This is a genomic window from Geobacter sp. FeAm09 (assembly GCF_008330225.1).
In the GTDB taxonomy this organism is placed as follows: domain Bacteria; phylum Desulfobacterota; class Desulfuromonadia; order Geobacterales; family Pseudopelobacteraceae; genus Oryzomonas.
Map to the genome: position 1 here is coordinate 2,691,771 of NZ_CP042466.1, position 56,898 is coordinate 2,748,668.

60 protein-coding genes and 4 pseudogenes (2 of these 64 running past the window's edge) are annotated in these 56,898 nt (G+C 55.2%); 53 read left to right on the forward strand and 11 right to left on the reverse strand.

What is annotated here, in order from left to right:
* From FO488_RS12600 to FO488_RS12615, 4 genes are all read right to left on the reverse strand, one after another.
* Window positions 1-553, reverse strand: the beginning of a protein-coding gene (locus tag FO488_RS12600; RefSeq protein WP_149210878.1) for a tyrosine-type recombinase/integrase. 761 nt of this gene lie to the left of the window's left edge; only the first 553 of its 1,314 coding nucleotides appear in the window; its start codon is at window positions 551-553; the stop codon falls past the left edge of the window.
* A 75-nt stretch (window positions 554-628) separates the two neighbouring features.
* A complete protein-coding gene (locus tag FO488_RS12605) occupies window positions 629-880 on the reverse strand; it encodes a helix-turn-helix domain-containing protein (protein ID WP_149210879.1) in 252 nt (83 codons plus the stop codon).
* 462 nt (window positions 881-1,342) lie between these two features.
* A complete protein-coding gene (locus FO488_RS12610; RefSeq protein ID WP_168206022.1) occupies window positions 1,343-2,185 on the reverse strand; it encodes a phage integrase N-terminal domain-containing protein in 843 nt (280 codons plus the stop codon).
* A gap of 1,376 nt (window positions 2,186-3,561) precedes the next feature.
* The gene (locus FO488_RS12615; RefSeq protein WP_168206023.1) at window positions 3,562-3,885 is read right to left on the reverse strand and encodes a helix-turn-helix domain-containing protein; all 324 of its coding nucleotides are present in this window, start codon (window positions 3,883-3,885) and stop codon (window positions 3,562-3,564) included.
* A 230-nt stretch (window positions 3,886-4,115) separates the two neighbouring features.
* Between FO488_RS12615 and FO488_RS12620 the strand changes: the two genes are divergently transcribed.
* From FO488_RS12620 to FO488_RS12645, 6 genes are all read left to right on the forward strand, one after another.
* Window positions 4,116-4,358 (forward strand): hypothetical protein, encoded by a 243-nt coding sequence (locus tag FO488_RS12620; RefSeq protein ID WP_205743270.1) that lies wholly within the window; start codon window positions 4,116-4,118, stop codon window positions 4,356-4,358.
* Window positions 4,359-4,522: 164 nt separating this feature from the next.
* Window positions 4,523-4,825, forward strand: coding sequence for a hypothetical protein (locus FO488_RS12625; RefSeq protein WP_149210883.1), 303 nt, complete (start codon window positions 4,523-4,525; stop codon window positions 4,823-4,825).
* Between the two features lie 39 nt (window positions 4,826-4,864).
* Window positions 4,865-5,506, forward strand: a complete 642-nt coding sequence (locus FO488_RS12630) for a hypothetical protein (protein ID WP_149210884.1) — start codon at window positions 4,865-4,867, stop codon at window positions 5,504-5,506.
* Window positions 5,507-6,011: 505 nt separating this feature from the next.
* Entirely contained in the window at window positions 6,012-6,875 is an 864-nt protein-coding gene (locus FO488_RS12635) for a glycosyltransferase family 32 protein (RefSeq protein ID WP_255516521.1), read from the forward strand.
* Window positions 6,875-9,073, forward strand: coding sequence for a family 16 glycosylhydrolase (locus tag FO488_RS12640; RefSeq protein WP_149210885.1), 2,199 nt, complete (start codon window positions 6,875-6,877; stop codon window positions 9,071-9,073). The genes FO488_RS12635 and FO488_RS12640 overlap by 1 nt, the downstream gene beginning before the upstream one ends.
* Window positions 9,074-9,106: 33 nt before the next feature.
* Window positions 9,107-10,738, forward strand: a complete 1,632-nt coding sequence (locus tag FO488_RS12645; RefSeq protein ID WP_149210886.1) for a carbamoyltransferase C-terminal domain-containing protein — start codon at window positions 9,107-9,109, stop codon at window positions 10,736-10,738.
* Between the two features lie 336 nt (window positions 10,739-11,074).
* Here FO488_RS12645 and FO488_RS12650 read toward each other — a convergent pair whose 3' ends face one another.
* Both FO488_RS12650 and FO488_RS12655 read right to left on the reverse strand, forming a co-directional pair.
* A complete protein-coding gene (locus FO488_RS12650) occupies window positions 11,075-12,382 on the reverse strand; it encodes a tyrosine-type recombinase/integrase (RefSeq protein WP_149210887.1) in 1,308 nt (435 codons plus the stop codon).
* 177 nt (window positions 12,383-12,559) lie between these two features.
* Window positions 12,560-12,793: an AlpA family transcriptional regulator gene (locus tag FO488_RS12655; RefSeq protein ID WP_149210888.1), complete on the reverse strand. Its 234-nt coding sequence runs from the start codon at window positions 12,791-12,793 to the stop codon at window positions 12,560-12,562.
* 646 nt (window positions 12,794-13,439) lie between these two features.
* Here FO488_RS12655 and FO488_RS12660 point away from each other — a divergent pair.
* Window positions 13,440-13,637 carry a TetR family transcriptional regulator gene (locus FO488_RS12660; RefSeq protein WP_168206025.1) on the forward strand — a complete coding sequence of 66 codons (198 nt, stop codon included), beginning with the start codon at window positions 13,440-13,442 and terminating at the stop codon, window positions 13,635-13,637.
* On the opposite strand, the pseudogene FO488_RS20045 reads toward FO488_RS12660, so the two are convergent.
* Window positions 13,622-13,830 (reverse strand): annotated as a pseudogene (locus tag FO488_RS20045) (transposase); the annotation flags it as partial. The gene FO488_RS12660 and the pseudogene FO488_RS20045 sit on opposite strands and share 16 nt — an antisense overlap.
* A gap of 235 nt (window positions 13,831-14,065) precedes the next feature.
* Between FO488_RS20045 and FO488_RS20365 the strand changes: the two are divergent.
* The 5 genes and pseudogenes from FO488_RS20365 to FO488_RS12690 all read left to right on the forward strand — a co-directional run.
* Window positions 14,066-14,158, forward strand: a pseudogene (locus tag FO488_RS20365) (phospholipase A); the annotation flags it as partial.
* 3 nt (window positions 14,159-14,161) lie between these two features.
* Complete coding sequence (locus tag FO488_RS12670) at window positions 14,162-15,037, forward strand: phospholipase A (protein ID WP_149212182.1); 876 nt, start codon at window positions 14,162-14,164, stop codon at window positions 15,035-15,037.
* 322 nt (window positions 15,038-15,359) lie between these two features.
* Complete coding sequence (locus tag FO488_RS12675; protein WP_149210889.1) at window positions 15,360-15,779, forward strand: response regulator; 420 nt, start codon at window positions 15,360-15,362, stop codon at window positions 15,777-15,779.
* A gap of 262 nt (window positions 15,780-16,041) precedes the next feature.
* Window positions 16,042-16,734 (forward strand): TetR/AcrR family transcriptional regulator, encoded by a 693-nt coding sequence (locus FO488_RS12685; RefSeq protein ID WP_149210890.1) that lies wholly within the window; start codon window positions 16,042-16,044, stop codon window positions 16,732-16,734.
* A 304-nt stretch (window positions 16,735-17,038) separates the two neighbouring features.
* Window positions 17,039-17,983, forward strand: coding sequence for a DUF6268 family outer membrane beta-barrel protein (locus FO488_RS12690; protein WP_149210891.1), 945 nt, complete (start codon window positions 17,039-17,041; stop codon window positions 17,981-17,983).
* Between the two features lie 375 nt (window positions 17,984-18,358).
* Here FO488_RS12690 and FO488_RS20055 read toward each other — a convergent pair whose 3' ends face one another.
* Entirely contained in the window at window positions 18,359-18,994 is a 636-nt protein-coding gene (locus FO488_RS20055) for a sigma 54-interacting transcriptional regulator (RefSeq protein WP_240731907.1), read from the reverse strand.
* Between the two features lie 27 nt (window positions 18,995-19,021).
* On the opposite strand from FO488_RS20055, the gene FO488_RS20060 reads away from it, so the two are divergent.
* The 27 genes from FO488_RS20060 to FO488_RS12825 all read left to right on the forward strand — a co-directional run bounded on the left by FO488_RS20060 (window position 19,022) and on the right by FO488_RS12825 (window position 39,724).
* On the forward strand, window positions 19,022-19,693 hold the full coding sequence (locus tag FO488_RS20060) for a hypothetical protein (RefSeq protein ID WP_240731909.1): 672 nt from the start codon (window positions 19,022-19,024) through the stop codon (window positions 19,691-19,693).
* 14 nt (window positions 19,694-19,707) lie between these two features.
* Window positions 19,708-20,148: a hypothetical protein gene (locus FO488_RS12700; RefSeq protein WP_149210892.1), complete on the forward strand. Its 441-nt coding sequence runs from the start codon at window positions 19,708-19,710 to the stop codon at window positions 20,146-20,148.
* A 468-nt stretch (window positions 20,149-20,616) separates the two neighbouring features.
* Complete coding sequence (locus tag FO488_RS12705; protein WP_149210893.1) at window positions 20,617-21,045, forward strand: hypothetical protein; 429 nt, start codon at window positions 20,617-20,619, stop codon at window positions 21,043-21,045.
* A gap of 234 nt (window positions 21,046-21,279) precedes the next feature.
* Complete coding sequence (locus FO488_RS12710; protein ID WP_149210894.1) at window positions 21,280-21,453, forward strand: twin-arginine translocase TatA/TatE family subunit; 174 nt, start codon at window positions 21,280-21,282, stop codon at window positions 21,451-21,453.
* Between the two features lie 39 nt (window positions 21,454-21,492).
* On the forward strand, window positions 21,493-22,437 hold the full coding sequence (locus FO488_RS12715; RefSeq protein ID WP_149210895.1) for a glycosyltransferase family 2 protein: 945 nt from the start codon (window positions 21,493-21,495) through the stop codon (window positions 22,435-22,437).
* Window positions 22,434-23,249, forward strand: a complete 816-nt coding sequence (locus FO488_RS12720; RefSeq protein ID WP_149210896.1) for a hypothetical protein — start codon at window positions 22,434-22,436, stop codon at window positions 23,247-23,249. Before FO488_RS12715 ends, FO488_RS12720 begins: the two co-directional genes overlap by 4 nt.
* A gap of 26 nt (window positions 23,250-23,275) precedes the next feature.
* Complete coding sequence (locus tag FO488_RS12725; RefSeq protein WP_205743273.1) at window positions 23,276-25,771, forward strand: 6-pyruvoyl-tetrahydropterin synthase-related protein; 2,496 nt, start codon at window positions 23,276-23,278, stop codon at window positions 25,769-25,771.
* Window positions 25,772-25,813: 42 nt separating this feature from the next.
* The gene (locus FO488_RS12730; protein WP_149210898.1) at window positions 25,814-25,987 is read left to right on the forward strand and encodes a twin-arginine translocase TatA/TatE family subunit; all 174 of its coding nucleotides are present in this window, start codon (window positions 25,814-25,816) and stop codon (window positions 25,985-25,987) included.
* Complete coding sequence (locus tag FO488_RS12735; protein ID WP_149210899.1) at window positions 25,980-26,516, forward strand: Tfp pilus assembly protein FimT/FimU; 537 nt, start codon at window positions 25,980-25,982, stop codon at window positions 26,514-26,516. The genes FO488_RS12730 and FO488_RS12735 overlap by 8 nt, the downstream gene beginning before the upstream one ends.
* Complete coding sequence (gene gspI / locus FO488_RS12740) at window positions 26,513-26,866, forward strand: type II secretion system minor pseudopilin GspI (protein ID WP_149210900.1); 354 nt, start codon at window positions 26,513-26,515, stop codon at window positions 26,864-26,866. Before FO488_RS12735 ends, gspI begins: the two co-directional genes overlap by 4 nt.
* The gene (locus FO488_RS12745) at window positions 26,844-27,479 is read left to right on the forward strand and encodes a type II secretion system protein GspJ (protein ID WP_149210901.1); all 636 of its coding nucleotides are present in this window, start codon (window positions 26,844-26,846) and stop codon (window positions 27,477-27,479) included. Before gspI ends, FO488_RS12745 begins: the two co-directional genes overlap by 23 nt.
* A complete protein-coding gene (gene gspK / locus FO488_RS12750) occupies window positions 27,476-28,387 on the forward strand; it encodes a type II secretion system minor pseudopilin GspK (RefSeq protein ID WP_168206028.1) in 912 nt (303 codons plus the stop codon). The genes FO488_RS12745 and gspK overlap by 4 nt, the downstream gene beginning before the upstream one ends.
* 33 nt (window positions 28,388-28,420) lie before the next feature.
* Window positions 28,421-29,314 carry a type II secretion system protein GspC gene (gspC, locus tag FO488_RS12755; RefSeq protein ID WP_149210903.1) on the forward strand — a complete coding sequence of 298 codons (894 nt, stop codon included), beginning with the start codon at window positions 28,421-28,423 and terminating at the stop codon, window positions 29,312-29,314.
* A gap of 60 nt (window positions 29,315-29,374) precedes the next feature.
* Entirely contained in the window at window positions 29,375-29,728 is a 354-nt protein-coding gene (locus tag FO488_RS12760; protein WP_149210904.1) for a hypothetical protein, read from the forward strand.
* 80 nt (window positions 29,729-29,808) lie between these two features.
* Complete coding sequence (gene gspD / locus FO488_RS12765; protein WP_240731911.1) at window positions 29,809-31,731, forward strand: type II secretion system secretin GspD; 1,923 nt, start codon at window positions 29,809-29,811, stop codon at window positions 31,729-31,731.
* A complete protein-coding gene (gene gspE / locus FO488_RS12770) occupies window positions 31,728-33,299 on the forward strand; it encodes a type II secretion system ATPase GspE (protein ID WP_149210905.1) in 1,572 nt (523 codons plus the stop codon). Before gspD ends, gspE begins: the two co-directional genes overlap by 4 nt.
* On the forward strand, window positions 33,280-34,491 hold the full coding sequence (gene gspF / locus FO488_RS12775; RefSeq protein WP_149210906.1) for a type II secretion system inner membrane protein GspF: 1,212 nt from the start codon (window positions 33,280-33,282) through the stop codon (window positions 34,489-34,491). The genes gspE and gspF overlap by 20 nt, the downstream gene beginning before the upstream one ends.
* 17 nt (window positions 34,492-34,508) lie before the next feature.
* Window positions 34,509-35,822, forward strand: coding sequence for a type II secretion system protein GspL (gene gspL, locus FO488_RS12780; RefSeq protein WP_149210907.1), 1,314 nt, complete (start codon window positions 34,509-34,511; stop codon window positions 35,820-35,822).
* Window positions 35,819-36,379: a general secretion pathway protein GspM gene (locus FO488_RS12785; protein ID WP_149210908.1), complete on the forward strand. Its 561-nt coding sequence runs from the start codon at window positions 35,819-35,821 to the stop codon at window positions 36,377-36,379. Before gspL ends, FO488_RS12785 begins: the two co-directional genes overlap by 4 nt.
* Window positions 36,376-37,218 (forward strand): type II secretion system protein GspN, encoded by an 843-nt coding sequence (gene gspN, locus FO488_RS12790; RefSeq protein ID WP_149210909.1) that lies wholly within the window; start codon window positions 36,376-36,378, stop codon window positions 37,216-37,218. Before FO488_RS12785 ends, gspN begins: the two co-directional genes overlap by 4 nt.
* A 69-nt stretch (window positions 37,219-37,287) precedes the next feature.
* Entirely contained in the window at window positions 37,288-37,665 is a 378-nt protein-coding gene (locus FO488_RS12795) for a sigma 54-interacting transcriptional regulator (protein WP_168206029.1), read from the forward strand.
* The gene (locus FO488_RS20670; RefSeq protein ID WP_205743274.1) at window positions 37,656-37,865 is read left to right on the forward strand and encodes a hypothetical protein; all 210 of its coding nucleotides are present in this window, start codon (window positions 37,656-37,658) and stop codon (window positions 37,863-37,865) included. The genes FO488_RS12795 and FO488_RS20670 overlap by 10 nt, the downstream gene beginning before the upstream one ends.
* Window positions 37,808-38,224 (forward strand): helix-turn-helix domain-containing protein, encoded by a 417-nt coding sequence (locus tag FO488_RS12805; protein ID WP_149210912.1) that lies wholly within the window; start codon window positions 37,808-37,810, stop codon window positions 38,222-38,224. Before FO488_RS20670 ends, FO488_RS12805 begins: the two co-directional genes overlap by 58 nt.
* Window position 38,225: 1 nt before the next feature.
* On the forward strand, window positions 38,226-38,585 hold the full coding sequence (locus tag FO488_RS12810; RefSeq protein ID WP_149210913.1) for a TatA/E family twin arginine-targeting protein translocase: 360 nt from the start codon (window positions 38,226-38,228) through the stop codon (window positions 38,583-38,585).
* Between the two features lie 22 nt (window positions 38,586-38,607).
* Complete coding sequence (locus tag FO488_RS12815) at window positions 38,608-38,928, forward strand: hypothetical protein (protein WP_149210914.1); 321 nt, start codon at window positions 38,608-38,610, stop codon at window positions 38,926-38,928.
* 34 nt (window positions 38,929-38,962) lie between these two features.
* Window positions 38,963-39,406 (forward strand): type II secretion system major pseudopilin GspG, encoded by a 444-nt coding sequence (gene gspG / locus FO488_RS12820; RefSeq protein WP_149210915.1) that lies wholly within the window; start codon window positions 38,963-38,965, stop codon window positions 39,404-39,406.
* A 27-nt stretch (window positions 39,407-39,433) separates the two neighbouring features.
* Complete coding sequence (locus FO488_RS12825) at window positions 39,434-39,724, forward strand: HU family DNA-binding protein (protein ID WP_149210916.1); 291 nt, start codon at window positions 39,434-39,436, stop codon at window positions 39,722-39,724.
* 94 nt (window positions 39,725-39,818) lie between these two features.
* Here the strand turns inward: FO488_RS12825 and FO488_RS12830 are convergent, their stop codons facing one another.
* The 3 genes and pseudogenes from FO488_RS12830 to FO488_RS20675 form a co-directional block, all read right to left on the reverse strand.
* A complete protein-coding gene (locus FO488_RS12830; RefSeq protein ID WP_149210917.1) occupies window positions 39,819-41,612 on the reverse strand; it encodes a sigma-54-dependent Fis family transcriptional regulator in 1,794 nt (597 codons plus the stop codon).
* A gap of 212 nt (window positions 41,613-41,824) precedes the next feature.
* Window positions 41,825-42,199: pseudogene (locus FO488_RS20065) on the reverse strand (DDE-type integrase/transposase/recombinase); the annotation flags it as partial.
* 432 nt (window positions 42,200-42,631) lie between these two features.
* Window positions 42,632-42,775 (reverse strand): annotated as a pseudogene (locus FO488_RS20675) (IS3 family transposase); the annotation flags it as partial.
* 181 nt (window positions 42,776-42,956) lie between these two features.
* Between FO488_RS20675 and FO488_RS12835 the strand changes: the two are divergent.
* The 14 genes from FO488_RS12835 to FO488_RS12900 all read left to right on the forward strand — a co-directional run.
* Window positions 42,957-43,286, forward strand: coding sequence for a cytochrome c (locus FO488_RS12835; RefSeq protein WP_149210918.1), 330 nt, complete (start codon window positions 42,957-42,959; stop codon window positions 43,284-43,286).
* Between the two features lie 58 nt (window positions 43,287-43,344).
* Window positions 43,345-45,060 carry an FAD-binding protein gene (locus tag FO488_RS12840; protein WP_149210919.1) on the forward strand — a complete coding sequence of 572 codons (1,716 nt, stop codon included), beginning with the start codon at window positions 43,345-43,347 and terminating at the stop codon, window positions 45,058-45,060.
* 225 nt (window positions 45,061-45,285) lie between these two features.
* Complete coding sequence (locus tag FO488_RS12845) at window positions 45,286-46,794, forward strand: hypothetical protein (protein WP_149210920.1); 1,509 nt, start codon at window positions 45,286-45,288, stop codon at window positions 46,792-46,794.
* Between the two features lie 14 nt (window positions 46,795-46,808).
* A complete protein-coding gene (locus FO488_RS12850; protein ID WP_149210921.1) occupies window positions 46,809-47,252 on the forward strand; it encodes a hypothetical protein in 444 nt (147 codons plus the stop codon).
* Between the two features lie 845 nt (window positions 47,253-48,097).
* Window positions 48,098-48,631 carry a PAS domain-containing protein gene (locus FO488_RS12855; RefSeq protein ID WP_205743275.1) on the forward strand — a complete coding sequence of 178 codons (534 nt, stop codon included), beginning with the start codon at window positions 48,098-48,100 and terminating at the stop codon, window positions 48,629-48,631.
* Window positions 48,628-48,876 (forward strand): hypothetical protein, encoded by a 249-nt coding sequence (locus FO488_RS12860; protein ID WP_149210923.1) that lies wholly within the window; start codon window positions 48,628-48,630, stop codon window positions 48,874-48,876. Before FO488_RS12855 ends, FO488_RS12860 begins: the two co-directional genes overlap by 4 nt.
* 235 nt (window positions 48,877-49,111) lie before the next feature.
* Complete coding sequence (locus tag FO488_RS12865) at window positions 49,112-49,717, forward strand: class I SAM-dependent methyltransferase (RefSeq protein ID WP_149210924.1); 606 nt, start codon at window positions 49,112-49,114, stop codon at window positions 49,715-49,717.
* A gap of 71 nt (window positions 49,718-49,788) precedes the next feature.
* Window positions 49,789-50,712: a Rossmann-like domain-containing protein gene (locus FO488_RS12870; protein ID WP_240731913.1), complete on the forward strand. Its 924-nt coding sequence runs from the start codon at window positions 49,789-49,791 to the stop codon at window positions 50,710-50,712.
* Window positions 50,709-51,284 (forward strand): FmdE family protein, encoded by a 576-nt coding sequence (locus tag FO488_RS12875; protein ID WP_149210925.1) that lies wholly within the window; start codon window positions 50,709-50,711, stop codon window positions 51,282-51,284. Before FO488_RS12870 ends, FO488_RS12875 begins: the two co-directional genes overlap by 4 nt.
* Before the next feature lie 635 nt (window positions 51,285-51,919).
* Window positions 51,920-52,147 carry an energy transducer TonB gene (locus FO488_RS12880; protein ID WP_149210926.1) on the forward strand — a complete coding sequence of 76 codons (228 nt, stop codon included), beginning with the start codon at window positions 51,920-51,922 and terminating at the stop codon, window positions 52,145-52,147.
* A gap of 71 nt (window positions 52,148-52,218) precedes the next feature.
* The gene (locus FO488_RS12885; protein ID WP_149210927.1) at window positions 52,219-53,244 is read left to right on the forward strand and encodes an ABC transporter substrate-binding protein; all 1,026 of its coding nucleotides are present in this window, start codon (window positions 52,219-52,221) and stop codon (window positions 53,242-53,244) included.
* Window positions 53,241-54,251 (forward strand): iron ABC transporter permease, encoded by a 1,011-nt coding sequence (locus tag FO488_RS12890; protein WP_149210928.1) that lies wholly within the window; start codon window positions 53,241-53,243, stop codon window positions 54,249-54,251. Before FO488_RS12885 ends, FO488_RS12890 begins: the two co-directional genes overlap by 4 nt.
* Window positions 54,251-55,051, forward strand: a complete 801-nt coding sequence (locus tag FO488_RS12895) for an ABC transporter ATP-binding protein (protein WP_205743276.1) — start codon at window positions 54,251-54,253, stop codon at window positions 55,049-55,051. Before FO488_RS12890 ends, FO488_RS12895 begins: the two co-directional genes overlap by 1 nt.
* 366 nt (window positions 55,052-55,417) lie before the next feature.
* Window positions 55,418-56,898, forward strand: the 5' portion of a protein-coding gene (locus tag FO488_RS12900) for a TonB-dependent siderophore receptor (protein ID WP_149210929.1). Its footprint extends 580 nt past the window's final position; only the first 1,481 of its 2,061 coding nucleotides appear in the window; it begins with the start codon at window positions 55,418-55,420; its stop codon lies beyond the right edge, outside the window.

Genomic DNA, 56,898 nt, shown 5'->3' on the forward strand with positions numbered 1-56,898 from the left:
CCGTGACGATGTTGGAGGCACGGGCACGGGACAACGGCATGCCCTTGTTCTTGCCGATTTTGCACTTGAACGTGGCAATGAACTTCTGCATTTCAAGCCGAGTCAGTTCGTAAAAGGTCTTCTCGGCAAAATACGGCTTGACCCAGCATTTGAGAATCACCCGATAATCAAACCGCTTAGTATGGGAGTCATACAGTTCCACGACCTCCCGGTCCCACTTTTCGATATAGTCCCCAATGATAATGTCTTTGGGGGAAGGTGAATAATTCCACCCTTCCAGCCTGGCAAAGTACGCTTTCTCTTCATCAGACGCACCAGGGAAGGCATCGGCAAAAACCAGCTTCCCTGCGTCCCTCTTTTCAATGACCCGGTCAAGCCACTTCCTCACCTGCTCGCTATTCGCAGGGGTGTCGTCAACACCGGTGGTCTTCTCCACGCGCCTGTTGAAATAATAGAAAAGGATATACAGCTTGCTGGAACCCTTCTTCCGAATGATGGCTCCTTTTTTCTTCTCCTCATTGTCAAAGAGCATGAGGTGGTCACTCTGAATCACGGTCACTCCGATCCGTTACCCAGCTTCTTCCCACCATCAACAGTCTGCAATGAAAATAGCACATAACATGTGACCTCAGTAGTCCCAATTCAGCGGACCGCTGCTTTTTTTCTGTCGGGGAGCAGATTCCAACTCACGCGTGGCATGCCCAGGCGCTTGACTGAGGGATTCCAGCAACTCCTTTGTCCAGAGGATACGTAGCACCCGCCCGATTTTAAAGTAGTGCTTACCCTGGCAGAGGATGTTTTTCTGTATCCAGACAAAGACGGTGGCGCGGGACACCTGGAGGCGCTGTGAGAACTGCTCCACCGTAAGCATTTCCGGCATTGGCGGTTGGGGAGGCGACCCTGCCCCACTCATTAACAACCCTACGGATTTTGGTTGAACTTGGCTGTAGTCCGTGAGGAGTGGAAGTGAATTGCTGGTCATATAGGTGCAATGCCTCCTTCCGTTTTTATGTGGTCTTGGATTAGGGACCAGGGATGGTCATGATTCGGTGACTGTTCGATAACCATAGATTTTATTCTCCGTGTGAATTCTTCGATTGAAATCATCTCAAAAGTGAGACGTAATCCTCTGCTCAAAAAAAATTTGGTTCCTATTATGTATATCAATTGGGTGTCCATTTTCGGTTTTAGGCTTACCCATTCTCACAGGCCAGAAACACAAAAGCCCCCGCCATCCAGGCTGACTGGATGATGGGGGCTTTTTGACGGCATTACAAATCCGAAGGTCCAAGGTGTTTACTTGCTAAGCGCGGTCAAGCCCTGTGCCGTCCCGTCAGACGATCTATTTTGGTATATAATGTCCCGGGCTGCGGGCCTCACCATGCCCCGCCTCCTTCATGATGTCGGCGTTGGAGACACCTTCGCTTTTCATGGTTTGGAACCGCTCATGTCTCTGTGCGTGCATATTGGCATTGTTCTCTTTGGTGCCGCCTAACTTTCGCCAAAGAGTCCGCTGCGCGTCAACGGCCCCCTTGAGCGACATTTCAGGCGGCATTATCCTGCCGGTACCCGACCCTAAGGCACTGCTGACCTCTGCAGCCAGCTGGACAGCTCTGAGTTGTGCTTCCGTGCGCACTTCGAGATCTCGCGGTCGTCCGCATTTTGCACCTTCGACCTGTAGGTAGAGTTTGCCTTCACGCTCGACCACTTTGAACGTCTTGAGGGACTCTTTGGCCCGCAAACCAAATGCATCCCGGAGTTCAGCCGCAGCATGACACATCTTTGCGATCCGGTCACCAGCAACAGCTTTCTCGGCCAGTTCAGACCTGATTTTCCCTATTAACTCCGTGTTTGCTTGTATTGGATTCATTCGAGTTCGTTTTATGCTATAAGCAGCATTTGTCCTTTCAACGATGTTTACTTTACCGATTGCTTTTGCAATCGTACGTAGTGCTGTCAGCCTGTTTGCGATCGTTCCGGCCGAAAGATTTCGAGCCTGCATATCGCGGACATAGGCCTCGATATGCTTTGTCTTCAAATTCTGGATATCATTCATCCCAAATTTGGACTCCATAAATTTGGAAAACTGCTTTGCATGCTGCAGTAATGCCTCCCGTGTCAGACTTGCCTTTGACCAATTCTTTCCAATTAATCCTAACACCTGTGATACTAAAGATTTTCCCATTTTCTTTCTCCTTTCCGGCCCCTCGTGTGGGCCAAGCTGGTTGAGTGTAGGCACCGCATCAGCATTGCACTGATGTTCCTTACTGCTTCCATGCCGTAGCATTGGGGCAGATGGGAGTCATGCGATTGGTCTGCAGGGCATACCCGGCAGTGCCGAATCGGCACGCATGATGGTAGTCGGCATGACGAATCGTTGCCGCACGAGTGGAGTTGGTAATGGGGGATGGGATTGAGTAGGGAATAGAGATGTGAAGCAAAGGCTACGGACGCGCCCTTTGGGTACAATTCGTTTTTGCCCTAACTGGGCAAAAACGGATGGCATCACGGGCGCGTCACTTTGCATAATCGGCATAACTACCTGCCGATTATGGACTTTTAGTCGCGTCACTTGCATTTGATTTTTTGCTGCGCAAAAAAATTGCAAGTGACGCGACAGACCTAAATGCTGCAAATGCTGCCATTGGCAGAGCAACATATGTCTGGGGGTGATCGACCATGATGGCCGGTGTGCGTAAATGAAAACAGGGTGTGCGCATGTGCTTACTCACTTCGTCACGCAAGCACATTGTCTCCAAACAAAAGTGATTGACGTAAATACATAACTTCCAAGCTGATTCATGCTTCCTGCTAAATTTTTAGCAAATTGTGGATCGGCATAGTGACCCGACCCATTTTTCGACATTATCGGCGTCGAGGTTGACCCACCTGTTATTTATAACTCATTGGTTATTTACTTTAATGAGTGGGTCAATTTGAACGCCGGTGCCGGGTCAACTTTCAAAGCCGATCCACAGACAGGCGAACACCAAAAGCAGTGTGAACGCATTGCGTTCACTGCTCGATGTTCATCTACGCTAAGATTTGGGGAGTTGGATCGGCTTGATCCGGTGAGTTGATGGGGTCCCATGCTGCGCATCGAGCCATAGGTCGATGCATTATCATGGGCATATGAAATGAAAACAGGGAGTATGCCGCAGCATGTCTCCCTGAATAAAGTATTGCCTCAATTTACCCTATGTCGGATGCTGGACGCACCTCTAGCAGGGGTATTGCAATAATTACGCGCCTGGCGGCGGTTCAGATCACGGGCCGTATCCCGTGAACGACACCTCATGACTCATGGTCATTAAGGTTACCTACCGCGTCCTGCTCCCTAAAGAAGGGAACGGTCGTCACTGTAGGCGGAAAGGTTATTTTCATTATCGACGGATTCAGGAAAAAATCAAGTATTATTTTCAGAATAGTACAATTAAATCAGCAACATAAGTGTACAATGTCAACTATAATCGTTTGTGCTCATGGCTTTGTGGACAATCAATTTATTTGAGCCGCCAGCAGAAGCTCCTGAAAAATTTTTCTTCAACTCCCTAAAATTGATCATCCTTCCAGAAAAGTTTTAACAATTCTATAAATCCGGCGCTGATCGGCCTCATTCAGCTGTCTCACCATCTCTTCGATACTTTGAATTCGTTCATTTTCTGCCATGTGGTGGTCGAAATCAAACAGGCTGGGCAGCGGGACCTGCAAGGCCTCAGCAATCAGCATCAAGCGGTCGAGGGAAGGGTAGCTTTTCCCGAGCTCGATGAGGCTAACATGTTTTTGTTCAATATCCAAAAGGTCCGCAAGCTGCCCCTGAGTCATCCCACGTGCTTTGCGTAACTCTCGAATCCTGGTTCCAAATAAAATGGTGACATTTTCCATTATCATCCTCCGCTACTTACTTATCCAGTGAACGGAGGAAATATGAATGCCAAAATTAGGGTAAAACTATTGACAATACCAATTTTTAAGGGTATTGTGCTTTTAGTAAAAAAACTACGAATAGTTAGCGCCATTTTTCTGAGAAATTCATTTGCTACTGCATTTAGAGATTGGCAAGAGGGCAGAGTATGACAACTAAATTGTTTATCGCTTTTCTTATAAGCCTTTTTATGTTCACCGCGTTCGGCAACGGTGCCTGGGTATTGATGGTTATCGGTGCGCTGATCTACGGCCTTAAAAAGCTTCTTGGCCAACCATGCATTCTACCAAAATGTAACAATCTTGACATTGAGCCAATGATTTCGATGGAGGAATCAATAAAAGATGAGATCATCGCCGATGATTACACCATGAACACCATCAACACGAGAACAAAATCATTATATGGTGGTCTCTACTACGATCAACATTGAGTAGCACTCTCTTCCCATAAGTTTGGAGTGGTTAAGATGGCAAGTCCTTGGGAGCAAGACAAAAGGTATGATTGAGAATTAAATCAATTAAATAGAGTAAGCGCAGTAGCAAGGGTGTTTATGTCAAACAGGAAAATCGGAGTACCACTTTTCGAGGTAAAAACATGGGACCATCAAAGTTGGCAAAGTTTTTCGGATACCTCATCATTTGGCTTTTTGCGCTGGTGCTTATCAGTGGACTTTTTGGCGCTGCTGGTCTTGCCCTGGTTATCCTTGGCACAGTGATCATAGGCCCTATTGCTCTGATCAGGGCACTCAACGCCAAGCCATACCCCAAGTATGAATTTGAGAACCCCGTCCAGATTATTGAAAAAAAATCTGAGCCAATGATGACAACCAATGAAGACTCCACCTGGGGGGCTTACGATTCAAGAGTAAGCCAAAGGCTGTTCTACGAAGACTTATAAGCACATTGAAAGAGGCAACAGGAGCAATTGGAGAATTCAATGAAAAAAAGCATATTTGCATGCATCGCCCTGGCAACAATGGCAACTACAGACTGCGCAACCGGCTCAAGAGATACCATCCCTGCGATGGTCATCAACAACGAATCGTTCGCTACCATCCCGGTGTCCACTCCGATTCTGTTCATTGACAACAAAAAAGTGAACCTGCCGCAGGAGTATAAGGACCACTGGCCGCCAGACATCCCAGGGGTAAAAATTGCCTCTGAGATACCTTACACCTACAGCGGGTTCGAGAGCCACCGCCCCGAATATGATTTCGTCACCTACCCAGCCCTTCAAGTCGCTCAGGTGAAGGACTCTGGCGCTGTATTTGCGGTCAGGGAATCATTCTTCACAGTGCAGTCTACGTCAGGTATAGGTGCTGTCGGCGATACCGTCCTCGTTGGTGGGGTCATAACGGCAGCTCAGTTTGTCCCTGGCGTTGGCAGCGTAGTAACCAGCATGCTCCAAGGCATGGGAACGACAAACTCCGCTTCGGTCACAAACAGCTCGTTCGACATTAAGCATGCGCTTTACGACGTTCTGTACCCAAATGGTAAGAAAGCTGTTTATCATTGCGGGAACGTTGAAGTGTTTGACTGTCGTGCGCGATTGATCGAAGCATTGAAGAACCGTCATTGATAAAAGGTACATACCAGGCTCTAAGAACGGGGCCTGTAAAATTCTCACGATAACTCAAGCCGGATTATGAATCATCACATGAAACAAACTTCTTCTCTGCCCATAATAATGATTGCCTCCCCTACAACAACAAGTTCTGGTGGACCGGCCACACTTCTTCATTGTTCGTTGCCTTCCCAAACTCTCCCACGCTAACCTTGGCAAGCGATATAACCTGCCTGTCTCCCGATCTAAAAAATATCTGTATCAAAATGACACAACCAGAGAAATTCAGCGGTGTGTTTTTGCAATTTTATGTGAGATTACGGAGGGATGTGCAGAACAACCAATAAGTGTTAATTTTATTAACACATTGAATTTACATTGATTAATTGTGACTTCGTGATGTAGAAGAGGAGGAGAGCGTGTTGGCAGAGTTTTTTCGTGTAGTTAGAGGTCAGGCAAAAGAGGTATTATGAACAATTCTTGCGACCCTGCGGAGGCACCTGGCACAATGTGCGACCACATGAATGTGCACGAATCTAGTGAAGAAGATCCCCTAAAAAAGGACGAGCGTGTTCGCTCCAATTTTGTCCGGGAGTTGGTACAACGCCCCAATGAATCGGCCCGGCCGCCCGCGGCGCTCCTAGCCACACCTCCAAGGCGCATAGTGCAGTTCTGGGACGATCTTGGCCGATTGCCCCGGGACGTTAGGGAGTGCATGGAGTCGTGGAAAAAACTCGAGCAGTCCGGATTCGAGCTTCAAGTTTTCGACGAGAACTCTGCGAGGGAATTTATTCGGATTCACTTGGGCTCGCGATATGAGAGCGCATTTGACAAGTGCTATCACCCTTCAATGAAATCAGACTACTTCCGTTACTCCTACATCTTCGTGGAGGGGGGCTTCTATGTTGACGCTGACGACGTCTATCACGGAACGACAATCGATCACCTCTTCACAGATGGGCGGTTGAAACTTCAACCGTTCTGCTACGACATTGCGACAGATCAGATGGTTCCGCCTTCAGTTTTCGTCAATCCGGGGGCAAACGAATTGAGCTGGATTTTCTACTTCAACACCACCCCATTGATTGCAGTTCGTAATCATCCTATTATAGAGCGTGCGCTACTGAACGCTACGACATCCCTTGAGCAAGAATCTAAAGACAAATTGCCCGAAGTCCAGGCAACCACCGGTCCCGGCAACCTCACCAGATCCGTATTCGAAGTGGTCACTGATGAAAGTTGCCCAAAGGAAGTGCTGTTCGTTGTACACGACTGGGAGGAAACTTCCACCAGTAAGTGGCCACTCAGTTACCGGAGTGATAAGCGAAACTGGAGGCTTTCGAATCAGCAAGCGTATCAGGCCTCACTGCAAGCGGAGGAGTGATGAACTTGGCGCGCCCTCCACTAGCAGCTGTCGGTCACGTCTTCCGATTCTGGCTGACTCTTCGGAGGCTCCTGCCGAGGTGGAAGTGCCAAACATTCGGTGCCCAAGGTGCGGAGAAATGCGCTAGGATTGAGAAGATTTATGTCATCAACCTCGATCGTGAACCGGGACGCTGGTCCAAGATGGAGCAAGAGCTCAGGCACACATTGGACTCGTCGGGGGCTGAACTCTTGAGCCTGACTGAGCGGTATGTCGCTGTCGATGCCAATGATTTCTCGCAGGAGCCACCCAAGGATGCCGACATTGACCCATTTTATACGCTTGGAGACCAGCTTTTTGTAGAACCCCAACCGTTAGTTCTTCCCACGCGTCTCGAACTAAATACTCCGATTCGAATGAGTCGAGCTGAGATTGCAGTCGCTCGATCACACATCAATGTTTGGAAGCAGGTTGCGGCGAGTAATCATGAGTACGTACTTATCCTTGAAGACGACGCATGGTTTCATTTCGGATTTGCAAGATATCTGGATCAGGCGTGGGACGAAGTCATGGGCGAATATGATAAGAAGGGCAGATTCGACATTCTTTATGTGTCGTATCTCGAAGTGAAGCACGGTGCGCCAAAAACCTTTCTTTCAAGTAACGTATTCCGCCCAGTGCGCGGGCTCTGGCATCTGTCCGGATATGTTCTTTCCCGCGAGGGTGCTGCGAAACTCCTTCGCCTACTTCCTTGTCGTGGCCCCATTGACCTCTGGATAAATCACCAGTTCGAAGTGCTGGATGTACGCGCGACTAAACGGCCTCTTATTAGCCAAAGACGCGACGCTAGATCTACCAACTCATATTCAATTCTTCCCACTCTCACGAAAATTGGCGCAATCACTAGTGAAGGAGCATCCCTATTTAACATCCGCCCAACTGAGCAACCAGTGTTTGCTTTTGGGCCTGAAGGCTCCGGCCATTCATCGCTTGCAATGGCTTTGTCCATGCTAGGATACAGATGTTGTAGTGATCTCCAGGCATTACCAGCTCCTGAACTAGAAAGGCTTCTTGATGGAAGAGGTGATCGGGTTTTTGACGCATATGTAAACATAGGATCTTTGAACGCAAGCGTCAGGGACCTCCGGAGTCGCTACCCGAAGGCAAAGTTTATTCTTACCTCAGCCAAGGGCATCACTACAGATGGCACTTTCCTCAGTGTTGAGAAGGACCTCAATGGTGCCGACATCGCTGTGCTTCATTCAGAGGAACCGAATAGATGGCAAGTCGTTTGCGAACACCTCAGATGTGCGCCGCCCTCCTGCTCCTACCCTGCGCTGAAAGACCGTGGTCAAAGACCAATTCTCGACGGGACCATTGAAGCGGACCAAGTCCTAAAAAGCAAAAGCCCTAGGCGTGATAAGTCGCCATGGGTCGTTGAGCCCCGTAAGTGGTGGCAAGGAATTAGCTCTATCCCGATAGATGGGCAGGCGGACACTGGAACGTTCGTTAGAATCACCGACTGTTTGGAATGTCTCGACACGAGACGCTGGCATCTAAGAAGCGATACTTTCACGGACAATTTGGCGTTATTTCGCCCCGCAAACGTTAAGTTCAATTCTGGTATTGGGGCTGCGCTTTCCGTTAAAAGAGAGCCCCTAGGCGTTCGAGACTATACCGCCGCTTCGTTATGCAGTCGGGACCAATACTTGTTCGGAAAATTCGAAGCGACCATCCAAGCATCAAATGTGCCCGGGGTGGTCACCGGATTCTTTCTCCACCGTAACTCGCCACGACAGGAAATAGATATCGAGATCGCGGGGAATCGACCAGACCGCCTTTTGGTCAATGTTTTCTATAACCCAGGTGGCGAAGGAGCAAACTTTGACTATGGCTATAGAGGTGCTCCAAGCTATATTGAACTCGGGTTTGACGCATCCAAAGCAAGCCACCGCTTCGCAATTGAATGGAGCCCGTGCGAGATCCGTTGGTTAGTTGACGACAATCTGGTCCATAGGCGCGTAATCTGGGATCCAACACCAATCCCGCACCTTCCAATGACGCTCCATATCAACAGTTGGCTATCTCGTTCTACCAAACTTGCCGGGAGAATCAACAACCGACGGCTCCCAGCAACCACAATAGTAGGATCGATCGCTCTGGAGGCGAATTCCGTTATTTCCTCAGCCGGGTCTGATGACCTACGCCGGTCAAGTTAGGCTGGGTAGTTTTAACTCGAGGCGGTTAGCACAATGAAAATTCTATCATTCAATCCGGGCCACGATGGTGCATTCGCTTATCTTGATGATGGACATTTAGTAGCCTCAATTGAGGCAGAGAAACACTCCCGTTATCGACACTCACCACTGTCCGTTCCGGACGTGTTCAGCGTTCTCGGTGAACTCAAAGAAGTTCCCGACGTGCTTTGTAGAGGTGGCTGGTGGCCTAGCGGCACGCATCTGCCTGAGCAGCAATTTTTTGCTGGATACCATGGCTTCAGCAACAGCGACATTATAGTTGGTCAAAAACGCCTATTGGGGAAGACGGTGGAATACTTCTCATCTTCTCACGAACGTTCCCATCTTCTCTGTGCCTTCGGCATGTCGAATCTGCCCAAGGGTACCCCGTGCTATGCATTAGTTTGGGAAGGAGTAATCGGCTCATTCTACAAAATCGATTCTAAGTTGAACCTGACAAAACTCGCCGATGTCATGCCTGAACCTGGACATCGTTATGCCCTGCTCTACGGCTTGGCTGACCCAACCTTTGACAAAAATGCTGCAGAATTCTCCCGATTTTCTGACGCGGGAAAACTCATGGCTTTGGCGTCATTTTCGAAGAGAAGCAAGCCTTCGGATGAAGAGGAGAAAATAATTGCATTTCTCATGCAAGATTGCCTGCACCTCAAGCCGAGTGCGTGTGAGGAGCTAAGGCATTTCCGACACTACAACGTAGGGCTAGATGATCCGGAGTTTCGCAACTTCGCAGGCATTGTCAGCGACAGAATATTCGATCGTTTTTATCAGTTTGCCAAGTCGAACATGAAGAGAGGCATGCCGTTGCTCATTGCGGGAGGGTGCGGCCTAAATTGCGACTGGAACACCAAGTGGAGAGAGACTAATCTCTTTTCCGAGGTGTTCGTGCCGCCTGTTGCCAACGACTCAGGCTCAGCCATCGGCACGGCGATTGACGCGCAGTTCCATTTTACAGGGAACCCTAAAATAGATTGGAATGTCTACTCTGGTCTTGAGTTCATAGCAACCGACTCCTTCGATTTGAGTTTATATGATCAGTACGATACGAACTACGCAATGATTGCCGACATGTTGGCTAAAAACCTGATCATTGGATGGGTGAATGGAAAATACGAAATCGGGCCACGCGCGCTGGGAAATCGTTCGATACTTGCTTCACCATTCCAAGAGAGCACTAGGGTGCGGCTGAATGAGATTAAGAAGCGCGAACAATTTCGTCCGATTGCGCCCGCTTGCCTCGAAGAAGATGCTGTAAAATGGTTTGGTTGCGATCACGCGAGCCCATTTATGCTTTATACACAGCTCGTTGGAACGGATGCGCTACCTGCGGTTACCCACGTAAATGGGACAGCTCGCATTCAAACGGTAACCTCTGAGACTAATAGACATTTGCATAAGCTGCTTATCGCATTCAAAGCACGTACCGGATACGGCGTCTTGTGCAATACCTCCCTGAATTTCAACGGGAGAGGATTCATAAACAACATAGCTGACCTTTCGACCTATGCCGTAGAGCACAATTTGGATGGCTTTGTTGTTGAAGGGCGAAGCTATATTTTGAAGTCATCGACAAACTATCAGACGTACTTGATGATGCCAAACTCTATAGCTGGCCGGACGGGGGGGTAACGGACCGACGTTCGACAATTAGAGACGAAACATGAGCGCGATGGAGCTAGTCTGATCTATTCATCAACCAGGAATGGCCACAGATGAAGGAGGCCGAGCGAAAACAAATGAGGATGGTTTGCAGAAGCGCCGGATACAAGATAACCAGTAAAGATATGCTCGGTAAGCTTATTTATGAGGCAATAGGGGGGTTAAGGATGAGTTTCGAATACCGTTTCCTGTTCCATAAAAACAAAACAGATTCAAATAGTTATAGTCAAAAGCCATGAACTCTCCCCGTAGCTCTCTCTATGGATGATTTCTGGCTTTTGCCTTTTGTGGCTTGGACGTGGTTGCTCATACCGCCACCATCCTGTAGGTTTCTCCCTCGCCACATCCAGCCATGTGCGGGAAGGCGATGACCTTCTGCTGTTTCGATCTCAGAAAATCAACGCCGAAGTAGTTGAAGATGTTTTCCGCATCACACTCCAGCCCCTCGACGTAATTCCCATAGACCTCATACACCATCTGTTTGCTGGCATGACCCATCAAGCTGACCAGCCGGTTCGGGTCCATTCTGAGCGTCAGCGACCATGCGGCGAACGTATGCCGGGTCGTGTATGGCCTTTTGTATTCCAGCCCGGCCGCCTTGAAGGCCTTCTCCCAGACGGTCTTTTTGAAACTGCCATAGCTGAACTTCCGGCCGCCCTTCATCGTGAACACATACTCGCTGTTGAACTGTGCCATCACTTCTTCGAGCCGTTCCCGGAGAGCCCGGGTTATCGGCTGCTTCCGCTTCCGGTAGCCGTTCTTCAGCTTCTTCTTCTCCACAGTCAGGACAATGGCATTCTGAATGTTGATGTGATTGGCCCCAACGTCGCTCTTCCTGAGTCCGGCCAGTTCCGAGCCGATCATCCCGGTCATGACCATGATATCGACCAGTGGCTTGTAGTACGGGTCAACCTGTTCCATGATCGCCTGCCATTCATCGAAACGAAAAACCACCGGAGCCTCTTTCTCGACGTCCGGCAACTTCTTGTGGATGGTCTCAAAGGGGCTTCTCATATTCCAGCGATACTGGTCGCAGGCGTCGTTCCAGACCGCCCTGAGCGGGATGAGGATGTTTCTGATGCGGGAGGCCGACAACTGCCGCTCCTTGTTTTTCCCTTCTTCCCATTTGAGGCCGGCAACGTACTTCTGTAATTCAATGCCGGTCAACTCGTAAAAGGTCATCTTTTTGAAATAGGGAAGAAGACGGTAATTGATGATCTGCGTAAAATCATTGCGCTTGGTATGGGAATCATACGTCGGCAGAATGGTCTCCAGCCAGACTTTCAGATAATCACCGATAAGGACCCGGTTCGGTTCCGGGTTGAACTCGCGCCCCTCAAGCTTGGCGAAGAAGGTCTTTTCCTGAACCGAAGCCCCCGGGAACGCTTCCGCGAACTTGAACGTACCCGCTTCTATCTTGTCAAAGACCCGGTTGAGAAATTCCTGCACCCGTCCCCGATTGACCGGCGTGTCATCCAGGCCGGTGCTTTTGGCAATCCGATGACCGTAGTAATAAAAATCGGCGTAGAGCTTCTTAGAGTGCTTGAACTTCTTGATGCTGCCTGCCTGCTGCTTCTGCTCATCAATAGTGATGAGCGCCATGCTTGCTTTCATGAATTGTTCTCCTCTGGCTATCCCTCCCCTCGCTGTGACGTTAGTCCGTAGCAGGAGGATAGCCCAACTGTTTTCAATAATCCAGGTTGATGTGCAGCCCTTTTGCCTGTGAGACCGCTGGCTGCTCCGGTATGATGGCCAGATCCTCGGGGCAGGACGTTTTCAGGGGCACCGTAATCATCCAGGAGCTTCTGGAACAGATTCTGCCCCCACGGGAACCGGGCGGGCGGTGCCGCCAATCTTGATGTAGTGCCTGCCCGGCAGCAGATGGCCGGATTTGATCCATTCGTAAATAGTCGTTCTGCCGACGCCCATTCTGGCCGCGAACTGCTCGATGGAGAGCATCTCGACCTGCGGGGCGTAGTCGATGGCAGAGCTGGTCACGCCGCAATGCTCCCGGCTGACCTGCATTTATGGTGGGTATACTTGGGGAATCTGGACAAAACGAGTGTGGACGGGAATCTGCCAGGGCAGATTCGGGGTGGTGCAGGGTATTTCATTGTTGTTCTCCGTAATGTGTGTTGCCCCATCACCGGGGTCAGTATAAGGTCTATGCGCTGTGCTGCCATGCGGGGAGAGCCGCGTTTACGAATAATGCTACTTGTTAACTACCGGTCTGTTGCCTTTACCTCCTTTGTCCTGAGTGCCAGGGCGTAAAGTGCAGCCATATCGACGCCCCGGCCCGGTTCCCTGAATGTCAGGTACAGATTGATCGCCTGCCGAACATGCTCGGCCACCAGCAGTCCGGTTTCCGCCTTCAGTTCCTACAGGGCGTTATCCATGGCCGGTGGAATGATTATTTTCAAAATCCGCTGCTTCGTATCTTCTTTCCTTGGTGCCGGCATTCCAACCTCCTCGTGAAGGCTCTAGGGTCGGGGCGCGCGTTGTAGGTGGTCGAGTTCTATATAGGGCCAATATGGTTTGTGGACGAACTATATGTCAGGAATAAAAAAAACAGCAGCAAAAAATTACTTGAAAAAAATTCATACGTATGTATTAATATGACATAAAAACACAACGAAACAAACAAAGTGACGCATCGGCGACCACGAAGAAGTTGCTCAAAACTGCTGAACGCCTTTTGGCCGAGCACGAATATGGCGGGGTAGACATGAGGGTTCTGGCAGATGAGGCAAGCGTCAATCTTGACGCAACGGCGCATCACTTCGGTTCGAAGGGAAAACCGTATATAGAGGCGATCATGTGCCGTTTTCGTCCGATCAGCGAGGAGCGGATATGGGACCAGCGGTTGTAGCGCACATACACACGGTGCCAGTGTCCATAGCAGGACGGAAGATCACGCCACGGAGCCCCGGTCCTGGCAATCCAGAGAACGGCTTCAAGAAACAATCGGTTGTCCTTTGCCGTGACGCAAAATCACTGCTTTTGCCGGAAAGCAACGGAGCAAGGCGCTCCCACTGGTCGTCTCGTAAAACGACTCTGTCCATCTTTAAACCTCCGATAAGTGGTTTCAATGACTTATCGGAAACTTACTGAAAAACATTAATTGAGAATGCTACCTAGTCATGACCCTAATTAATAATAGTAATTATACTTATTATATAGTTAATAATTTTATTCATAAATAATAATTACAAAATATAATATTTATGGATAGTTGATTGAATTAAAATTAAGTTTTAGAACTCTGTCTTTGGATGTCATCATCGGCAACAGCGGAACTTTTTTGTTGCCTATACCCAACTAACCTTCTGGCTGGCTTATAACAGCACAACATCAACACCTTTTCGTGAAATCAACTTCAAACCAGAGGTCTTCATGGCACGTGACTTACTCACCATTTTTATAGTCTTATCTTCGCTGTTTGTGACAGATGACATGACCTGTGCGGAAACGGTTTCTGCTCTGGATCAACGCATTTATCAGGAGAAGCGGTCAAATGAGTCAATGTTTTCAATTCAGCCGTACAAAACCAACTACATTCTCCCAGCTACTTACAATACTCTTCCAAATAATGGCTTGTATTCAAGTTCATCAAATGGAAACGAGAATATCCAAAAACAGGAGGTTAAATTTCAATTAAGTTTAAAAGCTCCACTTTTGGATAACATATTTATTAACAACGGAACTCTTTTTGTTGCCTATACACAGCTTGCTTTCTGGCAGGCTTATAACAGCTCGATATCGTCACCTTTTCGTGAAATCAACTTCGAACCTGAAATCTTCATGTGTTTTAAAACTGACTACAAACTACTGGGGCTGACCGGAAAGCAAGTTGGCATCGGTTTTGATCATCAATCAAATGGTATGTCTAAACCGTTATCCAGAAGTTGGAATCGTGTTGTCGCAAATTTTGTTTTCGAATCGAGGGATACTTACATCGCTTTGCGCCCTTGGTTCAGAATCCCGGAAAAGGCTAAGGACGACGACAATCCATCTATAGAAAAATATTACGGCTATGGAGAATTGAATGTTCTGCAAAAGCTGAACAAACACACTCTGACCTTTATGCTTCGTAACAATTTGCGCCCATCCGGGAACAAGGGGGCGGTGCAATTCGATTGGAGCTTTCCGCTTCACAAAAAATTTAAAGGGTATGTTCAGTACTTCATTGGCTACGGCGAAAGCTTGGTGGATTACAACCATTTAAACAACCGGATTGGGATCGGCGTGATGTTGACTGACTGGTTATAACAGTAAAAGAAGACAATGGAGCAGATCCCGGGGCCACCTACTCGAGATTCTATTTTGGCAACACAGTACTGGTAGGCGCCAAGGCATATTCTCCAACGACTTCATACAGTGATGCCCCGGTTGTCTATTGGCACGACATATTATTACCGGATCACTGCGGGAGGGCAGAACGGCGAAACCCAGGGATCAAACGAAATTTCTGCGACACTGTGAACTCTTGTATCCGACCTGTGATCTAGTAGTGAAAAGGAGTGCCAATGTTGGGTGTGAATTTTGTATCAGGGACCGAATTGATTTACCACCACTTGGGAGGTGCTGATGAATGGTAAAAATACTTATTTTTGAAAAGATAGAAAAATTTGCATCACTTTCACTGGATTATCTGAAACATAACGGTTTTGAAGCATATTGTCTGAGTAATTACCAGGAAATTGCCCCGTGGGTGCGGGAAAATACTCCCAACCTTATTCTTCTCGACCTTATGCTACCCGGTAGTGACGGTATCAGAATATATAAGGAGATAAGAGCCTTCTCAAGCGTGCCGATCATCGCAGTCATCGCGCGTCTCGACCAGATTAATGCTTTATCAGAGCTTGAGTTGGAGGCAGATGGCTACATCTGCAAACTGTTCAGTCCTCGTGAGATAGTGGCGCGGGTTAAGATGGTTTTGCTCCAGGCCGAAAGCCAATCAGGCAATGACAGAAAGGCTCACAGATGGGTAGTCGAGGTTGCGCATTCTTAGTATAACAGGTTCAGGAAACTTCTGGTGAGGTATGAGAAACTCACCGAACGATATGAAGCGTTGTTACACATGCTGAAAAAATACGAGTGGCGTTTTAACAATCCAGATCATAAGTTGCAAATATCATTAATAAAACAACTAGTTAAAGGGAGTCTTAAATAATTGTCTGGGACAGTCCCAAACCTTTTTCAGCAGAGACGGAGTGGAAGGCGTCAAAAAAACACTTGATACAAACCTCATACGTATGTATTAATTCAACCACATGAGCACACAAAAGAGTAGACATAGCGAAGCATCGACCACGGAGAGTTTGCTCAACGCCGCCGAACGCCTCTTTGCCAAGTATGGATACGACGGTGTGGGAATGAGGGCTCTGGCAGATGAGGCGGGCGTTAATCTTGGTGCAACGACTTATCATTACGGTTCGAAGGAAAAGCTGTATATAGAGACAGTCATGCGCCGTTTTCGGCCGATCGGCGAGGAACGGATAAGGTCGCTTCGACAGGCCGAGAAGGCGGCAAGCGGGAAGCCTATTCCAGTAGAGACCATCGTAGATTGCATGTTGCGCCCGCCGTTCATGACGGTGTTAGCGCACCCGTATTTCCCGGCTCTGCTCGCGCGCAACCTGTTCATGCCACCGCCGTTCATGCAGGAGTTTATGGCTAAAGAAAACATACCGTTTACTGAACCGTTTGTAGCGGCGCTTGCTCGGACGCTGCCAAACTTGCCGCCACAAGTTTTGTACATGCGCGACATGTTCGCAGGCGGTATATTGCTGATGGTCTCAAGCCAGCTGAGCAAGATGCCAATGCGTAAAAGCCCCGACTTTTGTGAGCTGGTTTTAAAGGATATGGTGACGTTCATCGCAGCAGGACTCCGCACCGAGTCAACGATTTCGGGCAGTGACCTGCCTCCGATGGCCTTCTCGCGACCACTCTGCGGAACAGACGACTAATTTTTTTTCGGGCAAAATAATACATACGTATGAAATATGTTTGTAATAATATCATAATCATTGGCGCTGACACTGGAGTGAGGGAAAACTCGCATAGAAAAGATGTTGAGGCCTGCACCAAATCGGCCTTGAGTTATACCCGTGCCGATCCGTTTGATCCGTGAACGCTGTTTGCGCGGCAAACCACGCTGAAAGGCCCGGTAAAGGATATGCCACGGCGCCCCAACTAATCCGCTTGCTTTGAGGATAATTACTTGGTTTTCCCTTCCGTTTGGAAAGAATGAAATAAAAAGGAGACAGCTCAATGAAAAACAATCTGACCATCCTCTTTGCGGCAGTTACCGCCTGGCTCGCGACCGTCGTCACGCCTTCAGTCGCGACTGCCCAAACAACGGAATACGGCATGGCAGCCCAGCCGAATGGAGTCCGAGAACCGGGCATGCGTCCGCCGTTGTTCGATGTAACACTGGAATCTTCCTACACGGCGACCGGCAAGGCGAAATTTCGCGGTGCAGATTCAAGCGACAGCGATGCTTACAACCTGAGCTTTGCTCTGCGCACTCGCGCCCCATTGAACGAGCACTGGAGCATCCCGCTGGATCTGAGATCGCAGAATCTTTACCTGGGTTCGCTGGCGGGAGTGCCTGTTCCCGACAACATCCATACGCTCCAATTTGGCACCGGCCTGAATTATCGGCTCAACGACCGGTGGATGTTCATGGCCCTGGTCAGTCCGACGCTTTACAAGCTCAGCGATGTCGGCGGCAATGACATTGGGATCTCCGGCGGCCTCATGGCGATGTGGAATTACAGTCCGTCGCTGAAATTCACGTTCGGCGTCATGTATTCGCCGGACAGCGCCTTCTTCAAGGTGATGCCGATGGCTGGCCTCGATTGGGCCATCAACGACCAATTGGACCTGCGCCTGATGTTTCCCCAGCCGGGCCTGATCTATACGCCCAACGACCACTGGAGCTTTCGCGTCGGCGCGGACTTGAACATGGCTACGTTCCGCACCAGCGATTCGTTCGGCACGTCTATCGGTCTACCCCAATACAATGACGCGCTCGGCACCTACAGCGACATCCGCATTGGCGCAGGAGCCGGCTATCGTGTCAGCAAGAACCTGAGCGTGGAAGCGGACGCCGGTTACTCGGTGCACCGCCAGATAAATTACACACGGATCGACGAGCGCGTGAAGTTTGATCCCGCTCCCTATGCGGGCCTTGGACTACGCCTGAGCTTCTGAAAACCATGACCGATTTGCTCTCATAAATGCTGTTCAGTGAGCGCGCGAAATACGCGATGCTGGTGAGCGCTTTTGTAAGCTCGTTTGTAGTCTATATTCAGTGTCGGGCAGGATCTGTGCTGGGACGGTGAGCAGGACAAAGACCCCATCAGCCCCATTCATCAAGGAGGCACTTCCGTGCATAGACATCCATCACGGGGCATAAGCATCCCTCATTTCTGGTGGGTGATGCTTACTTGCATGTGGTACACATGCAAATTGAATTCAAACAGCCTTGCTCGGACCAATCTCCTTAACCGGTCCTCTTGCCTTTTTGTTTGGTAACGCCGAGTTGCTTCATTCTGCCTTGCGATGAACTGGGAATGCCGAGTTGCCTCATCCGTCCCCGCAACGTACTGGGGTTGAGGCCGAGCAACTCCGCCGCACCAGCGGGGCCATAAATTTTACCGTTGGCAATTTTAATGCATCGGTAATATGTCTCAGCATCGCCTCGTTAAGATTCAAGAAACGGCTTGGTGATTCTGGCGGAGCGACAGGTGCTGTACTTTGCAGACACCCATGTTCCAAAAGTAGGCAACCGAATCGCAGTTGCCCGCCTTGATGGGTGATCAGCGCCCTTTCCACCAGGTTTTCCAGCTCGCGGACATTGCCCGGCCACGTATGATTCATCAGTAGGTCATACACACCGGGAGCGATGATTAGAGGTTCAGGACTACCTAATTCCCTGCTCTTTTGTTTCACAAAATGATGAAGCAAGGCCGGAATATCTTCTTTCCGCTGTCGAAGCGGCGGAATAGTGATGGGAAAGATGTTCAAGCGGAACCAGAGGTCTTCCCGAAAACGGCCGTCTGAAACCAGCTGTTTCAAATCCCGGTTGGTAGCGGCAATGATCCGCACATCCACCGGTATTGCTTTCTCGCCCCCCACCCGGCTGATCATACGGCTCTGTAGCACCCGCAGCAATCGTACCTGACTTTGTAGCGGCAGTTCGCTGATTTCATCCAGAAACAAGGTGCCGCCGTCGGCCTCAATGGGGAAATGGGCTATGAAGTGGTGGCCACCGGCACCATCCTCACCGCCAAATACCACGGGATGCTCAACGACGTCGGCACCGCCAGCTATGTGGTCAGCCCCTTGACCGACGTGGTCGGGGTGGAAAGCCGCTACAACAAATACGAACTGGGCGCCCACCAGGCGTTCCTCAACCACTTCGTCCTGGGCATCCGTTTTCAGGAGCGCATCGTCACCGGCCAGGAAAACTTCGGCAACCGCAGTTACGAGAGAATCGGCGGCACCTTCGACATCTCCGGCCTGCCCCACAAGGACACCTACATCTCCTTCAGCGCCGACTACTGGGGGGTCAGGCGCACCCCCATCTCCAACAGCAACGACAGCATCCAGTACGGCGTCCGGGTGGGCCAGAAACTCACCAAAGCGGTTGACATCTGGGCCGGCACCTCCTACAACCGCTACGACTACGACCAGAACCTCAACCTGAGCCTCAGCCCCGACTACAGCACCGGCTACAACTACTATGCCAAGAAAATGGACTGGTCGCGCAACTATTATATCGGCGCCCAGTACCGGCCCACGAAGATGATCAGCCTCTCCGCCGACGTCAACCTGGAGCACGGCAGCTTCTACAACGATCTGAACAACGGCCTGAACACGAACTACACCACGGAATTGTGGGCGAACATCATCTTCTAGGGAGAGGAACGACCATGAACATCAAGACAACGGCACTGAGTCTGGCGACGGCCGCACTACTGCTGTGCGGCGCCCTTGCCGCATATGCCGTGGAATCGAACAAGCCGGCCAGCCACGACGCCACCTGGCTGCACAACCACGGCGCCGCGAGCAAGGTGAAACTGGCCGAATGCCTGGAATGCCACACGGACCGGGTGTCGTGCATCCAATGCCACCAGGAGGTGCAGCCGCGCAACCACACGGGTGCCTGGACGAGGAAAGGGCATGGCCTGGAGGCCCGCTGGGACCGGAGCAATTGCCTTGCCTGCCACAAGGAGGACAGCTGTATCGAATGCCACCAGAACACGCCGCCGGCAAGCCACCGCAGCGGCTGGAGTTCCGGCCACTGCACCCAGTGCCACAAACCGGTCCAGGAGAGCACCTGCTTCGTCTGTCACAAGACCACGCCGCACTAAGTTGCTGGTGAGCGATACCGTGCCATACTACTACGGCCCGTGGAGTTCCCCCTCCTTCCTCCGCAGGCTTTTTTTAGGGGGTATATGCCCACAGGCTTGAACAGGCGCTGGCATTTGTCTGAGTGGCTGCTTTGGCAGACAGCTAAATGCGGCCAGACAAGGAATCGTCAAATACAGTGAATTATTATCATATTTAATAATTGATTTTAATGGACATGTCATAACTGGCTTGTATTGCTGCGTTTGTGTCCTGGCATGCATTTGGCATTCAATTGCAGCAATTCAATAAAGGTGTACGGTGCCTGCGTCGGGTTACGGGACATTCCACCTGTCAAGCCTCTTTTGCATCACTTGTAGCCTGAAGCCCGTGGAACACTTTCTCGGTTTTACCATGGGCAAAACATTTCTGGATAGTTGCCAGAACAGTGTCACCTGCCGGTAAATTCATAAAGCTGAGGAAGTAGGACAATGGAAGCCTTCAAGTACCATGACCATGAGCGCGTCAGTGCTTTCTTGCAGGGAGGCAAACATGCCGGCGCTGGGCACAAGTCCTCCAGCGACAGCCGCTATCGCAATATCGTCTGGCATCTGGACGACATGTTCGATCGGCTTTCGCAGCGGCAGACCACGGATATCAAAGCAGATCTGGCCCGACTTCTGGATATCATGATGGAGCATGTCGGCAACGAGAATAGCTATATGAGCGTGGTCAAGTATCCCCAGGCACCACAGCACGGCCTCCACCACCGCTTCATATGTACCAAGACTGCCGAACTGCTGCATCGCAGCAAAAATGGGCTGTCGATAATTCCGGAAGACCTGAGCTATATCCGCCTGCTCTGGCTGGTGCATATCCAGATGTATGATCAGGCCTTTGAAGAGTTCATCGTAACATAGAAGTTTGTAGGAGTTGGCGTAATGGAAAACTGTGAAGTTGAGAATCGAACCAGCAGTTCCAACCAGCCAGCGATGTGCTGTTTTGTAGCGGCTCTTTATCCCGAATGCTTCTGTTATGAATTGTCGAGCAGAATTATTCCTAAGGTCATTGCTTTTTGTTGTAACGACTACAAATCATGCCCAGTGTACCAGCGAAAGATTCAAGACCAGCAATAAAAGGGTGGAGGTAATACTATGTTTGGCTTTGGCGTCCCGGAACTCCTCATAATTAGCGTTATCATGATAATGATATTCGGCGTTGGCAAACTACCTGAGGTCGGCAGTTCATTCGGCAAGGCGATCAATAATTTCAAAAAGGCCATCGCGGACAAAGACCAGGTCGAGATAAACCCCAAAAATGAAGCCTAAGCCTGTTTGCAGGATAGAGTCTGGACAAGGTCTGTTGTAATGGATGTTTGTAATGAAGGGCTGAAAACTGAGTTGACGGTTGTCGTGCCTGCACACGACGAGGTGCGTGGGATCTTGGTGTTTTTGGATCAGCTCCATGCCGTGTTATCGGAATGCTGTACTGATTTCGAGGTTATTGTCGTTGACGACGGTAGCCGGGATGGCACATGGCAGCTGCTCTGCGATGCCGCTACCCATTCCCTGTGGCTGCGTGGTCTGCGTTTTACGCGCAATTTCGGCAAGGAAGCGGCAATTCTGGGGGGGCTACGCCACTCCCGGGGGCAGGCTGTGATTGTTATGGATGCCGACGGCCAGCATCCACCGGAGCTTGTCCCGGTGCTTCTTGAACAATGGCGTTCGGGAAGCGCACAAATCGTCGCTGCCCAGAAAAAATCCGGTGCCATTACCCTTACGTCTCGCATCAACACCTATCTGTTCAACAAGACGATGCACCTGTTTACAGGACTTGATCTGAAAAACGCCACCGACTACCGGCTCTTGGACCGAACCGTTGTGGATACTCTTTTGGCTTTTCCGGAAAACGTCCGCTTCTTTCGGGGGATGACGGTGTGGACCGGCTTCACCACCAAGCAGGTGGAGTTCGAGGTGGCGAACCGCATAGCGGGATCCAGCCGGTGGAGTACCGGGCAATTGACCCGGCTCGCCATAACCGCCATAACCGCCTATAGCGCCAAACCTCTGGGGATCGTTTTCTGGCTGGGCATCGCCGGCATGGTCATCGCGTTGCTACTGATCGTGCAGGCACTCTACTCCCGGCTGACGGGAATCGCCGTTTCCGGCTGGACGTCGCTCACCATTGTGATTCTCGTCTTCGGCTCGGCGAACCTCCTTGGCATCGGTGTGCTGGGAGCGTATCTGGCGCAGATCTTTGACGAGATCAAGGGGCGGCCGGAATATATCCTCAAAGACACAACATTCGTATGATGTCGGTACTGAATACATATGTTCACATACGGCCCCTGCTCTCGGGCATCTTCATGATGCTCGTCTGGGAAAGCGCCGCCATGGGGGGCACCATAAAATTTGATTTCGAACAGAAGGGGGCACACTGTTTCGTTATCAATCGCGGCGATAGCGCAGCCTATTACCCGGCTATGTTCCAGCTTGACTCCTCCGGTCAATGGCTGCCGCTACAATCAAAGCCGAAGAGGGCTGAGCTCCGCCCCTCTTTGACCATGTCGGCACTACTGCTTAAATCCCCGGACACGGCAGCACAGACTTCAATTGAACGGCTCGGGATTGTGCTGATCCGGTTTTATGACCAGGCCGGCGTTGCTTTCGGGCAAGTAGGGTTTCTCCGTCCACTTCCGGCCACCCCCTCTGCCGTGACAGCCAGCTATGCCGGCTCACGCCTCAGGATTGCCGCCCCATCCGGGGCGAGCGCAATTCGGAGCACATGGCTTCTCATCCCCCATGAAACAGGGATCGCGCCTGTTACCCACCCGGTGGATTTCACCCATCATCAGCCCCCTGCCGTCAGAATTGAGTGGCGCAACAGGGCAAAGGTCGATATGGACACAGGCCCAGCTGCACCAGCGGTTACCCTGGTACATGAAACCCCTCACGGCTTCAGTGTCCAGAAGATACTGACGCATGGCGGCAGGAAGAGCGAACAGCGAGCTGCATGGCTTCAGATACGGCGGCTGTTTTATGTTTTGGGAACCCTGTGCGGTATTGGCGGCGTGTTATGTGCCATCACCGCTTACCGGGCCGGGCGTGCGGGCGTGGAGTCATGATGAGGCGCCTGCCGTTGCTCGCCGATATGGCACTGATGCTCCTGTTTGCCGGCCTGACCATCTCGGTCCTGGGGGTGCGCTTTCTCAACTCCCCCAACATGCCGACCGGTGGCGACACCGCTTCGCACGTACTGTACGCATGGCACTATGCCAAGGAGTTGCTGTTTTCCGGTAACATCCTGCCCTGGATGCCCGAGGTATTCGGGGGCTTCCCCTTTCTCTCCTATTACTTTCCCCTGCCGTTTATCATCATTGCCGTCCTGGCAAAAGGGCTGGGGTTTTCCGTGGCCTTCAAATGGGGCGCGTTTGCGGCAGCGATGCTGCTTCCCGGTCTGGTACAAGTCCTCGGCCGCCGCTGGTTTTCCTTGCCCTGGCCTGCCTCCATCTTTGGCGCAGTGGGGGCATTCGCCTTCTTGCTGCACGAACAGAATTCCATCTGGGGCGGCAATCTCCTGTCTACGCTGAGCGGGGAATTCACCTACAGCTATGGCGTGCTCTTCGCGGTACTGGCGTGTTTCGCCTGGAGCCGTGCCTCTGAAACGAGAGGAGGATGGATTGTTGCGGCATTACTGGAGGCGGCCACGGGATACTGCCACGGCTTCCCCTTGCTCGTCGTCGGTTTTTCCACGGTAGTGTTGCTCGTCGAGAACAGCAATTTCCGGCGTACTGCCTGGTTGCTGGTACGTGGTCATCTGCTCGCATTCTGCCTGTTAGGGGGGTGGCTGTGGCCGATGCTGGAGATGCATGGCTATACTATTGCCAACGATGCCTCATGGGCACTGTCAAGCTGGGGTGACCTCTTCCCTCTGGGGCTTCGCCCCGTATTTGTGGCCGGCGGCGTGTGCCTCCCCGTCTGCCTCCTGTCCGAAAGGGTGCATGCTGCAATCACGTCCCAACAGGCCCGCGCCATGCGCTACCTCATGGCTGCTGCCGCTCTTGCCTGCCTGGGGTACCTTGCCGGGGAACAGCTCGGACTCGCCAACATCCGTTTCTTCCCCATGGTGTGGCTGTTTGCCGCAATCGTGTGCGGCTGGCTGGTCGGGATAGTCATTTCCGTCCTGGCGGCGGGGAACGGCAGAGGCTCGCTGCTGAGCCGGACCATGCTCACGCTGGCTCTCTGTCTGGGAGTGCTGGGGTGGCTGGCGCAAACGGTACGGAAAGCTCCCGACTGGTCGTTATGGAATCATGCCGGTTTTGAATCCAAGCCGCAGTGGCATAATCTCTCCAAGATCTTCCCCGCCATGCACGGGACGTTATGGAGCCCGCGCCTCGTATTCGAACACGATCCGACCAATAACGACCTGGGATCAACGAGGGCACTCGAAGCGCTTCCCCTGTTTATCGGCCGGCCGGTCCTGGAAGGGCTCTACATGGAATCGGCGCTGCTCTGCCCGGCGGTATATCTGCTGCAATCCGAAGTTTCGGCACAGCCTTCCTCGCCGCTGGTCCGCTTTCCCAGCGGAAGGCTGGACCCGCCACGTGCCGCTGAGCACATGAATTTTCTCCACGCGGATACCTTGCTGCTCCGGAGCGAGCAAGCGAAGAATGCCGTTGAGGCCAGCGGACTCTTCGAAAAGACCGCTGAATCACCTCCCTTTGCCGTGTATCGCTTGCGCAATTTCACGAGCCACCTGGCACAGGTGGTCACCCAGCCGATCAGGGTAAGGCCGCAAAAAGAGTGGCTGGAAGACTCCTTTGCCTGGTTCCGCACGCACAACCGGTTCCAGTCCTATCTCCCGGTCTATGGGGCTCCCGCCGGCCTGCAAGCGGCTCCGGCAGCCACGGTCGTGCGGACGCTGTCGCTGGAGCGCCACCGCATGCATTTTGCGACCGACAGTGTGGGCAGCCCACATCTGATCAAGGTGACCTGGCACCCGCGCTGGCGGCTGGGAAGCGCCGGAAGCCTCTATAAAGCCGGTCCCGGCTTCATGCTGGTGGTGCCCCGGGAGCATGACATCATCCTGGAGTACGGGCATACGCCGATAGGAATTGCCGGCATGGCGGCAACCACCCTGTCCGCTGCGTTCGTAATATTCTGGCAGGGCTGGGGGAAAAGGCAGCAGGCTGACGCTTCCGCACCGGTGGTGGCAGGGGGCGGTTTTCACCCAATCCGCCAGGCCATATTTTGGGGAACAGTGATCGTGGCCGGTTTCTGGTTTGCCACGCAGTCCCCAGAACAGCTTTATCGGCGTGCGCATGCAAAACTCCTCGCCAAACAGTACGATGCGGCAACTTCCCTGTTTCTGAGGTCCTTTAATGGCAGGCGCATCCCGGCCAGGAAAGAGGAAGCGCTTTTCTGGCTCGCCAAATCCTACGAGCAGGCCGACCAGAAAAACGCTGCCATGAAGCGGTACCGTCAACTTACCGGCGTCTATGACGGGCAATGGGTGCCGGAAAACCTCTATGCCTATGTCCGCCTGGGGCGGGAGGCCGGCCAGGCGGTACAGGTGGAACCTTATGCAAGACGGCTGATTGACGAATACCCGGATAGCAGCTGGGCGAAGAAGTTGATATGGAAGTAATAATTTTAAAAATACATGCGAACCACGATAGGAGATGAGCCCATGTTCGGTTTCGGAGTCCCTGAGTTACTTATTGTTGCTGCTATCATGATGTTGATATTCGGCGTAGGCAAGCTGCCGGAAATAGGCAGCTCTTTCGGCAAAGCCATCAGCAATTTCAGAAAAGCAGCCGCTGATAAGGAACAGGTTGAACACAAATCCGAAAAGGATGCCTGAAGAAGGTGAAACGGGGCCGTCCCCACTACTTGCCAGTCGCGGTTTCACGCTGTTGGAGCTGGAGGTGGTGCTGGCGGTCATCGGCATGGTGATGACGCTGGTGATCCCGCGTCTGCCCACTACGGAGGGTGAGGATCTGAAGATCTCGGCGCGGACCCTGGCCTCGACGCTGCGCTATCTCCAGGACCGGGCGGCCACCACCGGGATCGTCTACTACCTGCGCCTGGAGCCGGGCACGGACACGGTCAAGGTCCTGCAGGCGGCGGGCGACGGGAGCGAAATGGAGCCGACCGACCCCTTCCTGCAACAACGCCCCACCAAGGAAGGGGTGGTGGTGGCGGACGTGGTCATCCCGCGCCTGGGCAAACTGAACGACGGCCAGGTGCGGCTCGACATCGGCGCCGGCGGCCTGCGCGATTTCGTCACCATCCACCTGCGCTCGGCGGGCGGCGCTTTCTGGACGGTCATGGGCTTCCCCTCCAGCGGCAAGGTCAAGATCTACGAAGGCTACCAGGAAGACGCGCTATGAGAGGATTTACCCTGCTGGAGGTAATGGTGGCCCTGGCCATCATGGCCAGCGTCATCCTGACGGTGCTGGGGGCGGTCAACTACCACCTGACGATCATTACCAACGAACGGGACAGCACCGCCCTGACGCTTCTGGCGCGGGCCAAGATGGCTGAACTGCTGCAACTGAAAAGCCAGGGGCAGACGCTCTCCGAGAAGAGCGAAGGGACCCTGGCCCCCACCCACCCGGAACTCTCCTGGCGGGCCGAAGTCACGGCCACCGACCTGACCATGCTCCAGAAACTGGTGGTGCGGGTATGGCGGACCGGCGACAAACGGGAGGTGGCGCTTGAGTGCTATCTCACGCAATAAGGGCTTCACCCTCCTGGAAGTGCTGATCGCCGTGGTCCTGCTGGGCATCCTCACCGCCGCCCTCTACGGGAGCTACTTCACGGTGCTGCGGGCCCGGGAGCGCTCGGCGGAGGGCATGGAGGCGCGGCGGGAACTGGGGAACACCCTGGACCTCCTGCGGCGGGAGATCGGTTCCGCCCTCTACAAGAGCACGGACAAAAAACTCAAATTCGTCGTCGAAGACCGGGACAGCTTCGGCCGTCCCGCCTCCAACCTGGAACTGACCACCCTGGCGCCCCCCTCCACCCTGAGCACGGCCCAGAAGGAATCGGGCACCATCGACGTCCAGTACCGCATGGTGGAACAGGAGAACCAGCGCCTGCTCCTGACCCGCAAGGAACAGGACGTCCTGCTGGACACGACCACCACGGTGCCCGCCTACCCGCAGATGGAACGGATCAGCTCCTTCCTGGTGGAATGCAGCAGCGACGGCGGCACCACCTGGGTGAAGAGCTGGGACACGACCCTGAACGGCAAACTGCCGAAACTGGTGCGCATCACGGTCCAGGTGGAGGAAGAGGGGGCGCTGGTGGCGTTTACCGTCTATACGGCCCCCCGGGTGGGTGGCACGTGAGAGGCGAAAAGGGCTTTGCCCTGGTCCTGACCCTGGTGGTCACCGCCCTGATGGTGGCCGCCGCCGTGGAACTGATCCACCAGGTCTACGTGGACACGTCGCTCAACCGCAGCTTCCGCGACGGCCAGCAGGCCTCGATCCTGGCGGAATCGAGCGCCTATGGCGGTATGGCCCTGCTCAAGCAGCTGCTGGCGAAGCAAAAGTACACCTCGCTGTCGGACACCTGGGCTCTGCCGTTCAAAATGGATGACGAGATCGGGCGCATCGAGATCACCACCACCGAGGAGAGCGGCAAGATCAACCTCAACGCGCTGGTCCAGTCGAACAACACGATCAACGACGATACCCTGGCGGTCCTGAAACGGCTGGGTACGCAACTGGACATCCCGGAAAGCGTATGGAACGCCCTGGCGGACTGGATCGACACCGACGACCTGCCCCGCTCGGGCGGCGCCGAGACCACCTACTACAAGAGCCTGAGCCCGTCCTACGCGGCGCGCAACGGCAGCCTGGCGACGGTGAACGAACTGTCGCTGGTCAAGGGCTTCACGGCGGACGTGGTCAACAAGCTCAAACCGTTCGTCACCGTCTACCCCGGCAAGGCCAGCACCTTAGCCGTCAATGTGAACACGGCGCCCAAAGAGGTGCTCATGGCGCTGGACAGCAGCATCACCGCGAGCGTGGCGGAGCGGATCATGGAGGAACGGCGCCTGACGCCATTCAAGGCCATCGGCGAGCTGTCCCGGGTTGACAGCCGGTTGGCCGCGTCCCTGGCCAAGACTGGAAAGGTCCAGGGCAAGGTATTCAAGATCACGGCCAAGGGTTTCGTCAAGGAGGCGGCCCGCACCGTCGAGGCCGTGGTCAATATGGACGGTACGACGGAGAGCCTCTCGTGGCAGGAATATTAGCCGGCCGGACAAAGCAAAGGTGAAAGATCTCGTATGCAACGTGCAGTTACCATCGTGAACTATCTATTAGGTGCCGTCATCATTGTCTTTTTGGCGGCGCTAACGGCCGGCATCCTGGGCAGAGGACTCAACGGCGCGTTTACGCCCACGGCGGCGGCCGGGGCCGCCAAACAGACCGGCCCGGCAACAGCGGCCCCTGGCCACGTAGCCCCCCTGACCGCCTATGCCCCGGTCCTGACAAACGGCCTGTTCGGCAAGGCAACCCAGGGGCAGCTTACCCCCTTTGTCAATGCATCGAGTGCAACCCGCGCGGCTGTACCCGCCACCGCGCCGGCCGAACTGCTGCTGCTCGGCACGGCGACCGGCTCATTCCGCGAAACCTTTGCCCTGGTGCGCAACTCCGCCAAACAGGAAGAGCGGGTGTTCCGCCTGGGCGACATGGTCTTCGACGCGGGACGACTGGCGGAGGTTCGCAAGGAACGGGCCTTTATCGTGGTGGCTGGCAAGAAGGTGGAACTGTTGTCCCCCACGGCACAGCCTCCAGCGCCCCCATCAGGGACCTCTCAGGCTTCCAGCCAAGGTGGAACTGGCGTCACCAATACCGGTGGCGGCAACTTCGTGATCGACCAACGGGCGCTCAACGCCGCCCTGGACAACCCGGCCCAGGCCATGGGCGACGCCCGCCTGCTGCCGAACCAGAAGGACGGCAAGGTGGAAGGGTTCCGGGCCTCGGAGGTGAAACCGAACGGCGTCTTTGCCATGATCGGGGTAAAAAACGGCGATGTCCTCCAGCGCCTGAACGACTTCCCGATCGACTCGCCGGACAAGGCCCTGCAGTCGTTCATCGCCCTCAAGGGGCAGAGCAAGCTCAAGCTCGATGTGATACGCGACGGCAGACCGTCAACCCTTACCTACGATATCCGCTAACGGCCCATAAACATTTTGGGGAAAGGGAAAATCACCGTGGAGGCACATTTGAAACAATACATGCAACGCACACTCTGTACCCTGCTCCTGGCAGGGCTCCTTTACACTTCGCCGGCCGGTGCTTCTGAGGGGGTGGTATTGAACTTCAACGAGGTGGATATCGCGACCATGGTGAAGTTCATGGGTGATCTGACCGGCAAGACCTTTGTTCTCGATGACCGGGTCAAGGGGAAGTTCTCCTTCACCTCGACCGCAAAACTATCCGTTGACGAGGCCTATGAGGTGTTCGTCTCCGTGCTGCTGCTGAAGAATTATGCGGTAATCGAGATCGACGACGTCGTCAGGATCGTCCCGACGGCCGACCTTTTGATCGTGAATGAACCAATAATGGCACCAGAGAAAACCAACAAATAAAGAACCGGACGCCATCAACCACTTCCTGACCCATCCTTGCTGGAGTCCCGTCCGCACCGTGAACATACGTGGAGGTCACTTTGAAACTGTATTTACGACGCATACTCGCTACCCTGTTTCTGGCAGGGATACTATCCACCTCGCCGGCCTTTGCCGCCCATGGGGTGGTATTGAACTTCAACGAGGTGGACATCGCCACCATGGTGAAGTTCATCAGCGACCTGACCGGGAAGAACTTCGTGATGGACGACCGGGTCAAGGGAAAGATCTCGGTCTACTCCCCCGCCAAACTGACCATTGACGAGGCCTATAACGTCTTCACCTCGGTTCTGGAAATGAAGGGCTTCACCGTGATCCACAGCGGCAAGGTCCTGAAGATCGTTCCCACGGCCAGTGCCAAGACCTCGGCCTTTACCCTGCTGCCGTCGGGCAAACGGCCGCCGGTGAACGACAGCTATGTGGCCCAAGTGATCAAGCTGGAGAACATCTCAGCCCAAGAGGCGCTGACATTCCTACAGCCGCTGGTGTCCAAGGACGGCGCCATCTCCGCCTTCGGTTCCAGCAGTCTGCTGGTACTGGACGGCGCCATCAACCTGGGGAAGATTCAGGACCTCTTGAAGGTCATCGACACGGCCAAGACCCGCGAGGGGGTGGAAATCGTCTACCTGAAGAACGCCGCGGCCGAGAGCACGGCCAAGACCATCCAGCAATGGCTGTCCGGCAGCGAGAGCAAGGCCGTCGGGCAGCCGAGCGCGGCCGCAGCCACGTCCTCTGGCGGCCAGGCCAGCGTGCTGGCCGACCAGCGGCTGAACGCGCTGTTGGTCTTCGGCAGCGACAGCATCAAGCAGGCGGTGCGGGAGATGGCGGCCAAGCTGGACGTGGCGTCCCCCGAGGCGGGGAGCAAGGTCAACGTCTACTACCTGGAGAACACTGATGCCACGGAGATGGCCAAGGTGCTGGAGGGGGTCATCAAGGGAATGAGCGCCACCGCCACGGCCGGCGCTGGCACCGGGCAGGGCGGCGCGGCTGCGTCATCCGCTCCCCAGGCGTCCGTTTTCGGCAACGACAAGGTCTCCATCACCGCGGACAAGGCCTCCAACTCCCTGGTGATCATGGCCTCTCCAGCCGACTACACCAACCTTCTTCAGGTGATCAAAAAACTGGACCGGCGCAGCAAGCAGGTCTTCGTGCAGGTACTGATATTCGAGGTTACTTTGAGTAAGTCGGGAGAATTGGGCGCCCAGCTTGGTGCACTGGGACTTGGTGAATTAAATAGTACGTTGGGCATTACAGCGTACTACGATCCCTTCAGTATTACCAGCAGCGTTTCGTCCGCTGTATCATCGCTTTCATCCACCAGCACCCTGTCCACACCGGTTACCATGGCTGCGGTAATCAAAGCACTGTCTTCAAATACCTCTACCAACGTGCTTTCCACCCCTACGATCCTCACTTCGGACAACAAGGAGGCGGAGATCGTGGTTGGGCAGAACGTTCCGTTTACCGGTTCTTCCTCTACCTCTTCCGGGGTCACGACCACCTCCGTGGAGCGCAAGGACGTGGGCATAACCCTCAAGATCAAACCCCAGATCAGCGAGGGCGACTACATCCGCATGGACCTCTCCCAGGAAATCTCGTCCGTAAGTTCGACCGTCACGGTGGGGAGCGGTTCCACGGACCGCATCACCAACAAGCGCACGGCCAAGACCAACGTCGTGGTCAAGGACAACCAGATGATCGTGATCGGCGGTATGATCCAGGACCAGGACGACGAAACCGAGAGCAAAGTCCCCCTCCTGGGGGACATCCCGGGCCTGGGGTGGCTGTTCAAGACCAAGACCAAAAGCAAGACCAAGACCAACCTGATCATCATGCTGACGCCCCACATCATCAAGGACAACGCCGATCTGGCCGCGGTCTCCGACAGCCAGCGCGGCAAATTCGGCGATGCGGCGAAGAAGGTGGAGCCGGTGGACGTGCAGAAGGAGATAGGCGGCAAATGAGTCCGAGCCCGCTTGCGGAAGAGTTGGCGGCCACCGCCCTGCGTCTGGGCATCGCCAGCCAGACCGAGATCGCGGTGGCCGAGGTGGACCCTGCCCTCTTGGCCCGGGTGCCGCTCACCTTTGCCCGTGCCCACGCCATCCTCCCTCTGCGGGAGCAGGAAGGGCGGGTGAGAGTTGCCATTTCCGGCCCCGCGGCGCTTCTGGCCCTGGACGAGCTCAGGCTTCTCTTCGGCAAACCGGTGGAGGGGGTCCTGGTGCCCGAGACCACCCTGGGTGAGGCCATCAACCACATCTACGGCAGCCTCTCCGGCACCGCCCAGGAAGTGCTCCAGGAGTTGGAGGGGGAAGACCTCTCCACGGTGGCCACGGCGCTCAACGACCCCCAGGACCTCTTGGATTTGGCCGACGAAGCCCCGGTCATCCGGCTTCTGAACTCCATCCTCTCGGAAGCGGTCAAGGAACGGGTCAGCGACATCCACATCGAACCCTACGAACGGGACTTGGTGGTACGCTTCCGCATCGACGGCATCCTCTACGAGAAACTGACCCCGCCCAAGATCATCCAGGACGCCCTGGTCTCCCGGGTCAAGATCATGGCCGGGCTCAACATCGCCGAAAAGCGCCTGCCCCAGGACGGGCGCATCCGGGTCATCGTCGCCGGCCGGGACGTGGACATCCGCGTCTCCATCATCCCCACCTTCTACGGGGAGCGTGCCGTCCTGCGCCTCCTGGACAAGAAGAAAGGGGTCCTCTCCCTGGAGGACATAGGTTTAGGCGACGCCGGGGTGCGCACCATGGAACGGGTCCTCGCCCGCACCAGCGGCATCGTCCTGGTCACCGGCCCCACCGGCAGCGGCAAATCCACCACCCTCTACGCCGCCCTGAACCGGCTCAACACCAGCGAAAAGAACATCATCACCATCGAAGACCCCATCGAATACCAGATCAAAGGCATCGGCCAGATCCAGGTCAACGCCAAGATCGACCTCACCTTTGCCGCCGGGCTGCGCTCCATCCTGCGCCAGGACCCTGACATCATCATGGTCGGCGAGATCCGCGACGCCGAAACGGCCGAGATCGCCATCCAGGCCAGCTTGACCGGCCACCTGGTGCTCTCCACCCTGCACACCAACGACGCCCCCACCGCCGTAACGCGCCTGGTGGACATGGGCATCGAACCCTTCATGATCGCCTCGTCGCTCACCGCGGTCATGGCCCAGCGTCTGGTGCGGGTGATCTGCCCCCACTGCCGCGAGGAATACCGGCCGGTGGAACAGTACGCCGGCATCACCCTGCCGGAGCGGCTCTACCGGGGCCGCGGCTGCGACCGATGCTTCGGCCTGGGCACCATGGGACGCAGCGCCATCTACGAGATCATGCCGGTGGACCAGGAGATCTGCTCCATGATCATCAAACGGGCCCATGCCGGCGAGATCAAGGAATACGCCGTGGCCCACGGCATGAGAACCCTGCGGGACGACGGCCTGGCCCGGGCCGCCGCCGGCATCACCACCATCGAAGAAGTACTGCGCGTCACCCAGGAAGACTATGCCGACGTACCGGTATAAGGCATACAGCAGCGCCGGCGCCACCGTCTCCGGCACCCTCGAGGCCGAGTCCGAACGCCAGGCCATGGCCCAGCTCAAGGGTAAAGGACTCCTGCCCCGGGAGGTCAGCGAAGAAACGGCCGGGAGCGGCGCACAGCGGGCCTTCTCCTTCAAACGGGGCATCACCACCGCCGAACTGTCCCTCTTCACCCGCCGCCTGGCCACCCTGGTGGCCTCCTCCGTCCCCCTGTTCGAGGCCATGGGGTCGCTGCACGAGCAGGAGGAGAGCGGTCCGCTCAAACAGGTGCTGGCGCGGGTGCGGGATCGGATCGCCGAAGGCGCCTCCCTGTCCCGGGCTCTTGCTGCCGAACCGAAAATCTTCGGCGAGAGTTTCGTCAGCATGGTGTCGGCCGGAGAAGCAAGCGGCGCCCTGGATGCCGTCCTGGACCGGCTGGCCGATTTTCTGGAAGAGCAGGAACAGGTAAAGAGCCGGGTGGTCTCCGCCCTGGCCTACCCGATCCTCATGGTCCTGGTGGGGGGCGGGGTCATGCTCTTCCTGTTGACCGTGGTCATCCCCAAGATCGTGGTCATCTTCGAGGAGAGCAAGGCCGCCCTGCCGCTCATCACGGTGATCCTCATCAAACTGTCCCACTTCCTGCGGGGGTGGTGGTGGATCCCGGCCGGCCTGGCCATCGGCTCGGTGCCGCTCTACCGCTCGGCCATGCAGCGGGACAACCTGCGCCTGAAACGGGACCAACTGCTGCTCCGACTGCCGGTGGCCGGCGGCATGGTGCAGCACCTGCTCCTGTCGCGCTTTGCACGGGTGCTGGGGCTGTTGCTTTCCAGCGGGGTGCCGATCATCCGTGCCCTGGAGATCACCTCCGAGGTGCTGGTCAACCGGGTGTACCGCGGCTTCCTCCGGGAGGTGATGGAAGAGGTGTCCCAGGGGGGCAGCCTGTCGGGGAGCCTGAAGAAGAGCCGGCTCTTCCCCCCCATGCTGGTGCACCTGGCGGGAGTGGGGGAACGGGGCGGCACCCTGGAAGAGATGCTGCTCAAGGCCGGTACCGCCTACGAGCGGGAGTTCAGCACGCGTCTGACCCGGCTCATGGGGCTCATGGAACCGCTGTTGGTCCTGGGCATGGGCCTGGCGGTGGGCGTGGTGGTCATGGCCGTCCTCCTCCCCATCTTCGAGATGAACCAGTTGATAAAGTAACGTGACTTAGGAACGACATGGACTATCTGGTACTACAGGTTGAGTCACACCGCGTGCTTGCGGCCGGTTTCGGTGTTGCGGGCACCTCGCTCTCCTTTTCGGGGGCGGCGGAATTCGAAATAACCGAGGAACAGCCGCTCTCCGCCGCTGCCGGCCGGATCGCCGCCGGTATCAGCGGTGGGCCGCGCATCGTACTGTGCCTCTCTCCGGCGCTGTTCGCCCTGCGGGAGGTCGAATTGCCCCTGGATAACCTGCGCAAGGTGCGGGAGGTGCTGCCGGGACAGATGCAGGGGGAGATCGCCCTGCCGGTGGAAGAGGTCGTCTTCGACGCCCTGCCGCTCGAAAGCGGCCACTACCTGGCCCTATGGGCGCGCAAAGCCGATATCGGCCGTGCCATCGACACCTTCCGCGAGGCCGGCTGCGAACCGCAGGTAATCACCTCCGCCCCCTTTGCCTGGAACTTCCTCCCGGAATGCCCCGCCGACGCCGTGGTCAGCGACGGCACCGCCCTGGCGGTGGTCAGCGAAGACCGGGTAACCTTTGCCCGTGCCCTTGCCGCCGAACCGCGCCACGGCATCTCCGCCACCCTGGCGGCCCTGGACCTCTCGGACGCGCCCCTTCCCCCCCGGCTCATCCTCTTCGGCGAACAAACAGCCGGGCTTGCCGCGAGCGGCAACTTTCTGTTACCCACACAACGGCTGGAGATGCCCGATGCCCTGGCCCCCCTGTTCAAAACCGACCAGGCCTTCCAACAACTGGCCGGCCTTCTGGCCGTGGCCCGGGCCTGCCAGGCCGGCGTCCTCCCCGACTTCCGCCGGCAGGAACTGGCCTGGACCGCCGGTGACGCCGCCCTGCGGAAGAAACTGATCGTCACCGCCGCTCTGGCCGCCGTGGCGATTATTCTCCTCTTCGTCTCCCAGGGACTCCAGTACCGTGCCGCCACGACCGACCTGGCCTCCCTGAACAAATCCATCGCCGCCATCTACCGGGAAATCTTCCCCAACCGCCCCAAGGCCGTGGATGAAGTGGCCGAGGTCAAGGCCGAGATCAAAAAACTGGCCGGCGGCCCCGAAGCGGGCAACTCGGTCCTCGACGTCCTCAAAAAACTGGCCGAAGCCAAAGGCGCCACCATCAACGGCCTCTACGAAGCCGAACTTGAAGCGGGCAACCTGCGGATAAAAGGCGATGCCCGGTCGGCCCAGGCGGTCAACGACTTCAAAGCGGCCCTGGCGCCGCTCCTGGCCACCGCGGAATTGGGCGAGGTCAAAAGCCGTCCCGACGGCTCGGTGACCTTCACCCTGGCCGGTACCCTCAAGGAGGGTGGAAAATGACGAACCTGTCGAACCTGCCGGCACAACTCCAGGACTTCTGGCGCGACCTTGACCGCCGTACCCGGCTCACGGCCGGCTACTGCCTGATCGCCCTCTTGGCGGTCTTCCTCTTATGGTCGGCCCTGGCCGGGCGCACTGCCGCCCTGGAACAGAAACGCCACGCCCGTGAAGGAGTACTCAAAGAACTGCTTCCCCTCAAAGCGTTCCACCGCACGGCCAAACAATCCGCCGACCAGCTTGCCGGTCGCATGGCCTCGGTGCGTCCCGACGACTCCGTCGCCAAAATCATCGACGAGAGCGGCATCAAGGGCAAAGGAGTCAAGATCGCGCCGATCAAGGGAGAAGAACATGGCGGCATGCTGGAAGACACAGCCGACGTGAAGATCGACGGCCTGACGGCCAACGAAGCCATCAACCTCATCTACCGCCTGGAAAAGGGGGGGCGCCCGGTCCTGGTGAAAAAGGCCAACCTGCGGGTCCGCTTCGACGACCCCTCCCGCCTCGACCTGTCCCTGATCGTCGCCCTTTTGAAACCGGCTCCCGGACAGCGCAAATGATGCCCCGGCACCGCCTGCTGCGGGTGGGAGGCCTGGCGGCGGCGGTCATCGCCCTCTTCCTGGCCTGCACCTACCTCTTCCTCCCCACGCAACGGGTGAACGAACTGCTCGGCCGCCTGCTGGCCGACCAGGGGCTGAGCCTTACCCCCCAAGCGCACAAGAGCCTGCTCCCCGGCCTGGCGTGGCGCCAGCCGGTCCTCTCCTCCGACCAGGGGCCGCTCCTGCGCTTCGACCGGCTCGGGGTCCGGCTCCGGCTGCTGCCGCTGGTGACGGGACAGTCCGTGGTCGGCGTCGCCGGGACCCTGGGGAAGGGGCACCTGGACCTGGGATACGGCATCAACGGCACGGACGCCCTGGAGCTTGCCGCCGCCGGCATCCAGCTCTCGGACATCCCCTTCTTCAAGACCGCCCTGGGCGCCACGGCCGGGGGCACCCTGTGGAGCGAAGGGCGGCTTACCCGCACGAAGGGCCGCCTGTCCGGCGACCTGAAGCTGGAGGTGAAACAATTGTCCTTCACCGGGGTCAAGCTGGGGGCCTTCCCGCTGCCCGACGCCGCCAACCTGCGCTGCCAGGGGATGGTGCGGGTCACGGCCGGCCGGGCGCGGCTGGAGAGCTTCACCCTGCAGGGTGAGGGCCTCTACATGCGCCTGTCGGGTGATCTGCCGGGTGGCGCCAATGCCGCGACGCAGCCGCTCAACCTGACCCTTGAGATCATGCCCAAGCCGGAGTTCCTGGACAAACAGAAGCTGGTGTTCCTGCTTCTGGCCAAGTTCGCCGCCTCCCCCGGCGTGTACAAGGTGCCGATTCGGGGCACGCTGCTTAAACCGGTGATCATGTAAGACAAGCGGGGGGCGCGACGACGGCGGATGGAACGATGCGGAACAAACGATAGGAAAACGGGGAATGCAATGTCGGAAGATTTGAGAACACCAACACAGGACATGAACGACCATCTGGCGGATTCGCACCTGTTCGCCGACGCCCATAGCAGAGAGATGAAGAACCTGCTCGAGATCGCCCGACGGGTGGCCGCCGGTGATGTTCCGGTGCTGATTACCGGGGAGAGCGGCGTGGGCAAGGAACTCATGGCCCGCTTCATCCATGAACAGTCCGGGCGCTCGGCTCGGCCGTTCGTGGTCGTGAATTGCGCCGTTCTCCCGGAGGCGCTGCTGGAGGGCCAACCGGCGGATCGCGGCAAGGGTCCCGCCTCTACCGGGCCGGGCCTTTGGGAGAGGGTGGCCGGCGGCTGGATGAGGCCGGAGAGATGCCATCGGACATGCAGCTAAAGGTGCTGCGCCTTTTGCAGGAGCGGGAGGCCGGCAAGATACGGATCGTCGCCACCACGAACCGCAGCTTGGTGGGAGACGTCGTTACAGGGCGGTTCCGGCATGACCCATTCCGCCACTGCGGGAACGCCGGGAAGATATATTGCCTCTGGCCAGCTATTTTCTCGATAAAACACTGGGTAATGAGAAACACCCCATAAGCGGATTCAGCAAGGAGGCTGCCGACCATCTGCTGCGTTACCACTGGCCGGGAAATGTTCGGGAGTTGCAGAACGCCGTAAACTATGCAGCTATTATGTGCCGCAAAAACGAAATCAACTACGGCGACCTGCCTGGTGAAGTGAAATGCCGGCTGCTTTTGAAACCTGCGGTGACCGCAAACACAGTCCGTCCTCTGGCGGAGATCGAGCGCGACTATATTCAGGATGTCCTGCGCCTCTTTGGCGGCAACAGGGCGATGGCCGTAAGACAGCTGGGTATCGGGACGGCCACTCTCCAGCGGAAGATCTGCAAATACAATTCAACCACAGACGCAAGCTCAATGTCATCAAGGAGTTGATATGTTTGGAATTGGAATGCCAGAACTCGTCATTATCATGGTAATTGCCCTGCTTGTTATCGGTCCGTATAAGCTGCCGGAACTCGCCAGGTCACTGGGCAAAGGGCTGGGAGAGTTCAAAAAGGCCTCGGATGATTTCAAGAAAACCATACAGATTGAAGTGGTCAAAGATGAGGAGAGAAAGCCCAAAAAAACGCAACAAGCCGCGCCTGCGACTACAACTGTGCCAGCACAAAACGCGGCGGTGGTCAAGGAGGTAACTCCTGAACCAGCACAGGCTGTCGCAGCTGCGCCGGTTCAGGAGCAGGGAGCAGAGACGAAGTCGAATGCCGCAACCCCTGCGGATCCAATCCCAGCCTGATCTATACGGAGGAGAATCGTTCATGGAGTGCAAGGAAGAGATACGGAGATATTTTGATGAACTAATTGCCTTGGGCGAACTGGTGCTCGCCACCAAGCAAAGCCCCGATACGCCAGCGATTGGCGATTTTGTGCTTGAACCGCGCATCACCTATGTATGGGTAACACATGTGCAAAATTTGCTGGTGAAGGTATTTGGCGCAGAAAGCGCTTATTATGAAAATTTTTCCTATTTAATAGGCAGGGAGCTCACCTTTATGCCGATGCTGCGCGCCCAAGAGCTTCTTAAATCTGCGCGAGACAGTTTTTTGCCTGAATCGTCAGTCCAGGGCTATCAGACGTAACTATGGGCAACCGTCAAAAGGAAAGGAGTCTGTCATGATGCATGTTGTCTGCAACAAAAAAGGCTTCACCCTCATTGAGATCATGGTTGTCATCGTCATTCTGGCACTTTTGGCCGCGCTGGTCGGCCCCAAGATCATGGGGCGCACTGACGATGCCAAGATTCAGACCACCAAGACGCAAATACGAAATCTCGAATCGGCCCTGAAACTGTACAAGCTCGATAACGGCGTGTACCCCTCAACAGAGCAGGGGCTGAGCGCACTGGTCATAAAACCGACCGTTGGGCAGATTCCCAAAGCTTACAAGGATGGCGGCTATCTGGAGAGCAAGCAGGTGCCGAAGGATGGCTGGGGGAACGAGTATCTCTATATGTCTCCCGGCGATCATGGCGATTACGACCTCTATTCCTTTGGTACCGATGGCGCCAAAGGAGGCGAAGATAAAAATGCCGATATCTGCAGTTGGGAGCTGAAGTGAACTTGGTGATATCAGGGAGAACAATATATGAATAAATCCGGTTTGATTACGCTTCTGGCAATGAAAAAGAACATCAGCAGGGTGACTGCACAAAAAGTTGTTGATGACATTTTCAACTCAATGGCTATTGCTCTGGTTGCCGGTGAGAGGATTGAAATCCGCGGTTTCGGCAACTTTGTAATCCGTGATTATGCCAGCTATAGCGGCACAAATCCAAGAACAGGTGCATCTATAATTGTCAAACCGAAGAAAGTGCCGTTTTTCAAAGTGGGTAAAGATATAAGGGAACGTATCATGAAAGGCCAAAATACCAGATAAAACTTAGTTGTTATTATTTTACATATGATACGGAGCATCATTAGCCTTATTTTACCGCAAACGCCATAAACAAAGATTTTATATGGATGTAAGTTTAATCTGTCGCTCTACTCATCTTATATTTGCCGTACTCCACGTGCAACTTTTTCATTCGTCCGGCCAGAGTGCTGGCATTGATACCGAGTAATTCTGCGGCCCCGTTTGGACCACTTATCTTGCCATTGGTCATCTCCAGGACCATTCTGATATGCAAAGCCATGGCCTCATTCAGATTCAGGGGAGGATTGGCTGCTGTTTCAGCTCCCTCCGAAACGGCTTGTACATCCCTTTGTTCAGCCCCCAAAGAAGCAATCATGGCATCGAGCAACTCTTTGGCTTCGTCAGGATTATTGAACTTGTTGCGAGCGGCGGCCAAAAGTCTACAAATATGCTGCATAATCAGCTCATCCATTGCCGAAGAATCGGCGTCCGGTTTCTCGTGAAGAGTTGCTACAGTGTCGAGAGCAGCACCAGCAGGCCGTTCCACGACAGATGCATTTTCACGGCAGCGTTCTTCCGCCAGTACGCAATCAAAACGCAGGCACTCGCCACGACAGCAGATAAGCTCACGCTCCACCTGGTTCTCCAACTCGCGCACGTTCCCTGGCCAACGATAATTAACCAACCTATCCATGCCTTCCGGTGCAATAGCAGGAGGCGTGGCAATACCCAAGTCCTTCGCCTTCTGCGCTATAAAACGCCTTACCAGGGCCGGAATATCTTCCCGACGCCGCCTCAACGGCGGCACGTTGATCGGGAGTACATTCAGGCGGAACCACAGATCCTCCCGGAAGGTCCCCTCGGCCACCATCCGCTTCAAATCACGGTTGGTAGCGGCAATGATCCGTACATCCACCGGTATCGCTTTCTCACCCCCCACCCGGCTGATCATACGGCTCTGTAGCACCCGCAGTAGTCGTACCTGACTTTGTAGCGGCAGTTCGCCGATCTCGTCCAGAAACAGGGTGCCGCCGTCAGCCCGTTCGAAGCGCCCCCGCTTCATGGTCGTGGCACCGGTGAAGGCCCCCTTTTCGTGACCGAACAGCTCGCTGTCGATGAGGTTCTCCGTGATGGCGCCGCAGTTGAGTTTGATGAACGGCCCGTCCCGGCGCGGCGAGGCGGTGTGCACTGCATTCGCGATCAGCTCCTTGCCGGTTCCCGTCTCGCCGATAATGAGCACCGTGGTCTTCTGGGGTGCCACCTGCTGTACCAGGTCCATTACGTTGCGCAACCCCGAATTAGCTCCAATGATCTCACCGTCGAATTGAGCATACAATTCTCTGCTCAGAAAGTGGTTATCGTCAATGACCCGGTCGCGTTCATTCTGCACAGCCTTATATTCAAGGGTGTTGGCAAGGACAATGGCAAACGGTTCAGCCACCAGTTCAAGCAACTCCAGATGCTCTTCAGTATAGATGTTTTGACCGGTAGAGCAGACATCAAGAAAGCCAATCATTACACTCTCAACCCAGAGCGGCACGAGAAAGGATGAAACCTTCTCACCTCTCCCAAGAAAACTAGTCAGTGTGCGTATAAAGGGATCTGGGCTGGAAATTGACAAAATAAATGGCTTACAATTAACCTGTACCCCACCCTGCGCAAACCCCTTGTGGGTCACAAGGGTCTGTGGATAAGGGATTGTGTTGTCCCCCGCTGCCGCGACGATCCGAGTAACTCCGGGGCTTGTTTCCGGAATACCGAGTAGCAGGTGGTTGAGAGGAATGTGCTCACGCAAATAGTTGAACACCCGTTCCATAATAACCGTAATATCAAGACTGCTGCATATTCTCAGGGTCATTTCCCTGAAGAATTTATTTTTGTCCACAATAAGACGTTTAATGGCCCCCACCTCCCTCTGACGAGATACCGCTTCTGGACAGCTATATATACAACACTATGCAACAAAAACACAAGTAACCTGGCTGCCTCTGTGATCTAAACGACATCAAACAGCACAACTGTCCTTCGAAACAAAATACTCGCACTGCAATTGGACAACGTTTCCCAGTTCTATTCAACAATTTAATATTACATCAAATTTTCGAGCGAATACAGGCCGTTGAGGCTCTTGTTGAACCGTTCCATTACGCCATTGGTCTGGGGCTGCGATACAAGCGTAAAGCTTGGTGCAATGCCTCAGAACTTGATCTGATTTTGGAAATGATCCGAAAGATAGTGGCTACCGTTGTCAATCTGTAAAATGAGCCCACGGGCGGCGCCGGCACTAATAGAGCCGAATCGTTGCTTCAGGGCCATGGAAAGTGGCAAAAGTGCAGTAAAACGGTCGCCGGTCTTAGCAGTGTGCCAGCCAACGCATTCGGTGTTGAAATGCTCGGCTGCGGTAAAAAACCAGCCCCAGCTGTCATCAGTGATGAAGATTTTTGTTCCGTCGGTGCCTCACATGGCATCAGGGGCCGCCGTGATGATCTTGCCGGTATATTCTTGCTTTTGGTCCTTGGCAATCCACGCCGCTATAAAAGGAGGACAGATAGCAGTCGTCCTACGCATTGGGGGGGGGTCCAACACAACCACCGGAATCGTCTTTTTCCACCAGCCTCTGACATAACAGCAGCAGTTTACCAATCTCGGCCAGAAATAGGGCGCTGTCGTCAAATGTCACCAAATATGCAGGGCCTTCACCAAATATGCATAAGATATTTGTTTCTTGTGCCAACCACAAGCAATTGAATATTTAGTTATAGCGCTGCAGTTATGAATATTAGTAATTGAATTTTAAGTAATTACATTAATACAAACAATACAACAATAAGTTGGCATAATTTTAGCTAATGTTCGTAACGCGATATGGATATTAGATACAACATAAGAGTTACGCCACCGTCTTTGGTTGATAGTTGTAGAAGTTGTTCAATGTCTGTTTAAGCTTCTGAAGCCGAGTTTTTTCACCAGCCAGTGCTGGTTGCCTCTTTTCGATGTTTTGGTGGGTACGGCCTAGATAATCTGCTCTTTGAGAGCCTGGTTGAAGCGTTCCACTATGCCATTGGTCTGAGGAGTTCATTCTCCATGGTGATCTCGCCGATTCTGCGCATGGCCGCATCGAATTCGGTTTCAAATATAAGTTGCACACTTCATAAGTGTATCAAAAAAGGGGGTGATAATGACTCGCTTGGTAGCAAGCTTCGTGGTTAGTCAAAAGCCAACAAATAAAGTTGATTACGAAAGGAAAAGCTAAATGATTCAGTTGAATAACTGTAAAATTATTATGTTGTTAGCGTTATTATTAGTGGTTGCCGGTTGCGGTGAAGATAAGACGATCTATGAAGATGGAACAATTACAAGCTCAACCACAACAACTATTACTGATACAACAACGACTACAGCGTCCAGCACGCCCGGCGACGCGACAAATGGCGCGACCCTTTTTAACTCCAAGTGCAAAAGTTGCCATTCTGCCTCATCGTTGAAAAATACTACGGTAGCAAATATAAAGTCAAATGCAATGACCTATGGTCTGACCGATTCAGAGTTAAATGATGTAGTCGCTTATCTGTCGAACCTGTAGCCATTCTGGAAGCCCAATCGTCTGCATATTCTGAATTTTCTTGAAAGGAGCAGCAGGAATGAATGAAGTGAAAAATGGTGAAGTAACAACCGGTCTGTCCCGTCGTGGTTTTCTGAAAGCTGGCGGTACCGCCATGGGGGCTGTGGTTTTGGGGGGGCTTGCCGGATGTGGTGACGATGTGACTAAAATCGTCAAGTCATCTACTGACTCGGGGAGCACGACCACCGAAACGTTATGGTACGGCACTGAACCGGCCACCGGAACTATTGTAGAGGAGGTTACAACCGATATCCTGATCTGTGGTTTAGGACATGGGGGTTTAAATGCAACCTTAGCCTCTGCCGAAGCGGGCGCCAAAACATTGGCAATAGAAAAGGCGAGCGGTCCTGGCAGTGTGAAAACATATCTGGGTGCCGTTGGGACCACAGCTCAGAATAATGCTGGCGTGAATATCAATAAGGGGGAATTACTTAACGATATTGCCCGTTATGCCGGCGGTAAATGTAATTATGACCTGATCCGTATGTGGATTGACGAAAGCGGCGCGACCGTGGATTGGCTCGCAAGCTATATGGCTAAGTATGGTTACACCCATGTGGCTGAGTACGATGTCGGTGATGGCACCCATGGCTATTTCAAGGTGTTTCCCGTACATACCAAACTTCTCGCTGGCGATAACGTCACGACGGGGACGGCGGATGCAATTGTCGCCGAAGCTGAAGCATTGGGAGCAACACTCCGTTACGACACATCATTAATCAAATTTATCAAGGATGCCTCTGGCAAAGTTACCGGTGTATATGCCAAGAACGACAAAGGGTACATCAAGATATCGGTATCAAAGGCTGTAATACTGTGCACCGGCGGATATGAGGGAGATGCAAAGCTATATACAAAACTGAATCCCTACGCTGCCGGTATTACAACTATTATTGCAGGCCGTAGTTACAATACCGGTGACGGCATAAAGGCTGCCATTTGGGCCGGCGGCCGTAAGCAGGAAACTGCTGCGGTGCAGTTATTCGACCGTGGTCCGGTAAAACCCGGTGATAAAGCCGGTTATCCGTTCCACAGTGACGAAGTTATGGGGCCGTTCTGGATGGGGAGTCAGCCTTTCTTAAAGGTTAACATGAAAGGCAAAAGATTCATGAATGAATCCGCCCCTTATGATTGGCCGTTATTTGCCGCGGGGTACCAGAATGGCGGAGTCTATTGCCCGATATTCGATGCCAATTACTGGGATAATATTGCGGGGTTTCATACCATTGGCTGTTCGCGGCAGATACCGAGTACAACGGTTCCCGCGACTGGAGAGGGGCAGGGCAAGGCAAATTTTGATGAAACACTCGCACAATATATTGGGGCCGGGATTATCCAGCAGGCCGATACCATTGCGGAATTGGCGACCAAGCTTGGCTTGCCGTCTGCTGAACTGGTCAATACGGTTAATCGTTTTAATACGTTGGCCCAAAACAAGAATGATACTGATTATGGAAAACCGGCCAAGGATTTGTTTCCGGTCAATACACCTCCCTTTTATGGGTACACCTTAGGGGGAAGTTTAATGTGCACAGAGGACGGCATCATCATTGACGAACATTGCCGGGTGATCGACTCCGATAACAATCCGATCACAGGGCTCTATGCAGCCGGAAACGTGAGCGGAGGAATATTTGATACCAATTATCCCGAATTGATCGTAGGACTTACATGCGGGAGAGCCATGACCCAAGCACGTCATGCGGTACGGCATGCATTGGGGATTATAAGCTAGAGAGAACAATCTATAGTAAAATTTTCAAGTTTAGTATCGCGCCTTCACGGCACACAATCGAGTAAATTATCGGGGATGCTAGTCAGAACAAGAGTCCGCTGTATGAGCAACAGGGCATATCACGGTACCGTGTCCGGGCTCAATTCCGGATACGGTACGTCCGTTTCAGTGAGGTACATCGCAGGTACCACACCCCACCAGACCCATTTATCAAGGAGACGCGCAGTGCACAGACATCCATCATGGGGCATCCCGCTGGCGGCGATGCTCTGCACCATCGCCCTTGCCGCCGAGGCCCCGGCTTTCGAGCAGGGGGACTACACCACCCCGGACACCTGGTCGCGGCAGGTTTCGCCGGGGCAGATGCAGGAGAGCGCCACCGGTATCGGCCTGGGCGGCACCAAGGTCTACACTACCCTTACGTCCCGGTACCGGCTCAGGTTCAACGATATCGGCAGCAACCACCTGGGTAACGACCAGGACTTCTACCAGTACCTGCGGGTGCGTACCGACTCCACGAAAGTGGGCAGCGGCACCGTCTCCCTCTCCGCCTACGCCCGGTTTGCCGCCGACGTCAACGGCGACAAGGGAAAGTACGAAGGGAACAGAAACGGGGACCTGTACTACTATTACCGCGACGCCCTGGATACGCAGCTCAAGCATGACGAATGGGCGCCGCGCTTCTATGTGGGCACCGCCACCTTCGACGGGGTGGTGAAGAACACCAAAGCCACCGTGGGCCGGCTGACCACCAACCACCTGAACGACTTTGTGCTGGACGGCGGCGACGTGGGGGTCAAGCTGGGGGACAAGGCCACCGCTTACGTCTACGGCGGCAAGCCGGTGAGCTTCTACTACCACACGGGGCACGACCTGCTCGCGGGGGGCGGCGCCACCTACCAGCTTGCGTCGCGCACCAGATTTGCCGGGGAATACACCCGCCTGAGCACCAAAGGGGTGGACACCGACTACGGCAAGATGCGCGTGGACCAGACCTTTGCCAACGGCAGCGCCTCTTTGGGGAGCACCGTTATGAACGGCGCCGTCGGCCTCAATGGGGAAATGGGCTATGAAGTGGCGGCCACCGGCACCATCCTCACCGCCAAATACCACGGGATGCTCAACGACGTCGGCACCGCCAGCTATGTGGTCAACCCGCTGACCGACGTGGTCGGGGTGGAAAGCCGCTACAACAAATACGAACTGGGCGCCCACCAGGCGTTCCTCAACCACTTCGTCCTGGGCATCCGTTTTCAGGAGCGCATCGTCACCGGCCAGGAAAACTTCGGCAACCGCAGTTACGAGAGAATCGGCGGCACCTTCGACATCTCCGGCCTGCCCCACAAGGACACCTACATCTCCTTCAGCGCCGACTACTGGGGGGTCAGGCGCACCCCCATCTCCAACAGCAACGACAGCATCCAGTACGGCGTCCGGGTGGGCCAGAAACTCACCAAAGCGGTTGACATCTGGGCCGGCACCTCCTACAACCGCTACGACTACGACCAGAACCTCAACCTGAGCCTCAACCCGGACTACAGCACCGGCTACAACTACTACGCCAAGAAAATGGACTGGTCGCGCAACTACTATATCGGCGCCCAGTACCGGCCCACGAAGATGATCAGCCTCTCCGCCGACGTCAACCTGGAGCACGGCAGCTTCTACAACGATCTGAACAACGGCCTGAACACGAACTACACCACGGAATTGTGGGCGAACATCATCTTTTAGGGAGAGGTACAACCATGAACATCAAGACAACGGCACTGAGTCTGGCGACGGCCGCACTACTGCTGTGCGTCGCTCTTGCCGCATTTGCCGTGGAATCGAACAAGCCAGCCAGCCACGACGCCACCTGGCTGCACAACCACGGCGCCGCGAGCAAGGTGAAACTGGCCGAATGCCTGGAATGCCACGCGGACCGTGTGTCGTGCATCCAATGCCACCAGGAGGTGCAGCCGCGCAACCACACGGGTGCCTGGACGAGGAAAGGGCATGGCCTGGAGGCCCGCTGGGACCGGAGTTCCTGCCTTGCCTGCCACAAGGAGGACAGCTGTATCGAATGCCACCAGAACACGCCGCCGGCAAGCCACCGCAGCGGCTGGAGTTCCGGCCACTGCACCCAGTGCCACAAACCGGTTCAGGAGAGCACCTGCTTCGTCTGTCACAAGACTACGCCGCATAACTAAGTCCCTGATGCGTCGTACCGCCGTGCCGTCCTGCAGTCCGTGGGGAAGGGAAGTGTGGGCCTCTTCCCCACGGCGTGAGCCCGTGGAGTTCTCCCTCCTTCCTCCACGGGCTTTTTTTAGGGGCATACCCCGGGCTCAATTTAGCAGCTGACGATAAGGCCCCCTAGGCGTGGCAATATTCCTCCATCTGGATAAGGATTACTTTGTCGAGTTTACCGCCGGTTTATTCCCTGGATATGTAATTCTTGAAAAAATACTGTACACTCAAACTGTACACCAAAATTTGGTAAACATGGTAAATATGGTTGACATGGGAAGGGTAGCGATGGTATCTAATTACTTAATATAACTGTAAGTTTTTAAAATTACACAAGAAGCGGAAAACGGGAAAAACGCCTCATAACCCGAAGGTCACAGGTTCAAATTGTGTGCTGAAATGTGCCGCTGCTGCGCCAAGTCCTGCACTATGATGGCAAAAAGCTGCTGCGACATGATGTCCAAGGCCGCCTGATATGATTTCCCGTTGATACGTTGGAAACTTTCACCTGCCTTTCACTGACAAGGTGGATTTTGATAGATTTGAGAAGATTTAAATAGACTGTTGACGGCAAGATACACAAGGCAACTATATGTTTTTGTTCAAATATTTAAATCTGAAGGACAGCTTTCGAATCCCTACTTCTCCGCCAGTAAAAACAAAGGGTTACAGCTTTACGGCTATAACCCTTTTTGTTTAAGGAACAAAAACCTGAGGATGGAATGTTCCCGGTTCATGGGCATCGTTGCCTGAAAGGAAAGAGACCATGGGAAGATCTATGCAGGAAATATTGATATTCAATGCGTTCATGCAACATACGAGCGATTCCATCGTCATCAAGGAATACTTCGCCACCGAGCGGGGCGAGTTCACGGGCGGCAAAATTATCTGCGCCAGCGCAACCAAGGCCCGGCACTACGGCCTCACCATGGACACCATCCGGGGTTGCACCGATTTCGACCTGCTGCCCCGCGAACAGGCCGAAAAGGCCCTGCAGGACGACCTGTGGGTGATGAAACACCGCAAACCGATTGAAGACCAGCGCGAAACCATAACCCACAAAAACGGCGAAATCGTCAAGGTTTCCGTCACCAAATTTCCCTGGATCCTGCCGAGCGGTGAAGTGGTGGGGGTCATGTGCATAGCCCGGAACATCACCATAAGAGAAAGGGCCAAGCAACAGGCCCGCGACCTGCTGGAGTTCATGAAACGGGAGATTTTGCACCCCCTTCTCCCGCTGTACCATGCCGGTTGCAGGCCATCTCCGTCAGGCAACGTGCTGAAGCCCGTCATCCTGCGTTTGATACGAAAGCTGGCCGAAACGAGGGATTTGAAGGCATGATCGCACATAATGCCGCCGCTGCGCCTGCCACGACCATGCTGTTCGCCCCGCCCCCCCTGCCCCATCTCCGCACGCAACCGGTCATTGCCACGACCGCTTGCCATTGCCTTGTCAATTTGACGACGTTTTATCAAAATGAAAGGCTTTCTATCAAATCGACACTGCCTGCGGCAGATATGGCAGCAATTTTCCCTTCCGGCCTGAAACGGCACATCCCGCGTTCCACGTTCCGCCGCCTGCGTTAAGCTGCGTCCCTCCCCCTGTTTACGACAGAATGTCGCTCCTTGGCATACATTATGTATCGAAATACATAACGCCTGTTTGTTTGCACAGCGGTCTTTTTCACGCGGATAGTATTGTATCATACGTTATATACTTACAAACATATCGCATGGTACGAGGGCAATCCCTGCCGTGAAATATCGCGGAACACTGCCCAACGTATGAGCATCCTGCAAATCTATTCACCATGGAGAGGTTATGGCGATCAACGCCCATGAATTCGATGAGATTGCGCGAAATATCTTCGCACCTGCGTATCCGCTGCTGGCGGGACAGATCGTTTCTGCTACCGGCCTCTCAAAAGGTGCATGCCTCGATGTCGGCAGCGGGGGCGGCTATCTGGGGCTGGCATTGGCCTCGGTGACCGACCTTCAGGTCTGGCTGCTCGACGAATGCGAAGACAACAGGAACATCGCCGAGGAAAACATCTGCCAAAGGGACCTGGCCGGCAGGGTCCGGGCGCTCACCGGGGATGTCCACGCCATCCCGCTTGGAGACGGGTCCATTGACCTTGTGGTCAGCAGGAGTTCGCTCTTTTTCTGGAAGAACCCGGATGTGGCCTTCAGGGAAATCAGGCGGGTGCTCGCTCCGGGAGGTTCGGCATATATCGGCGGCGGCTTCGGTTCAAAGGAGCTTCGCTGCCGTATTGAAGAGCAGATGTCCCGGCGTTCGCCCGACTGGCGGCCGAAGTTCGACGAAAGACAGGACGATGATTTCTTTGTCGCCCACCTCCGCTCCGCAGGCATCGAGGATTTCCGGATTACCAGGGATGAAAGCGGTTTCTGGATTTCATTCCCCAAATAACCACCACGTGCCCCGCGGCAAATCTCCCCGCCCGGGCGGTATGCACGACAACCAGGCAAAGGATACCAGTGATGGAGCAACGGGAGAACAGACAGCCGGCCGGTATGCTCGACAACGATAGCCACAGCTCGTCCCGGCACCTGCTCGACGGGACCGCGCAAACTCTCCGGGAGCTCACCGGCGGCGCCATCGCGGAATTACGGATCGAACGGGTCGTCGTGGGGGTCTTTTTCACCGGGGTCAAGCTGAGTAACGGTTGCGGCGGGGTCGCCTACACACCTCCCGCCCAGATCAAGCGGGCCGGCGTGGAGATCCTGAAGGGCTCCTCGCAGGTCATCAAGGGGATGGAAGTGACGCGGGTGCTCGCGGGAGAGCTCGTCGGCCCCTTTGCCGAGATCGTCAGGCTCTCCACCATCAACGCCCTTTCGGTGCCGTTCTTCAACAGCGGCCGCTATGCGGTGGATTCCGGCAACGATATCAGCGGCTTCGACCAGTTGTTCAGCGGCCGCCGCGTCTGCGTGGTGGGCGCGATCATACCGCTGCTCAAGCGCCTGAGGAGCCTGGGGACAGCGGAAACGGTCATCATCGATCAGAAGGAGGATACCACGTTCGAGGCGAGCCTCGGTAGGCGCGTATCCCTGGGACAAACGGCCGAGGCCCTGGCCCGCTGTGAAACCGCCGTGTTTACCGGGGCATCGATAGCCAACGGCTCGCTGCCCCGGCTGCTCGCCATGGTGCCGGCCGATGCGGCCATTGCGGTGGTCGGGCCGACCGCCGGGTTTATCCCGGACGAACTGTTCCGCCGCAATGTGGCGCTGGTCGGCACGGTAATCATGCACGACAGCGACCGGGCCCTGGATGTGCTTGCGGAAGGCGGGGGGGCCTACCAGCTCTTCGGAACCTGCATGCGAAAGATCAATATCCGTAACGTGAAACGGATACGTGAGCTGCATCTGGCAGGCAGCAATCAAACCAAAAGGAGAAATGCTTCATGAGCGCGTTTTCGCAGGACGAGTATCGCAAACTGCTGGAGGAGGCGGTGAATTACCACGGCCACAAGTGCGCCGGTATCGAAAGCGGCACCAGGATGACCATGTGCGCCCTCGAGAGGGTCGGCATTGCAGACCCCAAGGGTGCCGACAGGAAGAAGCTTTTGGTGTTTGTCGAGGTGGATCGTTGTGCAACCGATGCCATAACGGCCCTGACCGGATGCCAGCCGGGCAAGCGCACCATGAAGGTACTCGATTACGGCAAGATGGCGGCGACCTTCGTCAATCTGGATACGGGCAAGGCGGTTCGCCTGGCCTCCAACATGGGCAAGCAGGAGGCGCCCGACGGCACGAGCATCATGCCCGACTTCACCACCGCCACCGACGACGAGCTGTTCATCATCCAGGATGTGGAGGTGCCGCTGCGCCCGGAAGACCTGCCCGGCAAGCCGGTGCGCAAGGCGACCTGCTCAAAATGCGGCGAAAAGGTCATGGATGGCCGTGAGGTGGAGGTGGACGGCAGGCCGTTGTGCAAACCCTGTGCGGAGGACAGGACCTATTACCGCGCCATTGCCTGAGTGCGGTTCGCTCCAATCGGCCATGCCGGCTGATTGAAACCAAACGCGAGGTGTTCGGATGAGAAGGACTTCAGAGGTATGAGCACAGGTTGCAAATCATTCCTATTCTCGCTGTTGCTGCACCTTGTCCTTGTCGGCGGCGCGCTTTCGTTTGCCGGCATAAAGGTGCCGCAGGACAAACCGGTACTCATCGACTTTACGATCGAGAACGCACAGGTGGCGGAACAGGATATGAAAAGATCCGATCCCGGCGGGACGCCGCCGCCGTCCCGTACCAAGCCCGCGCCGAAGACGGCGGCTACCGCGGCACCGCCGGTTCCCCCGCCCCCGAAGACGCTCCACCAGCCGGCCGTGGCCCAGGTTTCCCCGGAGGCGGCCCCCGTGGCCCCCCGGTTGCGTCACTGCCCGCACCGGTCCACGCCGCCGGAGCGGCTCAGGCCGCGCCGGCGGCCAGCAGTGCCGCTGTTGCTTCAAGCTCCTTCGGCGGCAGCCATGGGGGCAAGGCGACCACGGCATCGGAGGGCTCCGGTTCAGGCTCGCCCGGCAAAGATCCCAAGGGCGAAAGCACCGAAACGCTGCGGTCGCGTTACCTGAAAAAACATTTCGCCTACATCCGGGACCTGGTGGCCGGCAACATGAGGTACCCCGGCCTGGCGCGCCGCATGGGGTGGAGCGGCACGCTCCTGATCGAGTTCGTCGTTCAGAAGGATGGCTCGGCCGACATGGTGCGCATTGTCTCCAGCAGTGGCGTACCCCTGCTCGACAGGGACGCCCGGGAGACGGTATTGAAAAGCGCGCCGTTCCCCAAGCCCCCGGTCAGTGCCACGCTGAGGTTTCCCATGGAATACAAGCTCGAAAACTGACATGGCCCGCCCCGCGTTTTTCCTTGCGCGCCCCTGACGGCGGGCGGCCGAAATCGAAGAGAGGCTACCGAATGTATTCTAAATTCCTGCTGTTTCTTTTGCTCAACCTGATCCTCGCGCCGTCACTCCACGCGCGGGAGATTACCGATATGGCCGGCCGCAGGGTCGTGGTGCCGGATGTCATCAGACGCGTCTTCACCTCATCGCCGCCGGCCACGTACATGATGTACGCCCTGGACCCCACCCTGCTCGTGGGCAGCAACTACAGCGTCAAGGAGCAGGACAAACGCTTCCTCCGGCCCGAGTTTACCCGCCTTCCGGTTGCCGGCGGGATGTTCGGCCAGGGACATACCGTCAACATGGAGACGCTTCTGGCCCTCAAGCCGGATATCGTGCTGAGCTGGAGCACCTGGGGCTCGAAGGCGGATGAGCTCTTTGTCGAACGGATGCGCAAGGCCGGCATACCGACCGTGTTCATAAAGCTCGACCGCCTCGAAGACTACCCCGACGCTTTCCGCTTCATGGGTGATCTGTTCGGCCGCAGGGAACGGGCAAAGCAGCTGGGCACGTACGCAAGCGAGACCCTGCGGACCATGGCGGGCATTGCCGCCCGTATTCCCGAAAAGGAGCGGCTGAGGGTCTATTACGCGGAGGGGACGGACGGGCTTTCCACCGAAGGGGAAAAATCGTGGCATGCCCAGTTGATCCCCATGGCGGGGGGGAAAAACGTCCACAAGGGGGGGCAGTCCGACCAGGCAGGCATGGAGAAGGTCAGCATGGAACAGGTGCTGATGTACAACCCGGACGTCATCCTCACCCATGACCGGATCTTTTACGCCTCCCTCGCCAAAGACCGGCGCTGGCACGATGTGCGGGCCGTTGCGGGAAAACGCGTCTATCTCATCCCCACGGTTCCCTTCAACTGGTTCGACCGCCCCCCTTCGTTCATGAGGCTCCTGGGCCTGAAGTGGCTTGCCGGCACCCTCTATCCGAAGCGCTATCCGCTGGATATCCGCACCGAAACCAGAAAATTCTACCGTTTGTTCCTCGGTGTGGAACTGAGCGAACGGGATATCCGGGAGATACTCAACCGATGAAATCGCTGAAACTGCTCGTGTTCGCCCTGATTCTCGTCCTCGTCATGCTCGTGTCCCTTGCCCTGGGCAAATACCCGTTGCAGTTGACGGAGATCGTCAACTTCCTCGCCTACCGTTTTTTCGGCTGGGGGACCTTCGATGCCGAACGCCTGCAACTGCTGCACAACCTGATCATCGAAATCAGGCTCCCGCGGATCATCAACGCGGCCCTGATCGGCGCGGCCCTGTCGGTGTCCGGGGCGGCCTACCAGGCGATCTTCATCAATCCGCTGGCCGACCCGAAGATCCTGGGGGTGTTGGCCGGGGCTTCCTTCGGCGCCTCTCTCGGCATGGTCTTCCTGAAGACGTGGTACGCCGTGCAGGTCTCCACCCTGATCGGGGGCTTTGCCGCGGTGGGGATCACCATCGGCGTGGCCCGCCTCTACAGGATCAACAGCCCCATCATGCTGGTGCTGGGGGGGATCGTCAGCGAAGTGCTCTTCATGTCGCTCCTTTCCATAGTCAAATACATCTCCGACCCGTACAACCAACTCCCGGCCATCACCTACTGGCTTCTGGGCAACACCGCCATGGCCGACATGGATATGGCCGTCAAATGCGGCACCCCGATCTGCCTCGGCATTATCTGCCTGATCTTTCTGGGGCGGCATCTCAACGTGCTCAGCATGGGGGACGAGGAGGCCCGGGCGCTCGGCGTCAACGTGGAGCTGGTCAGAATGACGGTGATCATCTGCGCCACCGTGGTCAGCACCCTGACGGTGGTCATGGCCGGCATGATCAACTGGGTCGGCCTGATCATCCCCCATATCGTCAGGATGATGATCGGCCCGGACAACGAGACGCTGATGCCGGCTTCCGTGCTGGTGGGGGCGTCGTATCTCGTGGTTGCCGACGACGTCTCCCGCCTGGCGTTCAATTTCGAGATTCCCATCGGCATCGTGACCTCACTGGTCGGAATCGTGTTCTTCTTGCTGGTGTTGAAAAATGCCCAGAAAGGATGGCAGTGATGGCGCTCATCGATACGCAGCACCTTTCATTTTCCTATCGCCGCCAGGCAGTGCTGACGGATATCGACCTCTCCGTTGCCGAGGGGTCGGTGCTGGCCCTATTGGGCCCCAACGGCAGCGGCAAGACCACCCTGCTCAAGCTGATGACCGGCCTGCTGAAGCCGGTTCGCGGGCACGTCCGCCTGAACGACCGCGATATCCATACCATGCCGCAGCGGGAATTGGCCCGAAACCTGGCCTATGTGCCGCAGGTGCATCGCGAGACGTTTGCCTACCGGGTCGTGGATGTGGTGCTCATGGGCAGGATGCCGCACAAAAGTTTTTTTTCACGCTACGGCGCGGCGGACCGTCTGATAGCCCACGAGGCGCTGGAAAAGCTCGGCATAGCGCACCTGGCTGATCGTCCCTACACCGAGGTCAGCGGCGGCGAGCGCCAACTGGCCCTGATCGCCCGCGCCATGACCCAGGGGGCGCGGGCCTTCATCATGGACGAACCGACCAACGGCCTGGATTACGGCAACCAGGTCCGCCTGCTGGAACGCCTCAAGGCGCTTGCGGCGGACGGCTACACCTTTGTCTTTTCCACCCACCATCCCGATCACGCATTGGCCGTCGCGGACCGGGTGGTGATGATGCGCAAGGGCGTCATCACCCATGACGGCGTGGTCGGCGACACGGTCACCCAGGACAGCCTCATGGATTTGTACAACGTGGATGTACGCATGTATCCGGTGGAGAACGGGGTCTGCGTCTGCGTCCCGGCGGTGCGCCTGTGCGGTTGCGGGGGAAAGGCCCATTAGCGCGGCGAGGGTGGCCGCTCAAACGTCCCTGACGGACAAGGACGACCGCAAGGGACGGCAGCCAGGCCCGGCAGTTCGTTCTTTCGTATCAGTTCAATCTCTGGTTTGAACGGCACAACAGCTGCTAGAAGCGGCAATCGTTATATAACATAGCGCATATCGACCATCTGCCGGACAGAGCACCAAAGACCGGATGGTCACCTGTACGTTTCACCAAGCTCCACAGAAGTCTCCTTCTTGTGATGGGGGGATGTCCGCATCCCCCGTTTTTTCCGTAACGGCGCAGGAAAGCGGCACCCGAGGCTTTGGGACAACCAGATAAACCCGCGTGGTTTAAATACAAATGAAGGGAGAACAGGCAATTTTATGAAACGAAGCGCATGCAGGACGGTAAGCAACGGGATCGTGGGCGCAGCGGCGGCCATGTGTGTCATGGCGGCTTTCGCCATGCCGGTATCGGCTGAAGACAAGGAGGTGAAAAACGACGAAAACGGCAACGTGTTCACCCTGGGCAAGGTTGAGGTGGGGGCAAAGGCCGACAAGCAGAAAAACTCCGTGGTTTCAACGGTAGGCGAAGAGGAGATGCTGCAGTTCGACACAAAGAATATCGGCCAGGCCGCCAACCTGATCTCCGGCGTCACCGCATCGGTGTCCGGCAAACGGGGGGAATCAGGCTTTAACGTCCGCGGCTTTGACAACAGGCGCACCCCCATCTACCTGGACGGCATTCCGCTCTATGTCCCCTATGACGGCTACATCGATACGGGGCGCTTCATGACCTACGATCTGTCGGAAATAGACATTTCAAAAGGTTTCGCCTCGGTGCTCTACGGCCCCAACACCCTGGGCGGCGCGGTAAACATGGTGTCCAAGCGACCGACAAAGACGTTTGAAGGCAATGCCGGGGCCGGCTACACCTCGGGCGACGCCTACCATGCCTTTGCCAACCTGGGCACCAACCAGAAATCGTGGTACCTGCAAGGGGGCGGATCATGGGTAGATGTCCATTCCTTCACACTCTCCGATGATTTCAAAGCGACAGCGCTGGAAAGTGGCGACAGGCGCAAGAACTCCTACCAGCGCGACGGCAAGGCTTCCATCAAGGTCGGCTTTACCCCGAACAGCACCGACGAGTATGCGCTCAGCTACATCTACCAGCATGGCGAAAAGGGGGTCCCCCCCTATGCCGGCAGCAATAGCAACTCCATATCGAAAGCCACGTATTGGCAGTGGCCGTGGTGGGATAAACAGAGCGTGTACCTGAGCAGCAATACCGCCATTGCAGAGAAAAGTTATGTCAAAACACGCATCTACTACGACCAATTCAAAAACTCGCTGAATCAATATGCTTCAGACTATGCAACATTATTAACAGGCAGTTATTCGCCCAGCAGGTATGACGACTACACGGTCGGGACCTCCATTGAGGCAGGAACAACCCTTATACCGTACAATACCCTTAAGATGGCGTTCCATTTCAAGGATGACGTACATCGCGACGTCACAACCGTAACGCCAGAGTCGCGCTACGAGGATCGCACCTACTCCGTAGGAGTCGAGGACACCATTGATTTCACCAAAAAGCTTTCTGCTGTTGTGGGAATCGGATATGACAAGCTCACGGGCGTCGAGGCGCACAAGTACGATTCAAACAGCAAAGCCTTCCTTGACATCCCGCTTGCCGACAGAGATGCGCTAAGCCCTCAGGCAACTTTGTTTTACACATACTCCGACACCGGGAAAATACACGCCTCCGTTGCCATGAAAACCCGCTTCCCTTCCATCAAGGAGAGAACGACGGCCAGCATTGACGGTTCCAACCTTCCCAACCCCGGTTTGAAACCGGA

Bases quoted from the DNA above. Each gene is read 5' to 3' on its own strand.
- FO488_RS12605 (WP_149210879.1), bottom strand. From the start codon at position 880: ATGCCGGAAATGCTTACGGTGGAGCAGTTCTCACAGCGCCTCCAGGTG.
- FO488_RS12610 (WP_168206022.1), bottom strand. From the start codon at position 2,185: ATGGGAAAATCTTTAGTATCACAGGTGTTAGGATTAATTGGAAAGAAT.
- FO488_RS12615 (WP_168206023.1), bottom strand. From the start codon at position 3,885: ATGGAAAATGTCACCATTTTATTTGGAACCAGGATTCGAGAGTTACGC.
- FO488_RS12620 (WP_205743270.1), top strand. From the start codon at position 4,116: ATGTTCACCGCGTTCGGCAACGGTGCCTGGGTATTGATGGTTATCGGT.
- FO488_RS12625 (WP_149210883.1), top strand. From the start codon at position 4,523: ATGGGACCATCAAAGTTGGCAAAGTTTTTCGGATACCTCATCATTTGG.
- FO488_RS12630 (WP_149210884.1), top strand. From the start codon at position 4,865: ATGAAAAAAAGCATATTTGCATGCATCGCCCTGGCAACAATGGCAACT.
- FO488_RS12635 (WP_255516521.1), top strand. From the start codon at position 6,012: ATGAATGTGCACGAATCTAGTGAAGAAGATCCCCTAAAAAAGGACGAG.
- FO488_RS12640 (WP_149210885.1), top strand. From the start codon at position 6,875: ATGAACTTGGCGCGCCCTCCACTAGCAGCTGTCGGTCACGTCTTCCGA.
- FO488_RS12645 (WP_149210886.1), top strand. From the start codon at position 9,107: ATGAAAATTCTATCATTCAATCCGGGCCACGATGGTGCATTCGCTTAT.
- FO488_RS12650 (WP_149210887.1), bottom strand. From the start codon at position 12,382: ATGAAAGCAAGCATGGCGCTCATCACTATTGATGAGCAGAAGCAGCAG.
- FO488_RS12655 (WP_149210888.1), bottom strand. From the start codon at position 12,793: ATGCAGGTCAGCCGGGAGCATTGCGGCGTGACCAGCTCTGCCATCGAC.
- FO488_RS12670 (WP_149212182.1), top strand. From the start codon at position 14,162: ATGGCACGTGACTTACTCACCATTTTTATAGTCTTATCTTCGCTGTTT.
- FO488_RS12675 (WP_149210889.1), top strand. From the start codon at position 15,360: ATGGTAAAAATACTTATTTTTGAAAAGATAGAAAAATTTGCATCACTT.
- FO488_RS12685 (WP_149210890.1), top strand. From the start codon at position 16,042: ATGAGCACACAAAAGAGTAGACATAGCGAAGCATCGACCACGGAGAGT.
- FO488_RS12690 (WP_149210891.1), top strand. From the start codon at position 17,039: ATGAAAAACAATCTGACCATCCTCTTTGCGGCAGTTACCGCCTGGCTC.
- FO488_RS20060 (WP_240731909.1), top strand. From the start codon at position 19,022: ATGGGCTATGAAGTGGTGGCCACCGGCACCATCCTCACCGCCAAATAC.
- FO488_RS12700 (WP_149210892.1), top strand. From the start codon at position 19,708: ATGAACATCAAGACAACGGCACTGAGTCTGGCGACGGCCGCACTACTG.
- FO488_RS12705 (WP_149210893.1), top strand. From the start codon at position 20,617: ATGGAAGCCTTCAAGTACCATGACCATGAGCGCGTCAGTGCTTTCTTG.
- FO488_RS12710 (WP_149210894.1), top strand. From the start codon at position 21,280: ATGTTTGGCTTTGGCGTCCCGGAACTCCTCATAATTAGCGTTATCATG.
- FO488_RS12715 (WP_149210895.1), top strand. From the start codon at position 21,493: ATGGATGTTTGTAATGAAGGGCTGAAAACTGAGTTGACGGTTGTCGTG.
- FO488_RS12720 (WP_149210896.1), top strand. From the start codon at position 22,434: ATGATGTCGGTACTGAATACATATGTTCACATACGGCCCCTGCTCTCG.
- FO488_RS12725 (WP_205743273.1), top strand. From the start codon at position 23,276: ATGGCACTGATGCTCCTGTTTGCCGGCCTGACCATCTCGGTCCTGGGG.
- FO488_RS12730 (WP_149210898.1), top strand. From the start codon at position 25,814: ATGTTCGGTTTCGGAGTCCCTGAGTTACTTATTGTTGCTGCTATCATG.
- FO488_RS12735 (WP_149210899.1), top strand. From the start codon at position 25,980: ATGCCTGAAGAAGGTGAAACGGGGCCGTCCCCACTACTTGCCAGTCGC.
- gspI (WP_149210900.1), top strand. From the start codon at position 26,513: ATGAGAGGATTTACCCTGCTGGAGGTAATGGTGGCCCTGGCCATCATG.
- gspC (WP_149210903.1), top strand. From the start codon at position 28,421: ATGCAACGTGCAGTTACCATCGTGAACTATCTATTAGGTGCCGTCATC.
- FO488_RS12760 (WP_149210904.1), top strand. From the start codon at position 29,375: ATGCAACGCACACTCTGTACCCTGCTCCTGGCAGGGCTCCTTTACACT.
- gspE (WP_149210905.1), top strand. From the start codon at position 31,728: ATGAGTCCGAGCCCGCTTGCGGAAGAGTTGGCGGCCACCGCCCTGCGT.
- gspF (WP_149210906.1), top strand. From the start codon at position 33,280: ATGCCGACGTACCGGTATAAGGCATACAGCAGCGCCGGCGCCACCGTC.
- gspL (WP_149210907.1), top strand. From the start codon at position 34,509: ATGGACTATCTGGTACTACAGGTTGAGTCACACCGCGTGCTTGCGGCC.
- FO488_RS12785 (WP_149210908.1), top strand. From the start codon at position 35,819: ATGACGAACCTGTCGAACCTGCCGGCACAACTCCAGGACTTCTGGCGC.
- gspN (WP_149210909.1), top strand. From the start codon at position 36,376: ATGATGCCCCGGCACCGCCTGCTGCGGGTGGGAGGCCTGGCGGCGGCG.
- FO488_RS12795 (WP_168206029.1), top strand. From the start codon at position 37,288: ATGTCGGAAGATTTGAGAACACCAACACAGGACATGAACGACCATCTG.
- FO488_RS20670 (WP_205743274.1), top strand. From the start codon at position 37,656: ATGCAGCTAAAGGTGCTGCGCCTTTTGCAGGAGCGGGAGGCCGGCAAG.
- FO488_RS12810 (WP_149210913.1), top strand. From the start codon at position 38,226: ATGTTTGGAATTGGAATGCCAGAACTCGTCATTATCATGGTAATTGCC.
- FO488_RS12815 (WP_149210914.1), top strand. From the start codon at position 38,608: ATGGAGTGCAAGGAAGAGATACGGAGATATTTTGATGAACTAATTGCC.
- gspG (WP_149210915.1), top strand. From the start codon at position 38,963: ATGATGCATGTTGTCTGCAACAAAAAAGGCTTCACCCTCATTGAGATC.
- FO488_RS12825 (WP_149210916.1), top strand. From the start codon at position 39,434: ATGAATAAATCCGGTTTGATTACGCTTCTGGCAATGAAAAAGAACATC.
- FO488_RS12835 (WP_149210918.1), top strand. From the start codon at position 42,957: ATGATTCAGTTGAATAACTGTAAAATTATTATGTTGTTAGCGTTATTA.
- FO488_RS12840 (WP_149210919.1), top strand. From the start codon at position 43,345: ATGAATGAAGTGAAAAATGGTGAAGTAACAACCGGTCTGTCCCGTCGT.
- FO488_RS12850 (WP_149210921.1), top strand. From the start codon at position 46,809: ATGAACATCAAGACAACGGCACTGAGTCTGGCGACGGCCGCACTACTG.
- FO488_RS12855 (WP_205743275.1), top strand. From the start codon at position 48,098: ATGCAACATACGAGCGATTCCATCGTCATCAAGGAATACTTCGCCACC.
- FO488_RS12860 (WP_149210923.1), top strand. From the start codon at position 48,628: ATGATCGCACATAATGCCGCCGCTGCGCCTGCCACGACCATGCTGTTC.
- FO488_RS12865 (WP_149210924.1), top strand. From the start codon at position 49,112: ATGGCGATCAACGCCCATGAATTCGATGAGATTGCGCGAAATATCTTC.
- FO488_RS12870 (WP_240731913.1), top strand. From the start codon at position 49,789: ATGGAGCAACGGGAGAACAGACAGCCGGCCGGTATGCTCGACAACGAT.
- FO488_RS12875 (WP_149210925.1), top strand. From the start codon at position 50,709: ATGAGCGCGTTTTCGCAGGACGAGTATCGCAAACTGCTGGAGGAGGCG.
- FO488_RS12880 (WP_149210926.1), top strand. From the start codon at position 51,920: ATGAGGTACCCCGGCCTGGCGCGCCGCATGGGGTGGAGCGGCACGCTC.
- FO488_RS12885 (WP_149210927.1), top strand. From the start codon at position 52,219: ATGTATTCTAAATTCCTGCTGTTTCTTTTGCTCAACCTGATCCTCGCG.
- FO488_RS12890 (WP_149210928.1), top strand. From the start codon at position 53,241: ATGAAATCGCTGAAACTGCTCGTGTTCGCCCTGATTCTCGTCCTCGTC.
- FO488_RS12895 (WP_205743276.1), top strand. From the start codon at position 54,251: ATGGCGCTCATCGATACGCAGCACCTTTCATTTTCCTATCGCCGCCAG.